Raw genomic sequence first — 57671 nt, 5'->3', positions numbered from 1 at the left:
AGCAGATCTGCAGTAACCATCTTACCTCTGAAGGGTTCATACAATACCTCCATTACTTTATGGAGCAAACTACCAAACACATTACTTTCAATAGTTTCACTCACCTCCTCCTCTTCTTCCAATCCTTCAAGGACTGTAAAATAAAATTTCAACGGACAATCCAGATAGGTATTTACTGCACTGGCGGAAATGGCTTTTCTTCCTCCCTTTTTGTATTGAGCCAACAATTCGGCCACCTTGGGGGTTTTAGGCACACAGATAGCCGGAGTTTTAGAAGATGAAACGTTGTATACCAGCAGACTTTGCTTGATGTCCATTTCGTAATGGTAACGAAGTTGATAAACAAACCGGCTCACTTCGCCGGTTTGAAGACCGTTGCTCCGCGTATCATAAAGTAAGCTGACCTGCTTTGAGCGATATATCAAACGATAGAAATGATAGGCCCAAACACTATCCTGATGTTCGTAAGTAGGCAAACCGAATCCTTTACGTAAATTATATGGAATAAATGAGTTTGCCCCTTTTCTGGTTGGATAAATGCCCTCGTTTACTGAAAGAATGATGATCCGGTCGAAATCCAATGCGCGCGTTTCCAACACCCCCATAATCTGTAAACCCGAAAGAGGTTCTCCATGAAAAGGAATCGTTATCGTATCGGTAAGCCTTCTTAACAGGCGGTAGAAAGTATTAACCGTCATTTCTATTCCGGCATCCTTCATCACCTCCTGCATTCGGTTTACGGTTGCGAAATAATGAAAGATAAATTCCTGCTCCAGATCGTGGGTCCGCTGAAATTCGCCTTCGTTTTCGTCGTCATTATCAGACGACAATACTTTATTCAGCTCTTCCAGTATATGGATAATATATTCAGAGAATGCATCGGTTCCGGTAACAGGATAAAACAGAATAGAAAGAAGGCTGTTTCGGCTAAGCTCGGCCGACTCGATATATACTTTATTATTCCCTGTAATCGTGCGGATCAATTCGCTTACGATGTCCGGCGATGACGTATTAATATACCGGTGATTCAAAATAGACAATACATCCCGGAAGTAAAACAGAGCCTTTCCATCCTGGAAACGTATGTTCTTTTGCAATGCCAGTATATAGTCCATCAAAGAGGCTACCGGAGTTCCGGCCAATGGATATCCCATGGTAACATTTATCTTCTTAATGTTTTGGGGAATTGCATTTAATACCGGAATAAGCAACGTTTCATCCGGAAGAATCACGGCCGTCTTAAATGCTTCAGGAGCCCCAAAATCTTCACTTTCACAAAGTTCGGAAAGGATGGTATGCACATGCTTTGCCTGTCCGATACCGGATGGAATACCTATCACCTCAATCCGGGGCTGATCAATTTCATCCAGAGGCAGCACATATTGAGAAGGAAAAAGCTGCTGGTTCCTTCTTACAAAGAAGGAAGCCTTATTATCTGCATCCATCACCATGGGAGAAGCATAATCCCAGTAGAAATCGGCCACCCCTTTATCTCTCAGATAACCTAAAAAAGACTCTTCGGCTTTGGTAAGGGCATTTAGCCCCACAAAAACAATCTTTTTATAAGGCAGGTTTAAGCTATCTTCTGCAGCAGATTCTGCCACATCCCTGAATATCATACCTTCGTAGCCTTTCCCCTCGTGTGCCAACTTTTCTCTGAGACTTTCATAAAGTGAAAACAAAAGTTGCCATACATGCAAGAATTCTTTCTGGTTAGGAGAATCATTCACCGGATAGAATGAGGACCAAAACGAACGAATGGCTGCTATCTGTTCGGCATCGAGAAAACTAAAATCTGACTCGATCTCACGTAAATCTGTTACATTCGAAAACAGTTTGGCTGCATTTACCATGTATTTATCAATGTCATCAAAGTCATTCAACAACATCTCTCCCCAATAAAGAAATTCGTCGAACGACTCCTGCGATCCGCTTTTTTCAATATAAATAGTGTACAATGAAAAAAGCATGCTGATTCTGTCGGCCGATTGTTTTCCGCTGAGCTGAGTAAACAAATCACTGATGGTGAGCGTAAGCGGTGAGAAAATCGGTTTTTGCGCAATTTCGGATAAATACTTTTGGAAGAAAAGTCCGGCTCTCCTATTCGGGAAAACAAAAGCCAACTCGTTTATTTCCGTACCATAAGTATCATAAAAGCACGATGCAACCTTATATAAAAATGGGGTCATATTAGTAGTATCAATTATCTGATTTAATATACAAACATACTTAAAAAAGTTGGTTAACCTTCATTGTGCAGGTTATTCATTTTGTACAGAATTAAAATCTTAATCCAGTTATAAAGTAAGTCAGCAGCTAAATTCTGTAAAAAATACCAAACCTTTTATTACTTTTGCAGGGATATCAAATTCTGAGAAATAAAAGATTTATGGAACAAATTACCAATTGGTTTAATCAAAAGTTGCTGAACTTTGGCACATCTGTAAGCGTAGCAGACTATCTCGACAATTTTGCTGTACTACTTATAATTATATTGCTTGCTTTGGCAGTAGATTATATTTGCAGGTACATCTTATTGGGAGCATTTAAAAAGTTTGCCAAGAAAACGACTAATCAGCTGGACGATTTAATCATTGAAAAGAAAATAATAAACAAAGGAATGCATATCATTCCTTCCATTCTTATTTTCACTATGCTTCCACTAGCCTATCCATCACCTGCAGATAAAGAAATACTCGTCTTGTTGCAGAAACTATGCCAGATATATATCATAACTGTTTCGCTTCTTTTTATAAACAGCCTCCTGAATCTTGGGGTGGAATTATTTCACAGAAACGACAAATTTAAAGACAAGCCACTGAAAGGTTTTGTCCAGATTGTGCAGGTTATCTTATTCTCAGTAGGAATCATACTGTTGATCAGCATACTTATAAACGAATCTCCCTCCACTATTTTTACGGGAATTGGTGCATCTGCAGCCATTCTGATGTTGGTGTTTAAGGACACAATCCTGGGATTTGTAGCGGGCATCCAGCTGTCGGCCAACGATATGTTACGGGTGGACGACTGGATTTCGATGCCCAAGTACGGAGCCGACGGAACGGTAATTGAAATTACGTTAAATACAGTCAAGGTAAAGAATTTCGACAATACCATATCCACCATCCCTCCTTACGCACTTATTAGCGAATCTTTTCAGAACTGGAGAGGAATGCGTGAATCTCCCGGAAGACGAATCAAAAGATCTATCAATCTTGACATGAACAGCGTAAAGTTCTGTACACCCGAAATGCTGGAAAAATACCGTAAGATATCTCTTCTTGCCGGGTATATAGATGACACAGAAAATAAACTTCAAACTTACAATCAGACAAATCAGATTGACAATACTATTTTAGTAAATGGCAGACGTCAGACTAACCTGGGTGTATTCCGTGCCTATCTGCAACGCTACCTCGAAAGTCTTCCGGAAGTGAACAAAGAGATGATATGTATGGTAAGGCACCTGCAACCCACGGAGAAAGGTATTCCTATGGAACTCTACTTTTTCTCATCCATCAAAGATTGGGTAATCTATGAAACCATCCAAGCCGATGTATTTGACCATGTTCTGGCGGTGATACCGGAATTCGATCTTCAGATTTTCCAGGAATTATCCGGAAGTGATGTCCGGATGTTTGTTAAAACTGAAAATAGATAAAGGGTTGAACCCCGGCACTTTTAACCTGAAAAACAATAAATACAGCTATAATTAGTATCAACGCCTGGATAACCAAAGGCGACTTAGTTACAGCCAGCTGCATTTTCATTTCTGCTTTTCTAGGCATAAAGTGCATCAGATACCCTGTAATCATCATAAATGATACCACTTTGTAACCAGATAGGAATTGAAGAAAAACTTCGGGATGGAAGTTTGTTGCAATCTGAGTAAGCATCTCTCCTACCCGTTGCATGGAATCTGCACGGAAAAAAATCCATCCGAAGCATACAACATGAAATGTTATAAGCACTCCGATTACCCTTCGAAGCGGATTCATCAATTCGCCCGATTGCTTAAAGCTGCTAAATCGGCCCATCACGAATTTGTGTACAGCCAGGGATATTCCGTGAATAGCTCCCCAGATAAGGAAACGCACAGAAGCACCGTGCCACAAACCGCCCAGAAGCATGGTTATTAACAGATTAAGATAGGTCCGAACCTTTCCTTTTCGGTTACCACCCAAGGAGATATATAGATAATCTTTTAACCAGGAAGAAAGAGAGATATGCCATCTACGCCAAAATTCGGTGATGGTGGCCGATTGATAGGGTGAATCAAAATTGATATTGAACCTGAACCCAAGCAGTAAAGCGATACCGATTGCCATATCCGAATAGCCGGAGAAGTCGCAATAAATCTGCAATGCATATCCATAGATGCCCAATAAGTTTTCTACCCCCGTGTATAGCAACGGAGCGTCGAAAATACGATCTACGAAATTCAGGCTTATATAATCGGAAATCACCGCCTTCTTAAATAATCCGCACACAATCAGGAAAAGCCCTTCTCCAAATTCGGCTTTCGATACCGAAGGTGTTTTATATATCTGTGGAATAAAATCCCGCGCACGAACAATCGGTCCGGCTACCAGCTGAGGGAAGAACGAAACATAGAACACATAGTCGATCCATCTTTTCAGCGATTGAATTCGTCCGCGATAGATATCGATAATATAACTTAACGACTGAAACGTAAAAAAAGAAATACCAACCGGCAGGAAGATATCCATCGGCTGATAGCTAAGCTTCTGCAATTGCTCGATACCGAAAATCTGTCCTATTTCAACTCCGAGACCTGTAAATGCCTGACATAAAAAGTTGGTATATTTAAAATAGCCCAACATACCCAGGTTTACACAAAGGCTTAATGCTACCAGCAATTTACGCTCCAGATTGTTGGACGACAAAGAAAGAAGTCGGCCGATACAAAAATCGGACGAAGCTGTAAACATCAATAACAGAAACCAGATTCCGCTGCTTTTATAATAAAAATAGAGAGAAAAAAGTGTTACATAGAATATCCTTGCATATGAGTATTTTCTCAACGGTATATAAATCAATACAAATAAAATAAACAGAAAGAAAAACAGACCGCTGCTAAAAATCATAGGAGCGCCAGGTTGATACCCAAGCAAACTGGGAATACGTGATAAATCCAGATTAAAGATTTCCATTCTGTTCGAGATGATTGTTATATTTTTTGATAAATGCCTTGTAGAACAACGTTCCTTGTTCCTTATATCCTTCTACAGTAAAATGAACCCGGTCTTTTCCAAACAAACCCGCCTTGTACCAACTTTTACAAGAACCATCGGCTCCGGTTGCCGAAAATAGATCCCAACAGGCAATACCCTTCTCCCTTGCATAATTTACAATTGTCTGAGCCACCTGCTCGGTGCGGGTATTTCTTACATAGACTCTTTTTTTCTTGACACGCGTCCGTTTGTAACACTCGGCCGGAGTTGTAAGCATCAATGTTGTTTCGGGCATGTAAGTTTTAAGCATCGTAACAAAACGATCTATCTGTTTCTCGAAATCTGCTTTATTGAAATTCCTGCCAAAACTTTCGTTGGTGCCCAGCGATATAATAAGCAATGTAGGTTTTAACAAAGCCAGTTGCCTTACATAGCTTTCTTTGGTATAGTTTTCGTACAAAGCACCGTTTACTCCGATGGAATGATACAAAACCCCGGGATTGCCATTGGTAAGAGATAACCCGTAGAAGGTATTCATAAACGCATCGGAACTACCTGTATTTGTAGAATCGACTTTATCCGCGACACCCTTCAGTGACAATACATCTGTAAGCTTAGGCAAACAGAAGGTATCTGCAACCAGAGCGGGGTCTGTTGTATCGGCTCCTTTTAAAGCAACAATGCGATGATCGGGATCAGATGGCTGCAGAAAGGCAGCCTGAGGGTGACGGTATAAGATGGCCTTATTGAATGAATAACCCATTCCGTTATTTGGAGCAATTGAAACATCCAGGTTTACGTTATGAAGATTAGTTTGAATTCCAATTCCCCCGGGACCGATCAGGCATTTGGGGGCCGATTGTGTAATACGTCCGGACACCCAGCTGTTATTTTCGGAACGGATGAAATAATCGTCGGGCTCGTTGGTCTTAGACAATTTTAAAGGAGAAATCCATCCCCTGCCCGCATTGCCAAAATCATGTTGCATCAACCGCATTATTTTACCCGTATTGTATCCTGCCTGCAGATGAGAATCACCCAAATGTACGATAGTAAGTACCGTATCTTTTCCCGATCGCAAAGAATCAAGCAAACGAAAGATCGGATCCAGCGCATGCTGGTTGTCCTGAATCACATTCAGCGAATCAACCTCAAAAGAAACTGATCCGGCAGAAGGAACGGGCAGTAATTCGAGAGTTGCAGTCGGCAACAAGTTCGTATCAGAGCCTTTTGTGACTCCGAATGCAAAATGAATGCTTGAAACAAGCACGAGTGATGCAATAAGACAACCCATCAAGGTCTCTTTATCGAAGTGCTTTTTCTGCTTCATCATAAAATTGTTTTTCTATTAACACTGCTTTGAATAGAGACATTCCTATCTCCTTCCCTCCTCTGAAACTGAGGTGTGTGTAGTCTTTGCTTGCCCAGTTGTTGTCTACATATCTCACCATACTGTTTTCGCCACCCATGGCACCGAACACGTTCCAGAAACAAACGCCTGCTTGTTGAGCAATCTGCCGTTGTGCATGCAAGAGGGCCAATACAGCTGGCATAGTTTTGAAGGTACCCTCTTCCTGTCGGCTGCGGTCGGATACCCCCAGCAATAGAATATCAGCATTGGGGAAACAGCGCTGCACATGTTTTATCACCTGCACCATTCGCTGGCGGTACCAGCCATAATGAAGCATCTCGTCGCTTACAACATTGAGTCCATATTGCAGTACGATTAAATCGTACCTGCGGATGGCATTCAGAGCTTCGCACCTGGAAGGATCCATCTGTTCCAGTATAAGGCCCGAGTTTCCGCGTAAGGAATAATTATCTACCACAACGCCTGTTGTATCTTCCATCGAAACGCCCAGTACACGTAATCCTTCGGTGCGGTTAAAACGGAAAGAGGCATTGGTAAAGTGACCTGTCCAGGTTCGTTGCGTAACCGTATTCGTTGCCGGAAGATCCTGGTAAGCAGTATCTGCCGAGCTGTTGCTGACAAGTTGAACCTGCGAATTGGCATTCTGTTCGTATACCAGCTTTAGGGCGGAGACTTCACGGAGAGTTGCATAACGGTTTACGGTTCGGAAATTAGCATTTGCACCCTCTTGGGCTTCAAACACCATTCCGGGCAATGTATATTTCTTACTTTTATCTGTAAGCAGCGAGAATGTATTCCATCCGCCAAAGTGATGTTCCACCGTGGGACGATATTGCGAAACAGAAGAAGCGATAGGGACAAAACCGACGCCTCGTCCGCCAAACTTTTGTTGCATGGCATTACGAAAATCGGCTACCATGATATCTCCTTCTATGAACGAATCTCCCATAAATGCGATGCGGACCTGCCCTCTTCGCTCCTGGGCATTCTTAAGTGCTGCAAAGAAGCGTTTTAAACCTACATGTCCCAGTGAAAAATCCTCCAGCCGTACCCCCTGCGAGTCGGCTGCCGACCATGACGATTGCATTGCTTTGTAAAGTGAATCCCTTAGGGCGATTGAAAACGAATCGGTTTCGGCCGATTGTGCCAACCGGGCTTTATTGATAGAGTCTGTCAGCAACGAATCGGCTATGGCAAGTTTGCGTTTCAATTGGTCGATAGACACCGAGTCATCTTTGATTCTGAGATCCGAAAGTAAGTCTACTTTCTTTATTTTGTATCCCAGGATAGTGTCGGGCAGCATATATAGAGCCAGGCAAACAAACATAGTTATGAATAGGATTCCTATCAGTCTGCCAAAAGTCGTGTCTTTATTCATTTATCGCTATCTGCTTATTTCGAAGGTGCAAATGTAGGTATTTTTTTATTTTATTAATGAAGTTAATCCGGAATGGGATAAAAGAAAAACTGAAATAAATGGGTAAAGGCTGCCCGTTTATTCCAAATTCTATTACATTTGTAATCTAAACAGTTCAATAATACATATATAATAGTAGTCTATGAACAGACGCAGATTTTTAGAAACGGCATCAGTCGCCACAGCCGTGTCGGCTACAGCGGGAGTGCTTACTTCTTGTAAAGACGACGCCGCTTGCACATTAAAACCCGGAGAAATACTTCATACAGTTGCTTTTAGCCTAAAGCATGGCAAAGAATCGGATGCTACAAACGCCTTTCTGTCCGACGGAAAGAAGATTCTAACATCTATCCCGGTTGTCAGAAATTTCCAGGTATTCCGCCAGACCAGTCCCAAGTGCACATTCGACTTCGGATTTTCGATGGTCTTTACGAACCGTACGGATTTCGAGACGTACAACAACCATCCCGATCATGTTTCATTTGTAAAAGAAAGATGGGAAACTGAAGTCAGCGGATTTCAGGAAACCGATTACGAGAGCCTATGAGTACATTAGCTACGCCCTTTGCGCGTCCGCTTTACATGATGGTGAAACCTGTGGGGTCTGTATGTAATCTGGCTTGCAAATATTGCTATTACCTTGAAAAAGGGAACTTTTATCCGGAAAAGAAAAATAGTATAATGACTGATGAGCTTCTTGAGAAATTTGTTCAAGAGTACATCAACAGTCAGACTATGAGCGAAATCTTATTTACATGGCACGGAGGTGAACCACTGATGCGTCCTATCAGCTTTTATAAAAAGGCGCTGGAGTTTCAGAAAATATACGGACGTGGCAAACAAATAGATAATTGTATCCAGACAAACGGAACGTTGCTTACAGATGAATGGTGCCAATTCTTTAAAGAGAATAACTTCCTGGTGGGGATATCAATTGACGGTCCACAGGAGTTCCACGACGAATACAGACGGAACAAGCAGGGACAACCCTCCTTTTATAAGGTAAAGAAGGGAATCGACCTGTTAAAAAAACACGGAGTCGAATATAATGCGATGGCTGTGGTTAACGACTACAATGTTGACTATCCCCTCGAGTTTTATAATTTCTTTAAGGAAATAGAATGTCATTATATTCAGTTTTCACCCATTGTGGAACGTATTCATGAACAGAACGACGGTACTAAACTTACTCATCCGCTACAACAGAATCAGGAAATAAAGCTTGCGCCTTTTACTGTTGATTCCGAAAAATGGGGCAATTTTCTCTGCGCCATATTCGACGAATGGTTAAAGGAGGACGTGGGAACCTATTTCGTTCAGCTGTTTGATGCAGCCCTGGCCAACTGGGTTGGAGAACAACCCGGTATATGTACGCTGGCAAAAACATGCGGACATGCAGGTATTATGGAATTTAACGGAGATGTTTATAGTTGCGACCATTATGTTTTTCCGGAATATAAACTCGGAAATATACGTACACACTCGTTAACGGAAATGATGTATTCGCCAAAGCAACTTAAATTTGGCGCCGATAAGGCAGATACGCTGCCCAATCAGTGTAAATCGTGCGAATACCTTTTTGCCTGCAACGGGGAATGCCCGAAAAACCGTTTTCTTACAACAGCCGACGGCGAACCGGGACTAAACTATTTGTGTAAAGGTTTAAAAAAATACTTCACACATATTGCGCCTTACATGGATTTCATGAAAAAGGAACTCATGGCTCAACGTCCGCCAGCCAATGTGATGGATTGGGCGCGTAAGCAGAAGCAATAACACAAAAAAGAAAAAGTTATGAGCTTTAACAGACGGGAATTTATTAAAACAGGAGGAATTGTTATGCTGGGATCTTTAGCTACTCCCTCAATATTAGGTGAAGTTGCAGAAAGTTATGCCGGCAAAGCCGCCGGCGTGTTATTTGCCTTGAATCACTTCGGTGTTTCGGAAGGCGATTTAAAAAAGGTTTTGGGGGTAGCTCTCGAAAAAGGGGGCGATTATGCCGATCTCTTTTTTGAACATTCGTTTAACAACTATATCGGACTACAGGACGGGGCAGTGAACCGTGCCAGTTCAAATATAGATTATGGTGTTGGTATCCGTGTTCTGTCGGGCGATCAGAGCGGTTATGCATACGTAGAAAACGTCACTTTGCAAGACATGCTTACGGCGGCCCGTACTGCGGCTCGTATTGCCAATGTAAAAGGAAACAAGGCTGCGGTGAATCTTACAGAGAAGCCCATTGTTCAGAATTATTATGCGGTGAAGACTCCCTGGAGTGAAATTGCCGTAAACGAAAAGATGCCCCATCTTCAGAAACTGAATGAAAAGGTTTTCGCTTTAGACAAAAGGGTTCACAAGGTATCGGCATCTCTTAGCGATTCTACTTCGCACATTCTTTTCTGCAATTCGGAAGGCATTATGTATTACGATTACCGCCCCATGGTTACATTAGGTGTTCAATGCATTATGGAAGCCAACGGCAAAATTGAGAATGCCTATGCATCGAGAGCTTTTCGTATGGGTACCGAATTTCTTACCGACGAATTGATTGACGAACTGGCAAACGAATCTGTAAAAAAGACATCCATCCTGTTCGAAGCTGTAAAGCCTAAAGGCGGAGAAATGCCGGTGGTTATGGGTGCCGGAGGTTCGGGTATTCTGCTACACGAGGCTATAGGACACGCTTTCGAAGCCGACTTCAACCGAAAGAACACCTCCATATTCTCGGATCAGCTCAATAAAAAGATTTGCAACGAACATATCAATGTGGTAGACGACGGTACCATTCCTTTTAACCGGGGTTCTGTAAACATAGACGACGAAGGTATAGAGGGACAAAAAACATACATCGTAAAAGACGGCGTTCTAACCAGCTACCTGCACGACCGCATCAGTGCCAAACACTACGGCATACGTTCTACGGGTAATGGCCGGCGCGAATCGTTCCGTCAGATGCCTATGCCCCGTATGCGTGCCACCTATATGGAAGATGGAAACGTAACGGAAGAAGAGATGATCGCTTCGGTAAAGAAAGGTATTTTTGCCGATGTATTTACCAACGGGCAGGTTCAGATCGGGGCCGGCGACTTCACCTTCTTCGTTAAGTCTGGTTATTTAATCGAGGATGGCAAGCTTACTCAACCTATCAAAGATATAAACATCATCGGTAACGGTCCGAAGGCTTTGGCAGACATCACCATGGTGGGTAATAATTATAAGATGGACAACGGAACCTGGACTTGCGGAAAAGACGGACAGTCCTGTCCGGTTACCTGCGGAATGCCTTCCGCATTGGTCAGCAAACTAACAGTTGGAGGAGAAAATTGATATGATATCGAACGAACATAAATTACTTGCACAATGGGCAATGGAATTTGCCCTTAGAAATGGCAGTCAGGCTTCCCGCGTTAGCTTGTACACCGGATTCAGCAGCTCGATTGAAGTGCGCGACATGAAAATTGACAAGCTGCAGCAGGCATCCGAAAACGGACTTGTCATCAATATCTTTGTTGACGGAAGATACGGTTCTTTTTCGACCAATAGATTAAACAAGGCCGAACTCGAACGATTTATTAAAGAAGGCATCAATTCTACCCGGTTTCTTGCCGAAGATAAATTCCGCACCCTACCCGATTCCTCGTTCTATTACAAAGGAGGAGGCGTGCCACTCGACTTGATAGATCCCTCGTTCGACTCCATCAATCCGGACGATAAAGTAGGACTTGCCATGAAGGTTTGCGAAGAGATTTACGGAAAAGACAAACGGATCATCTCGTCCAACGGATCATATGGAGACGAAAAAAGCTTCAAATACATGGTAGCCAGTAACGGATTCGAAGGAGAAAGTGCCAACTCGTCTTTTACGTTGGTAGGCAATGTAAGCATTAAAGGCGAAGGCGATGCCCGTCCGGAATCTTACTGGTACGATTCGTCTATCTATTACAACGAACTACAGAAAAACGGAATCGGTACAAAGTCCATCGAACGGGTGCTTCAAAAATTAGGACAACAAAAGATAGCATCCGGCAAGTATGCCATGGTGGTAGACAATATGAATTCTTCCCGCCTATTATCTCCGGTAATCGGAGCTTTGTACGGATCGGCCATTCAGCAAAAGAATTCGTTCCTGCTTGATAAACAAGACAAGCTGGTGTTGGGAAGCAACGTCACCATCAAAGACGAACCGCATCTGGTAAAGGCCGAAGGCGCCCGTTATTTTGATAACGAAGGTGTTGCCACTACCCCGCGTGCAATTTTCAATGAAGGAGTGCTGAACACCTATTTTATCGACACCTATAATGCAAATAAAATGCAGGTGAAGAGCACCATCAGTTCTCCCTCTATCTTAACCATGCAACATGGAATGAAAGACGTGAACGGTCTGGTTGCATCGCTCGAGAAAGGAATACTTGTTACCGGTTTCAACGGTGGAAACTGCAACAGCACTACCGGCGATTTTTCTTACGGTATTGAAGGTTTCCATATCGAAAACGGTAAAACCACACAACCTATCTCCGAAATGAACGTAACCGGAAACATGATTACTTTATGGAACAACTTGTCCGAGGCAGGTAATGACATCCGTAAATCGTCATCATGGCGAATCCCATCGCTATTGTTCAAGGACGTAGATTTTAGCGGATTATAAATAAAAAAACTCCCGAAGCCCGGCTTAAAGCTTCGGGAGTTTACATCTCTCCTTTTCGACAGAGCAATGAAGCCGGCACCTTACACCATCGGATGAAGGCCTATTTTACACCTTTCCTCTTCGACTAAGCATTGCAATTATCTTGAAACAAACCCAAATAATACCCTGTAATTTGTAAAAAATCATTATTTTCTGTTATTTTTTTGTAGCTTTGCAGACAAATTGACAATATCAATCGGATTGAATTGAATGGATTTTTCCAGGTAATAACAGTTAAATTTTAAACCAGATGGATTTATTTTTTAGTTTTAAAGAGGTTTTAAGTGCTTTTGTGGTACTATTTGCTGTAATTGATATATTGGGAGCTATTCCCATTATTATTAGCCTCGAGCAGAAGGACCAGACTTTCGAGGCAGGTAAAGCAGCTCTCATCTCGTTTGTTATTTTAGTGGCATTCTTATTTGTCGGTCAGGCTCTGCTCGCTTTATTCCAGGTAGATATATCATCGTTTGCGGTAGCTGGCGGACTTGTTCTCTTTGTGCTTGCCGTAGAGATGATCTTTAACATAGAAATTTTTAAGAATGATAGTCCGGGTGGTACAGCAACCATTGTACCTCTGGTATTTCCGCTTATTGCCGGTGCAGCCTCCTTTACTACATTGCTTTCGTTGCGGGCAGAATATAATATCCTGAATATTATCATTGCTGTGGCGTTAAATATGATAGTGGTTTATGTAGTACTAAAGAAGGTATACGTTGTAGAAAAGTTTTTCGGCAAAAGCGGTATCTATGTGATGCGTAAATTCTTCGGAATCATTCTGCTAGCTATCGCCGTGAGACTTATCACCGCCAATCTGACCTCACTGATCGGCAGTCTGTAAGAACCAGCTTGCAATTGAACCAAGCCTACGTTTGAACCTGCAGCAAGTCCGGTTCAGATATATCCATCGGGTGTAAACTATTTTAGGATGGATTTTGGTAAGGTGTAAAGAATCGCAGTATGACATTTGAAGAGATGTCTGGATTCTCGGTTTAATGATTTGAAAAGTGTCCAAACTTTCAGTAGAATGATTTCTGATATGTCTAGTTTCTCAGTTTAAAGAATCAAAAAACATTTACTCAAATTAAATAGTAAAACCTGATTAGGGTATCAAGCCCTAACCAGGTTTAGCCAACAGAAATCCAGCTCCCCATAACCCATTATTTGGGCAGTGTAAACCAAATTCAGTGCGAGTCACTTCGTGAATAAAGTGTTAGGACTTTTTGCGCAAAATGTTTGGACTTTTTCCTCAAAATGTTAGGACTTTTTGCTCAAAATGTATATACTTTTTGAGACGTTTCTCATTACTTTTCAAGTAAAAAATAATAGGATTTTCCCCCATTCATTGTCCTAAGAAACTTCAATACACTACAGTCTGATTATCAATCATATACACACCGTTCCTCAATCATATAGAGCTTGCTTATCATTCATATATAGCTTGTTTTCAAAACATATAAGGCTTGTTATCCATTCATATATGATTGGGAAAGGAAATATTATAAATTAGAAAGAGCTGCTTTGATATCGCTTTTTATATCTTCAATATGCTCGATACCAACCGATATTCTCAATAATCCGGGTACAGCTCCGGCAGCAATCTTATCCTCTTCCGATAGCTGCTCGTGTGTTGTAGCTGCGGGGTGGATAATAACAGATTTGGCATCTCCTACGTTTGCCAGGTGACTGATCAGCGAGAGTCCGTTTATCAGCTTGTCGGCTTTCTCTGCTCCTCCTTTTAGCTTGAAGGACAACACTCCGCCAAAACCATGTTTAAAATACTTCTTTGCCAGTTCGTGGTAAGGACTGCTTACTAATCCGGGATAGTTTACATACTCTACTTCCGGGAGGGTTTCAAGCCACTTTGCCAGTTCCAATGCATTGGAAACATGACGCTCCACTCGCAGCGACAACGTTTCTAGACCCTGAATAAGCAGGAAGGAGTTGAACGGACTGATGGCATTACCCCAGTCTCTGAGCCCTTCCACCCGTGCCCTCAAGGTAAAGGCAATGTTGCCGAACGGACCTTTGTCGCCAAATACATCCCAGAATACCAACCCATGGTAACTGTCGGACGGCTCTGTAAAGGCTCTGAATTTTCCGTTACCCCAGTTAAAACGGCCACTATCTACAATCACACCGCCCAAAGAGGTACCATGACCGCCAATCCATTTCGTAGCACTTTCAACCACCACGGATGCTCCATGGTCAAGTGGTCTGAATAAAAAACCCCCTGCCCCAAAGGTATTATCTACCACCAATGGAATCTGGTGTGCATCTGCTACTCGTGCAATCGCTTCAAAATCGGGAATATTCAAATCCGGATTACCAATCGTTTCCAGATAAAGAGCTTTGGTATGATCGTCGATAAGGGCTTCGAAAGCTTCGGGGGAATCGTTGGGTGTAAAACGAACCTCCACACCCAGACGTTTGAACTGATTCTTAAACTGGTTATATGTTCCACCGTAGAGATGGGATGTGGAAATAAAATTATCGCCAGCCTCCAGGATGTTATTCAATGCGATAAACTGAGCCGATTGCCCCGAAGAGGTCGCCAGAGCAGAAGCTCCGCCTTCGAGAGCCGCAATACGTTTTTCGAATACATCGGTAGTTGGATTCATCAGACGGGTATAGATATTTCCGAACTTTTTAAGTCCGAATAAATCGGCGCCATCCTTGGCATCCTCAAACACATAGGATGAAGTCTGATATATCGGCACTGCTCTGGAGTGAGTGGTTTGATCTACTACTTGTCCGGCATGCACTTGCAACGTTTCGAATCTAGCATTATTAAGTCCCATAATCTATCTGTTTTTTTATGAATTGTTTTCAGCAAAGATAGACCAAGCAGACTTAGCCGATATCACTCGATATAGGCATTTCGAATACCATAAACATGGTATATAAAAGCGATGAATGGCTTTAAACAACTAAAAAAGGGCATCCAAACCTGTTGGACGCCCTTTAATTCACGATAAAAGCAGAGTTCTTATTTCTTCAATTCTTTGACACGGATGTTTCTGAACTTTACAGGAGAACCATGACCAAGGAATCCGATGTGACCCTTTTCGTTGAACAAGCCCGGATGTTGTTTTCCATCAGGTGTACCATTCTTGGTAGCCTCTTTAATATCACCATCCAAAATTACAGTTCCATTCAAAGTAACCGTAATACGGTTTCCTTTGGCTACAACCTCCTGGTAGTTCCACTCGCCCATTGGTTTATGGAATCCTCTTTTTGCAGGAATAATTCCATATACAGATCCATGGTATTGATATACCTTGAGGTCTTTGTAGATAGGAGCTTCATTGTCCAGAATCTGCAATTCCATACCTACATAAGCTGCATCACCTTCCATCGGAGTACGGATACCTAATCCGTTGTTGGCTCCCGGTGTAAGCTGGAATTCGAAACGATACACAAAGTCTTTGTATTCATCTTTTGTATACAGATTGCCACCGTGCGCAGTACTTGGCTTCATCGAAATACAACCGTCTTCCAATACATAGTCTACCGTATTACCAGTCCAGTTGTGCATATTCGTTCCGTCAAACAACACCTTGAAACCTTCTTTCTTTTCTTGTTCCGAAAGTTGGAATGGTTCTGCGCGTTTTAGTTCCTTCACTAAAATATTGCGATAGCTTACTTTGCTTCCGTGTGCCTGTAATTCGATCTGCTCTATCGGGAAGATAGGTTGCGAACGATCCCAGTAATTTTCCAGAATTACATTGTTCACTACAAGCTCGCCATTCAGGTAAACCGTTACACGGTCGCCCACCATTTTAATATAAAAGCTGTTCCACTCGCCCAACTTATTGTCGGCCACCTTCAACGGTTGACTAGGATTTTTCTGGTTGTTATACAAACCACCCGATCCAACCTGGGCACCTACCTTTACACGGGCTGTATCCCAAATCTGAACCTGGGGAGTACCGCGCAGATAAACTCCGGCATCAGCCTCAGGACCTGCAGGGTCAAGCATCCAGTCAACGTACATTTCAAAATCACCATATTGCTTATCGGTGCAAAGGTTATCACCTTTACCGTTAAATACCAATACTCCATCCTGAACAGACCAGGTAGAACGAGCCTTCTCGTCGGCTTTAGCCTGTTCGGCAGCCAACTCTTCTGGTTTCATTTTAGCACGCAAGATTGGGTTTTTAACCAAGCCCTTCCATCCGCTCAGGTCTTTTCCGTTAAACAACGATACAAAACCTTTTTCGTCTGCCATTTCATCCAGATGCTTTTGGATAGCCTGTTTCTGATAACCTGCATCCGGATTGTCGAGAACCTCTTTCACTTTGTTTAAAAGCGTCTTTACATTCTCGCCGGTATAGGTTTTATTACCCAGAGCAATATTCATAACAGCGTTAGCTGCAGCTTGCTGTAACGGTTTTTCATTTAAGAATTCGCCGGCATACAACATACCCAGGTAAGTACCTGTGCGTTCAATTTGCTTTAAGATGGCAACCTTCTGAGCATCGGTCTTGGCGATCTCCATTGCTTTTCTTAAACGGATCAATCGGTTTTCGCCGGTATATTGAGCATTCGAAACCAATTTAACATATGCATTCATTGCACGGTCAAAATAGCCCGGAGCAGATGAATCTTTGCAGATAGCATAGAGTGCATCGGCAGCTTCAAGACCTTTACAGCTCATCAATGCTTCAAAAGCTGCATCTTTTGCGGCTCCCTGACCTTTAGCAAAGCCTTCCGAGATTACAGAAAGTGCTTTTGCATCGCCTGTTTGTGCCAACACGATATAATAAAGGTGTTTTTTACTTTCGCCTGCCTGCAACATCCGGTTGCTGATTGTAGAAACCTGGGCTTCTTTACTCATTCCGCTAACAGCTGTAATTACAGCCTGTTGCAATGGAACAATAGTAGAAGCGTCTGCCGTTTCAAGCATTCCGCACATGTTTACAAGATCTCTTTCCTCCACCACATCTTTCAATGCAGCATAAGCCGCTTTCTTTACAGACTCATTGTCTGATTTAGTCTGCGCCAGAACAGTGTTAAGATTGGCAGAAGACTTACGCTGAGCCAACAGTTCTATTCCAGCTATTTTGCCGGCTTCCTTAGATTTATCAATTGCCTTTACCACAGGTGTTGATATATCACCCTTGAAAGAGGCCAGGGCACGTTGAGCTAATTTCACAACCTGCTCGTCTGATGAAGTAAGTAGTGCCGAAATATCACCGATTGTATTGGGATCTCCCAACTTAACCAATGCCCATACGGCAGCTTCTTTCACTCCAAAATCGTTATTCTTTACCTGTTTGCGTATCAGTTCGGTGGCTGGCTGATCAAATTTGATCATCACTTTGCGGATAGCTTCACGCTGAACCGGACATTCACTCTGACTGGCAATCCAGTTAAGGATGTCTGTTTTTGGTTCGGGTTTGGCTTTATCCATTGTTTTGAACAGGGTAACGTATACTTCGTCGTTAACAATTGAAGAGGTATAATCTAATGCCGCATTGCGGTATTCCTTAGAAGCATCCTTCAATGCTGCAAGAACCAGCTTCAAACCTTTCTCTTTTTGAATAGAGAGCAGTATTTCGAGGGCAGAATTACGTGTCTGTGTTTTACCAAGTTTAGTTGCTTTGCTAAGCAGGTCGTTTGCAGCAGCTTCGGCAGCCTGCGTATTTCCATCGGCAGCCAACTTTTTAATCAGAGCGATGTAGGCTTCGTTTGCTCCGGTATTTTCCATTGTGAAAGCTGACTTTTCTGCCAATGCTCCCAGGGCGTTTAACGAAGTGGCTGATCCGATCTGACTCAGTGCATACAGCGTTACTTTCTGCAAATTCTGATCCTGAGTAGCCAACAGATCCAACAAGGCCTGCTCCACTCCCGTTGCATCAGCTTCGGCAATTGCCTGAATGATGTCTTTCTGGATGGATACATTGTTTTTGGCCGACTGCAATGCTGCTGTTAGCGCGTTATCAGCTTTTGCTGAATTAAAGGATACCAAAGCACGGGCAGCTGGTCCGGCCAGATTCTCCTGAGTCAGGTATTTGGCAAGTACAGATACGCTTTCATCCTTTCCAACCAACTGAAGCTGGCGAATGATAAAGGCTTTGATTTCGCGGTTTGAAACCTGTTCGAGCACCTTGCCGTAAGCAGTAGCAGTAGTTAAACGTGCGCTTTCGTTACCCGTTGCCATCACATAATGGGTAAGTCCGCTCAGTGCGTATTCCACCTGAGAGTTGCTTCCTTTACCCGGTTCGTTAATCATTTTAACCAACATGGCTACACCATCTTCTCCTGTAGTAGAAAGAGACTGAAGTAACTTATTGTATTCTGCCTGTTTTTGTGCCGGCATTTGCGCCAAAACATCGGCAACAATGGTACTGGCTGTTCTGCCCTGTGGCTCTTGCGCCCAAAGAGATGCCGATAATAATAATGCGCCTATTGGCAAATATATTTTTTTCATCTATATTTCAATTTATAAGATTAGATATTCCAAGGTGCACGCGCCGGCTGATCCAACAGACGGTTTGCTGCTTCGTCATTGACAAATTCAAGTTTAACAGGATCAAAATGCAAGGTACGGTTCAAACGCAACGCTACCGCTCCCATATTAACAATGGTAGCAGAACGGAATCCGTTTTCTTCGTTCAATGCAAATTTCTGACGGGTCTTAACACTGGTAAGGAACTCAGAGATTTGAGGTTCGGGTTCCGGATAATCTGCTAATTTCTTTTCCCAGTTTGGAATATCACAAACAAAATTCTTATAAACATTACCATTCGGACCTGCAATGTAAGGTGTATCCGGATTACCATAATCGCCACCCCAAAGAACAATCTGGCAACCGTCTTCGTAAGTGTAGGTAATGGAACGCCAGGTTCCTACTGCATCCGGATGCTGTTGTGGAGCATCCACCTCAACTTTAACAGGGCTTGTATGATCTTTTCCTAATATATACTGTACGGGGTCGATATAATGCTGTCCCATATCACCTAAACCACCACCATCATAATCCCAGTATCCACGGAATGTCTGGTGTACCCTGTGGGCATTGTAAGGTTTATAAGGAGCCGGGCCTAACCACATGTCATAATCCAGTTCGGCAGGAACAGGTTGCGGTTCAAGATATTCTTTCCCTACCCAGTAGAACTTCCAGTCAAATCCGGTATGTTTGCTGATTGTAACCTTTAACGGCCATCCCAGCATACCGCTCTGAACCAGTTTCTTCAAGGGTTTAACGGGCGTACCCAATCCGTAGAAAGGATCTTTAAAACGGAACCAGGTATTAAGACGGAACATGCTTCCATATTGTTTTACAGCTTCCATCACACGTTTACCTTCGCCGATTGTACGGGTCATCGGTTTTTCACACCAGATATCCTTACCTGCTTTGGCAGCTTCGACCGACATAATTCCGTGCCAGTGAGGAGGAGTTGCAATGTGCACGATGTCTACATTCTTATCCAAAATTAAATCGCGGAAATCTGTATAGGCTGCAATTTTGTCTTTAACCAGGTTTTTGCCCAGTTCAAGGTGTTTCTTATCAACGTCGCAGACTGCAACTAAACGGGTACCTTCGTAGTTGAGGTGGCCGCGCCCCATTCCTCCGGTACCTATAATACCTTTGGTAAGTTGATCACTTGGGGCAATAAACCCATTTCCCAGCACATGCCGCGGGACTACTGTAAATGCCGCAACACCGCCGAGAGTCTTTAAGAAATCTCTTCTGTTTGTTTTCATAGTATGAAATATGTTAAACTTATAGTTTTAAGAATCGCAAAAATAATTATTATATTGAACATATCAACTCTAATTAGCTGTCAAATTATCTTCAATTTCCGTTTAAATGTCTGCAATATTCGCCATTCTTTTATAATTGTTATCTTTAGAATGGTTTCTTCATAATTACATCACATAAAGTAAAACGAAAACTCAAAAATAAGACATATTATTAATAATACCAATAAATTAAATTCAGTTTTAATAAAAAAACAGAAGCTGCCCTTCGTAAGACAGCTTCTGATTTTATTAAATCTAAATACGCATTACTCTAAAGTTGGATTAAACGTACCGCCCCAGTTACTATTCTGCTCAATGTTACTGTTCAAATCAATGACTGATTGTTTGATTGGGAAGAAATAATATTTTTCGGGTACCGAAGAGATCTTCACTCCGGTAAAAGGAATCTGATGAACGGTGTATTTAAAATCGGCCTCCTTGAGTTCATTTTTGGCTGCTTTCGCTTTTGCTTCGGCGATAGACATTTCTGATCCATCCGGATTTATGGCAATGGCTTCTACTCCAAATTTGGTTTTACCATCCAGACGGTCCAGCATCCTCAGTCTTCTCAAATCCCAAAAATACTTACCTTCAAAGCAGAATTCAATGTTTCTTTCGGCAAGGATAGCCTCTCTGATACCTTCGCGGGTGGTGGTAGTAATACCATAATTACCATCAGCCCCGGCTTCAATACCTGCACGATTTCTTATTTCCTTCAGGATAGTTAACGCTACATCCGATTTTCCGGTTTCGTTGGCTGTTTCGGCATAATTAAGCATCACCTCGGCAAAGCGCATTACAATATAGTCGATGTCGTATTGCTGCACTTCCGACTGTAACAAAGACAAATCACTCGCCTTACGAATAAAGAAACCACTATATGAGTCCAGGTTAGTTGAATTGGTTCCTGCCTTCGGGTTTACACCAAAATCGTCCAGTACATCCGCAACACCCAATGCTGTATACTGTCTGTTTCCCTTTTTATTTGAAACTTCGTATACCGAGCCATTCCAAACCACCGATTTATCAAAGCGGGGATCTCTGTTCAACCAGTATGATTGAAGGAAGTTAGCATCTGTCTTATAATACTTGCTTGTTGGGTCATTGTAAAGCTTACCATCCTTCATAGGAAACTCTTTAACGAAATCCCATGTTGGCGAAGCCCACGCATTACCACGGCTTTCGGATCCGGGACGTACACCGTAATCCCAGTTGGCTGTTTTATTCGGATAGGTATTAATAACAGAGAAAACAACCTCCGGACCACGTTCATTCAAAAATATATTGGCATAATCGGGTGTTAGTGCATAACCCAACCCTTTTAGTTTATTGTAGGCAGCTTCATTGGCGGCATAAGCCTCTTTCCAATAAGCATTATCCCACTTGTTGGATGGATTAAACTGAGGAGATGCTTTATAAAGCAATACTTTTGCTTTAAAGGCTGTGGCAAAACAACCGTCAATCTTTCCGAAGTTGGCAGACGAAGTGGAGATTCTTTCAGGTAAATCACCGATAGCATCATCCAGGTCCTTTATGATCAGGTCGAAACACTCTTTCGTGGAGTTTCTTTTCACATACAGGTCGTCTTTATCTTTGTCCTGCGGAACGGTAATATAAGGAACGCCTCCGTGATACACAACCATATCGAAGTAGACGTATGCCCTTAAGAACTTAGATTGGGCAATTATCTCATTTTTGAAGTTATCCGGCAAATTACCTGCACTTACATTTTGAATAGCCTCGTTAATCAAGCGGATATTCGTGTAGTTCCACAATTTATACTCGCCGTTGGTCATGTTAATACGGTCCGGATAAAAGACTATACCCGATAATTGTTGTGTTGACTGATCAAGCGAAGGAGACCAGTTACTAAACACGTTCGCATACAGATTGGCCATATAGGCATTTACCAGCGATTGGTCATTCCATACTAATTCTGCATTGTAGTCATAGATATCCTCAATATCCAATGTATTACAGCTTGTTGTTGCAAACATAGCCAATACAGAAACGATTATATATTTTATAGTTTTCATCATACCATCAATTATTAGAATTTAATATCTACGCCAAAAGTAAATGATTTCATTAACGGATAAGAATCGTAGCAATCCTGCTCGGGATCATGGAACTCTGTCATTGCAGAAAGCACAAACAGGTTGGTACCGTTTACGAAAAGCTGAGCAGATTCAAGGTTAAGGAACGAAATCCAGCTCTTAGGCAAATTATAACCAACATTCAGGTTTTTCAATCGCAGGTAAGCACCGTTTCTGATCCAGAAAGACTGAGCACCTGTTCCGGATTCGTACCAGCTTTTACCAATTACCCTCGGATATTTGGCATTTGGATTTTCGGGAGTCCATACATCATCTGTCCAGATAGGATAATAAGGTCTTACCGTACCACCATACTGACGGATTCCGCCCATCCCTTCTCCCAGGTTGCTTATCATACGGTCGTACAATCCCACTCCCTGGAAATGGATGTCCATTGTAAATCCTTTCCATGACAGGTTTGTACCAAAACCATAGTTGATGCGGGGAGCCGCATTATCTGAAAGCAGCTGAACGTCGTTACCGTCAATCTTTCCGTCGGGACCGAGTGAATAACCATCTCCACGTACATCTTCAAAATAAAGTCCGCCAAGATACGGATTTCTACCATATTGTTTAAATCCTTTGGCAAGCAACTCGTCCAATTGTTCCTGCGTACGAATAATACCCAACGTTTTAAGTCCGCTTAAGCGGTTAAGAGGTTTTCCGATGGCCGAAAACTCTTCCAGATTTCCGCCGGGAGAATAAAGAGCCGTCTGATCCAATACATCCCATTGGTCTTTTGAAAAACCAACATTACCATAGATAGAATAATCAAGCTGACCGCCAAAGGCTTTATCTCTCCACATCGCGTTAAACTCAACCCCTCTCCAGGATCTTTCGGCGTAGTTTTCGGGAGCAAGTGATTGTCCGTAAGTATCGGGAATCGTAACAATTCTGGATCCAAGAATATCTTTTTCTGTTTTATAGAAAGCATCAAACGATCCGCTTAAGCGATTGTTAAGTACTCCAAAATCAAATCCAACGTTGTAGGTAGCCGATGTAGCCCAGGTAAGGTACGGGTTTGGAGTTGCGCCAGGTTCAATACCCAAGTTCAGGTTATCACCCCAAATGTACGAATAACCCGACTGATATACATTCATATAAGAAAATGGCTCGATTTCCTTGTTGTTCACATTCAAATCGTTACCGGTTGTACCATAAGATGCTCTGATCTTGAGGTTATCCAACCAATTGGAAGTATTTTCCATAAACGATTCGTTGCTTATACGCCAGGCACCGGAGAAAGATGGGAAGAATCCCCAGCGTTTCTCTTTCGGGAACAAGGTATTTCCGTCATAGCGGAACGAAAACTCGGCGATATACTTCTGATCGTAGGTATAGTTAAAGCGACCGATCCACGACAAACGTCCGTTGGTTACTTCCCAGGCATCTCCCCATCTACGTTCGGCATCTGTAGAGTAAACGAACATCTGGTCGTAGTTTGTAAGCGGACTTTCGCCCTTGGCAAAAACCTTTTCGCCGCCGTTAGCCTGTTGTTCCCACACCAATGTACCGGAAACATCGTGCTTTCCGAAGCTGTGGTTATAGTTAAGGAACCAGTTTAATTGTTCGCTCCACAATGAATGAACATTATAACTCAAAAACTCCTGATTCTGAGAGAATGTAAACGTATTCATCTTATTGGGGTCTGGTGCAGCCGGGATGAAACGGTTCTGGTCCGAGTTGGCAGCAGCCCATACATAGTTGTGCTGGTAAGTAAGGTATTTTTTACGCATATAATCGTTACCGATATAATTACCAACAAGCTTGGTTGTTAGTCCGGGGATGAACTTACCCAAATCTATGTCGAACGACAAGATTGCATTCACCTCTCTTTTTCTGGTTTTGATATAGCGATCGCCCACCACCTGGTCAACCACATTCCATGCCTGCCAGCTACCCATAGGTGTCTGAACCGGATAATCCGTAACGTTGTTAGCCGGCGATCCGTCTGCATTCAGATAAAACGGATAGGTTTTCGGCCAGTTGAAGGTACAACGATAAAGGTCGCCGATGGTCTGCTCGTCGTCGTCAGAAAACGGCCAATAGAACCGCTGCTGGTTCTGCTGATTTGCAGCCAGGTTAAAGTTCATCTTTATCTGATCTGTAATTTTGGCTGTTACATTCGAACGAAGGTTGAACTTGTCGTTCTCCAGATTTTTATATGACCCCTCTTCACCTATATAACTACCCAGAGCATAATAGGTAACCTTATCGTTTCCGCCGGATACACTTACAGAATGCTTCTGATTCCAGGGAGTTTGCCAGATATAATCGTTTACATTGTAATTTTTATCTTTGAAGTATTCAAACTCTTTCTCGCCATTGGGCGTAGCCAGACCCTGATACTGAGCCACACGATTCTGGTAAATCAATTCGTCTGTAGCGGTGAACATATCCGAAAACAACTCCTGCGTTGGAGTCATAAACGTATACGAACCCTGGTAATTGAACATCGGCTTCTGCTGTGTTCCCCCCTTTGTGGTTACAAGCACAACGCCGTTACCTGCCTGCGAACCATAAATAGATGCAGTGGCTGCATCCTTAAGGAAGCTCAGCTGGTCAATTTCATTCACCTCCAATGCATCAAATGCTTCCTTATCACGTACGATACCGTCAATTACAAACAACGGTTCACCAAATCCACCACGGATGCGGATATTTGATGAAGATCCCATCAATCCCGAGTTTCCTGTAATATTAACACCCGGAGCGCGCCCGGCCAGGGTATTGGACAGGTTGGAGGTAGATATACCACTCAATTCCGAAGCATTTACAGCCGTGATGGATCCGGTTAAATTCACCTTCTTTTGTGTACCGTAGCCTACAATCACAACCTCTTCCAACTTCTTGGAATCTTCCAGCAGCACAATATCGAAAGAAGTCTTATTTCCCACCTCTACATTCTTTTCAAGAAATCCGATATAGGATATAACCAATGTAGAGTTTTCAGCCACATTCGTAAGCGTGAAATTACCATCCATATCCGTAATCGTACCATGAGTGGTACCCTTTACAAATACGTTGGCACCGATAACCGGGATATTCGCAGCATCAACCACCGTACCTTTTACGGTTTTCTGACTCTGTTGCTGGTTTACAACCGACAGATTCTTCAGCTTTCCGGGTTCCTCTTTTAAAAATATACGGTTGTTCAACACACGGAAATTGATATCCGTTCCACCAAATATTTTATTTAATATTGTTTCTATCTGTTCATTTTTCATGTCGACAGAAACCGTACCGATCACCTTGTCCAATAAGTCGGCATCGTAAGAGAATTCGTAACCGGTCTGCGATTTGATGCTGTTTATCACTGCACCTACAGTAGTGTTTTTCATTGACAAGTTAAGACTCACATACTGAGAATATACACTCGCAGCAGACAGCTGAATGGCTAAGAAGCATAAAATTAAAGTAACCTTCATAATCCGCATAGATCTTTTACCCCAAGAAAACGACCTTTTCTCTTGGAGGGTTATTAGTTTATTCATAAATTTGAATGATTTTTAGTTGATAGTAAAACCTTATTAATTAATTTTCAGGCCGGGTTAAATGTTGCAGCATTTTCCCGGCTTTTGTTTTCTCTCTTATTTTATATCATAGGCATAGAATTTACATATTATTTACTAATAAAGACTTCGTTTCCTTCTATCCGATACGTGATTGGAGCCAGATATTTTAATATATCCAACACCTCAATCAGAGTCTCGTCTCTGTTTATTACACACCGGTACCTTCTGTCGGCCAACTCCTTTGATTCGATGTTGATATTTACATCGTATAGCATGGACAGCTTGTTTACAATCTCACGCAAAGTGGAATTTTCGAAGGTCATCTGGTTTAAATGCCATGCGGTGCTGACATTAGTATCAACCGTTTCGATGGAATATTCGTTTCTGGAAGGACTATAGATAACCTTTTCGGAAGGAGACATCCGTAAGATATCTTTTTCATGCTTGTCCTGTAAAACAATTTTACCGGAAACAAGCACTGCTTCGAATGCGTTATCTGCTGCTTCAGTATTTAAGTTAAAAGAGGTTCCCAATACTTTTACATCCACATGTTCCGTTTCAACACGAAACGGGATACCTTTTTGTTTAGTTATATCAAAAAATGCCTCCCCCTCCAGCTTCACCACTCTTTTTTTAGGTGAAAACGAAGTGGGAATACGGAGCACCGACTCGCTGTTGAGCCATACCACCGAACTATCTTCCAGCACTATTTTCTTTATTTTCTCTCCTGGTTTCACAACAATACTGATGTATTCGTGCGAAGCAGAATAGTAGATACTTCCCAGTACAGACGAAAAGATAAGCAGAAAAAAGAGAGCCACATAGCCAAGGTACGGACGCAGAATAGACCAGATCGATTTACGTTCAATCTTATTATGTAGCGTAAGCAATGCCTGTTCCGTTTTTTCTTTGCTGTTATGTAAGACAAATTTTTTCAGAATACGTGCTTCTACGATCTTTTTGAGCAGCAAATTATTCTCTTCAGACATTTGACTCCACTCAACCAGACTCGTTTGTTCTTCGAAGGTGATCTCTCCGATAATATATTTAGCTAATATTTTGTAGTCGAACTCCATTTTTTCAATCTATACAAGCATAACGGCTGTAAGCGAAAAACTACGGAGCAAAATGCGGATTATTTTAGATAGAAAACTGAATTAACAGCAAAAGCAGGAAGAAATCTTTTTTCTCGAAGTGTTCTTTCAGAAATTTAAGGGTAAGGTAAATGTGACTTTCAACCGTGCGTTGCGGGATATCCAGGTTGGCGGCAATCTCCTTCGTCTTTAATCCGTCCATATAGGCCATCAGAAAAACATTGCGTCGCTGTTCTGGAATCAGCTCCAACAAGGTATATAGTTTCTCATAGAAGTCCTCCGAATACAGATTTTCAAGTATATCACCCTCATTAACAGCCAGCGTTTCGTAAATCTGCGTAATTTCATTCTGGATAAGCGATGAGAATCCGGTAACGGATTTTTGTCTCTTAAGGTAGTCGATCGATCTTGTATAACCCGCTTGAAACAGATAGGAATGGAAAGCCGGACCAACATGGATTTTTTTTCTGTTTTCCCAAACATATAGAAATACGTCCTGTGTAATGTCTTCCGCTACCGAATCTTCTACAAACGACGAAACGTACGATTTCAAGCGAGGATAATAGTGTCGGAACAGGTTGTCAAACCCCTCCCTGTCCTCTATGCCCATTTTTATCATAGTATGATCAAACAAAGCACTCATATATTTACCTTTTCATATAAATAAAGTTTAATTCTGGCTGGGATGGAACTTGTAGCGAGTTATATTCATCTCCAGAGTTCAGATACAGAAACGTGCTCGTTTCAATAAATCGAATCCTATCCAACGGATAGCATGCAAATATAAGTAAAAAAATGTTATCAGAACTTTTTTAATAAAAATGTTGGATTTATTCTCAGGTATACTCCGGCTCCAAAACTTACAGCCGCTTTTTCGTTCAGTAACCCCTTTTCCGGATCTAAAGAGGTTACTGCATTATGCCTGTAAACATCCAGGTCAACACCTAATGAAAATCCTTTGGCAAAAGTCTTGGAGTACTCAAATCCGGCATATATGAATCCGGGATTCTGGTATTGTCTGCCCGGATAAGCAGTAGAAAGGGAACCAAAAAACGGACTTCCAAGCAAAGACACAAAATTATGACAGGTCCAGTAAGCTGCCTTCAGACGAACATATTTAAAAGAGGCAGTTAGTTTGGGATAAATTCCATAGCCCGATGTGTAGGGAAGCCATTTACCCGACTGCTGATACAATCCCACTCCGGTAAGCTCAAAATTAAGCTGACGCAACGAATGGTCGCCCACCGAAACGGTAATACCGGCCCCAACAGCCGCATTGATATTGGTTTGAATGGAATTGGTAAAAATAGTATCGATCTCGCCCCCCCTGTGTTGTGCAAGCACCTGTACAGGCAGATAGAAATGTACCTTTTTAGAAGTTTCGTTTAGTCGTAGTTGCGACGAAAGCCCCACAGTGAAAGCCTCCTGGTGGGTATCACCTTCAAAGATAAAGCTTTCCCAGTTGATCCAGGCATCTACATCCACCGTCTTCGATTTGTATAGCAATTGCATACCTGCCTCAGGGTCGGCAGACAGATTCAGCTCGCTGTTGTATAAAGGATCTGCCAGACGGTGATTGGCTGCACCGTAGATATTACCCAGAATGATGTCCAGTTTAGGGGATAATGAAAAATGCGCTCTAAAATAGGGCAGCCAATGCACGCCACTCTGATACTGACTTCCTTTCCATTTGGCGATATCCGTATAGGCAAAATTTGGATATTTATTGGCACCCCAGTAGCGAAGCATATGCAGACCGGCTTCCAGTTTGATATTCCCGAGGGGATAAAATACAGCTTTGGGCTGTACCCACATACCAGGCAAGGTATATCCCTTTACCAGGTCCGAACTGAATTCGTTGTTCTGAAAGAAACTTATATTGTCTATTTCGATGGAAAGTTCGCCTTTCTTTGTGGAGTCAAGCCTGCTGTCGGTCATATACACCCTCTCATCAATCTGGGCAATTCCCATGAAAGGAACAAAACATAGTATCAATAGCCACAGCTTAACAGAAAGAGACGTTTTCAATCCACAAATCAATGTCTTCATACACTCCATAAATTTAGTGCAAACGTAACCAATTTACGGCAATAAAAAATCCGGACAACAAGTTATGTTGTCCGGAATCCTAAAAAAAATGTAATTTTCTTATTTAAGCGTACCCTGTTGAGCTTCCTGGATCATTTTCTGATTAGCCAGAATCAGGATTTCAACACGACGATTCTGTTGTCTGCCAGCAGCAGTAGAGTTGTCGGCAACAGGTTCAGTGATACCTTTACCTTCAAACTGCATACGGTTGCTTGATACAGATTGGTTCAATAAATAATCGTACACGCTTTTAGCACGTTTCTCAGAAAGAGTCTGGTTGTATTCCACTCTACCTGTATTATCTGTATGACCGATAATTTTGATATTGGTATCCGGATTTGAGTTCAGGCTGGATGCGAAGTTGCGTAAAGCCGATTTAGAAGCATCGCTTACTGTACTTGAATTTGTAGCAAACAAAATACCTGAATCGAAAGTAACCTTGATTGCTTCGCCATTGTTTACAGTCTCAACTGTAGCATCTGGAATAGAAGCTTCCAACTCTTTCTTCTGCTTGTCCATTTTCTTTCCGATCAAAGCTCCGGCAGTACCACCTACAGCTGCACCGATAATGGCTCCCAAAGCTGTGTTACCTGCAATTTTGCCTACACCTGCACCAACTGCAGCACCTCCACCAACACCAATAGCGGTTCCTTTCACTGTATTGCTTGCTCCACAACCCGACAGAAGTACAGCTGCACACAGCATCAGGACCGAAATCATCTTAAAATTTTTCATAAATCAAAATTATTAGTTATTAATAAAATGTCAATAAATCTTGTTACAAAGGAATAACAGTTTATCACTCAAACATGTTGATTGAATCGCAATATTCAAGCTCCCCTTGTACGATAAAGCTAATTTCTTCGGCTTCAAACTTGCCTACTCCGTCTTTCTTGGCGTTCTTAATTACGTAAGCGATCAGCTCTTCTTCATCAATTTCCACATCCGCATCCTTTTCAGGATCTTCGTTCATAAAACCTTTGGATTCATAGAAATCGTAAACTAGATCTACGATATAATTTATATCGTCGTTGCTGAATTTGCCCTTCATTTCCTGAGGAAGATAATTCTGAATAAACTTCACAGAATCGTCTTCATCATAAATTAACATATCATCCTTCTCACTCATAATTTAGTTCGATTAATTGTTTTTGTTCATGCAAAGGTAAAACTTAGTGCGACAGAAACAATAAGGGAAGCGTAAATTTTTACACCTCCCCTATCACTTTGTCAATTATTTATTTACAAACTCCAATCCCTGTCCTTTTTTTGCAATCGTAATGACTTGATTACGGTCGATCTTCTGACTAAGGATCTCTTTTGAGAGTTCGTTCAGCACGTACTTCTGAATAACCCTTTTAACCGGACGGGCACCAAACTGAGGATCGTATCCCTCTTGGGCGATGAACGACAAAGCCTCATCCGTAAATTCGAGCACGATGCCATTGGCAGCCAACATCGCAGCCACACCCTTCAACTGCAGATTCACGATCTGTCTTATCTCCTCTTCGTTAAGCGGCGTAAACATAATCGTTTCGTCGATACGGTTCAGGAACTCCGGACGGATTGTCTTCTTCAATAATTCCAACACCTGATTGCGAGTATGTTCTATCACCTGGTCGTGGTTTTCCGGCGTTATCTTTTCAAAGTTCTCACGAATCAGTGACGATCCAAGATTGGATGTCATAATAATGATCGTGTTCTTGAAATTTACCACCCTACCTTTATTATCGGTAAGTCGGCCGTCGTCCAGCACCTGCAATAAAACATTGAACACATCAGGGTGTGCTTTCTCAATCTCGTCGAACAAAACCACCGAGTACGGCTTACGCCTGATTGCCTCGGTAAGCTGTCCACCTTCATCGTAACCCACATATCCCGGAGGAGCACCAATCAACCTTGTGGCACTGAATTTCTCCTGATACTCACTCATATCGATACGGGTCATCAGGTTCTCGTCGTCAAACAGATACTCGGCCAACGCTTTGGCAAGCTCCGTTTTACCCACACCGGTAGTTCCGAGGAAAATAAACGAACCTATAGGACGCTTCGGGTCCTGCAAACCGGCACGGCTGCGCCTTACGGCATCGGCAATGGCTGTGATGGCCTCCTGCTGACCAACCACCCGTTTGTGAAGTTCGTCTTCCAGATTAAGCAGCTTCTCCTTTTCGCTTTGCAACATCTTGTTTACCGGAATACCCGTCCATCTCGAAACCACGTCGGCTATATCCTCGCTGTCAACCTCCTCTTTAATCATGGCCGATCCGCCCTGAAGACTATGCAACTGCGCCTGCACCGCTTTGATCTCCTCCTCTTTCGCCTTTATCAGTCCGTAGCGTATTTCGGCAACCCTACCGTAATTGCCTTCGCGCTCGGCCTTATCTGCCTCAAACTTCAGGTTTTCGATATCGATCTTGTTCTGTTGAATCTTGTTGATCTGATCCTTCTCGCTCTGCCACTTGGCCATCTGCGTCTTCTCGTCTTCCTTCAGATCGGCAATCTCTTTGTTAAGCTGCTCCAGCTTTTGCACATCGTTCTCGCGTTTGATAGCTTCGCGCTCGATCTCAAGCTGTTTGATACGTCTGCTCACCTCGTCCAGCGACTCCGGAACAGAATCTACCTGCAAACGCAGACGTGCAGCAGCTTCATCCATCAGGTCGATAGCCTTATCGGGCAGAAACCGATCGGTGATATAGCGATGCGACAAGTGCACAGCCGAAATAATTGCATCATCTTTGATACGCACCTTGTGGTGATTTTCGTACTTCTCCTTCAAGCCACGTAAAATAGAAATGGTACTTAGCTCGTCGGGTTCGTCCACCGTAACAATCTGGAAACGACGTTCAAGAGCCTTATCCTTTTCAAAATACTTCTGATACTCATCCAATGTAGTGGCACCTATCGCCCTTAGTTCGCCTCGTGCCAGAGCAGGTTTCAATATATTAGCCGCATCCATGGCTCCATCGCTTTTACCGGCGCCCACCAGGGTGTGAATCTCGTCGATAAAGAGGATGATCTCGCCTTCAGCCTTTATCACCTCATTTACAACCGATTTAAGACGTTCTTCAAACTCGCCTTTGTATTTGGCTCCGGCAATCAGTGCACCCATGTCCAGCGAGAAAAGCTGTTTACTTTTCAGGTTTTCGGGCACGTCGCCCCGTACGATACGATGGGCCAATCCTTCGGCTATGGCTGTTTTACCAACCCCAGGCTCACCAATCAGGATCGGGTTGTTTTTGGTACGTCTGCTTAGTATCTGCAATACCCGTCGTATCTCGTCGTCCCGACCGATAACCGGATCCAGCTTACCCGACCGGGCACGCTCATTCAGGTTGATTGCGTACTTATTAAGAGAATTGTAGGTATCTTCGGCCGACTGACTCGTAACATTGTTTCCCTTTCTCAGCTCTGCGATGGCAAGGCGAAGCTCCTTCTCGGTAACACCCGCGTCTTTCAGCATACTCGAAGCCACACTCTTCTCCGTGAGCAGGGCCAGCAAGATATGTTCAAGCGACACATACTGGTCGCCCATCTTGCCCGAATATTCGATTGCCTTCTGCAATACAGCATTGGCCTCGCTACTCAGGTAAGGCTCGCCACCCGATACCTTGGGATAAGAATCCAGCTGACGGTCCAGCACCATCTGCAGGTTCTGTACATTTACACCCAGCTTCTGGAATAAAAAATTCACAACACTCTCGCCTGTCATGATGACAGCCTTAAGTATGTGGGCTGCTTCTATCACCTGCTGTCCACGTTGTGAAACCAGCTGAACAGACTGCTGAACAGCCTCTTGCGATTTAATTGTAAAATTGTTTAAATTCATATCTTTATTTCTCCTTTCATTCTAACTATACTAATATAACTTTATCTGCAACCGAATGTTCTAATCCCTTAAATCCAACAAAATAGCAATTCAATCAATAAAGCACTAAACTTACATTCTTTGCGGTTGTAAGCCGTGTTGTACGGTTGCCATCGCGGATGTATGCTTCTTCCTGTAAACATTCAATCTGTATAGGATAAGGCAAAATAAGTGCCAGAACAAAAGTGCGCCAAATTGACAGTCATATTCTAAAAACAAAAGCCACCAGTACTTTCAATGGGCACATCGCCAACTGAATGATATACCAATAGATCCTGTCTATTTTATCATCATTTTGTTTGAAAGTGTACATAAAATACTATTAACGTAGATCAATACCACATATGTGCTTCATAATTAGCTCTTTTATTGTTACACTTACAAAGACACTATATTTTAGGGAATACTCAATATATGAACGACATAGTGGCCTTTATTTTTATTCAACACGCTTATAAATTGTCATTTTTATGTAAGTTTGCGATACAATAAAGAAACAGCCTTAAATTATATGAAATCAGGATTTAAATTTTTAATATTTCTGTTTGTGTTGATAGCCGGCTACCTCTACATCCCCCGTTACATTGCCGAAGATGCACTCCGTTGCGTGGATGGCAAACTGTCCGATATCGCGGAGGAGGTAAGCTCCATCCCCCTGGCCTTTCCGGAAGGATATAATCCCGGCAGCATCCATTCGGTACAGAAAGATGGCGACCACCTGTTTGTGCTGTGCGACCATGTGCTGTTTCATTTCAATAAAAGCGGTGACTTTCTTGGCAAGATATCCATCCATAAAGCAGGAACGGAAACCATTTCGGTTACCCACTTTACCTTAAATCCCGGCAATAAAGAGCTTGTTGCCGTCGGAAACAACCAAATAGCTTACATATACGATTATAACGGGGTGCTGATACAGGCCAAAGACCTCAAACAAAACGGTTCTCAAACCAAACTGCTCAGCCTCGCATATTATAACAATCAATACTGGGCAACAACCGAGCAGGTTATACCCGGCAAAACGGAGACTAAAATAGAGAAGAAACTTTGCGGTTTCACGCAGCAACTACAGCCGTTGACCGAGAAAAAACTTTGTCAGGCAGACCTTGGTCGCTTTTATATGGAGGGCTACTTTGATCCTCAGGTGGCTGTTTCGGAAGGATGCATGTACGTGCACTCTCCCTCCCTGTGTACAGATAGCCTTATTCAGGACACCCTCTACCTGATAGGAACCAACCAACTGGAGGCAGAAAGGTTTCAGACCGAACAAACAGCCACGGTATTGCCCTTACTGCTTAGCGACCGGTTCCTGATCTCCAGCTACAGCAACACCTTAGATGCGGATACCTGTTATACCTATTGTTTTGATCGCAGAAACAACATTGCCTACTTTGCTAAAGGCGGACTGGTGGACGACTACTATCAAACGGGCCGCATTGCCGAATTCCACCCACTCGACATCCAATGCAGGAATTACTACTTCTGCCGGAAGCAGGCCGCCCCTAGCGGAACGGCCGCCGGCAGTAATTCAACCGTAACCCTATACCTGGTAAAACTTGAAGCCTAGTCGTTAGCGCGGAGCCGGAACCACCATGCTCCTCTCTGCCCAGGCTTCGTATTCCTTAACCATGGCAGCTACCCTATCGGGATATGTATCGGCCAGGTTATGTTGCTCAGACCGGTCGGTATTTAAATTGTACAACTCCCACCTGGCTTTATTGCCGGGTTGAATAATCTTCCAGCCATCATTACTCATCAGCGCCTTCTCATTAAAATGTTCGAACCCGATATAGGTATGCCCTTTACGTTTACCATTCTTAAAAACCGGCACCATGCTCTCGCCCTGCATCGGAAGAATTTTATTTCCCTTATAGGTGGCAGGATAGTTTGACTTAGCCAATTCCAAACTGGTAGCCATCACATCCACAATGTGACAAGGCTCGTCGGTAACCGATCCTCTGACAGCTTTAATACCGGCAGGCCAATGGGCAATCATAGGAGAACAAATCCCCCCTTCATACATTTTAGCCTTCCAGAACCGAAACGGTGTATTGGCTACGTTGGCCCATTCCGGTCCTAATGAAGCAAAGGTAGTCTCCGGTCCCGGCATTGCCTCTTTCTTTCTCGGATACACGATGGGCGTTCCGTCGCGCATCATATCCGGACGGTCGTTCTCTCCCGGTGAATAATCCTGACATACTTCCGGACTACATCCATTGTCGGACATAAACAAAATGAGGGTATTATCCAGCTCACCGGTTCTTTCCAGCTCCTGCAGCACCTTTCCGATACCCTGATCCATCCGGTCTATCATAGCCGCATGAACCGCCATGGCATGCGCATCCCACTCCCTGTCCGGGTTAGACTCCCACTCCTTGGCCGACTGACGGTTAGAAAGAAAATCGGTCTGATTACCAAAGATTCCCAACTTTTTCATTCTTTCGAAGCGAGCCTCACGAATCGTTTTCCAGCCCACCTTATACACATCCTCATACTTCTTTATATCCTCCTCCAGGGCATGCAAAGGCCAGTGGGGAGAGTGATAGGCCAGATACATAAAGAATGGTTTTTCTGACTTTGCATACCTACCGATATACGAAACCGCACTGTCAGACAATGCAATCGTACTATAGTAACCCGTAGGCACATCCTTAACCGGCTCTTCACCGTTAACCAGACTGAAGGGATCGAAATAATCCACCACCCCATAGATGGTTCCATAAAAGTTATCAAACCCGCGGTGTATAGGATAATTCTCCTTCGGAGCAAACTCTTCGTGCTGCACCTGATGCGCCAGCCACTCCCTCTGATCGGTACGTAAAGGCGTTTCAGCCACATGCCACTTCCCGATCATTCCTGTTTGATAGCCATTCTGCTTCAGTGCTTCGGCAATGGTAACCCCATTGTGCGTCATGGTACCCCTGTAACCCGGCAGATGATCGTCGAAAGTCATCCGCCCTATCCCCGCCTGGTGCGGATAGAGGCCCGTCAACAACGAGGCCCTGGTCGGACAGCTCCGTCCGGCATTATAAAACCGGCTGAAGCGCAACCCGTTCTGCGCCAACCTATCCAGATTAGGTGTATGAACCTCGCCGCCGTAGCAACCCAGATCCGAATATCCCAAATCGTCTGCCAGAATAAGAAGAATGTTCGGTCTGCCTTTAACACCCTCTTCCGCATTTTTTCCCGTTCCGCAACTCACACCCGCCGTTAAGGCAAGCGCAGCAAGCGGCATTGATCTAAACATTTTTGTCATAATTAACACAACTCTTCTTTTGAGTTAAATCTGTATTTAACTTCGTTTATTAATAACCTCTGCTAACACATGTGGTTTTCCGATCCATTCAGAAATGAATGCGAAGTAGCGACAAAATTATTAATAATCAAAATAAAACTGATCGATATGCTCTTCATTATTCAAAATTAAAAACTAAAATACATTTCGGTAAAATATAGAGGCAAAGCAGTAGCATATAATAAGATAATCCATTATATTCACAGCATAATCCATTTATAAGTGAGAACAATCACCGTAACTTTGTTTCACTTACTATGCTTTATTAAATAATATAAACATGAAAACACAAAAACTATTTTCTATCTTATTATTCCTGCTATTTATTTCTGTTCATACCTATGCTCAACCGCAACTAACTGAACCTATCCCTTCCCAGAAGCCCGGTAAATATCAGAAGAATCAGATCAAACGTAAATACGGTATGTTTATCCACTTTGGAATCAACACTTTTCATAATGAAGAATGGACCGATGGATCCAAACCGGCCGCATCTTACATGCCATCCCGCATTGATGCACGACAATGGGTGGAAACCGCCAAAAAAGCAGGAATGAAGTACATCATCCTTGTTACCAAGCATCATGAAGGATTTTGCCTGTGGGACAGCAAATATACCGAATATGATGTGGCTAATTCAGGAAATCATACCAACGTTGTAGAAGAGGTAGCCAAAGAATGCAAACGCCAGGGAATAGAGCTGGGGCTTTATTATTCGCTGTGGGACAGAACACAAAATGCCGATGTAAAAGACCTTTCGAAAGACGAAGCCTATAACAAATACATGTTAGGCCAGATAAACGAACTGATAGACATGGTACAAAAGCATACTAAAATTGTTGAATTCTGGTTCGATGGCGGATGGGAAAAGAGTAACCAACGCTGGCCGGTCCAACAACTCTACAGTACAATCAAAGCCAAAGCGCCTCAATGCCAAGTTGGAATAAACTGGAGTATCGGATTGCCCGATAATCCTGACTATCACCCTGTTCTTCCCGAAAATCAGAAAGAAGGTTTTCCAATCCGGTATTTCCCCAGCGACTTCCGGTTAGGCGATCCATACCTGCCTGCATCACCCGATCCCAAGCTGTTTACACACAATGGTAAAACCTATTACATGCCGTGGGAGTCTACTGTTTGCATCAGTGGCAAATGGTTTTACCACACCGAAGACACTACCTACAAAACGGTTGACGAACTTGCCGGTCTGTACGTGAAGGCAACCGCTCAGGATAATATATTAATATTAAATACTCCTCTAAACAGAGACGGGCAACTAAGAGAAAGGGATGTTAAACTGTTGACCGACTTAGCTAAAAAACTAAATTTAAAATGAATATGAAATTCCATTTGTTTTTATTTACCTGTATCCTGATTTGCGGCTATGCATCTGCGCAAAACATCCGACAAGTTGCCGGGATGGATCTTTCGGTTGCTTACCAGGAATACGGAGGTATAATGGCTGGAAAATCGGTTACCGGCGAAGCTGCCAGGGTAGCCGGTGTACCCTATACCAATGTGATAGGAACCCATGCCAAAAGTATTATCAAAATTGACACCCGCGGCAACGCAAGCCTGTTTACAGCTCAAATAGCCATAGCCGACAATAAAATAAACTATCAGGATACAAAATTGATCTCGTATCCATTGGTAGACGGCAAAAAGTTGTGGTATAACACAGATAAGAACAGCAAGATATTTGCCGGGCTCGAAGGACTGAACGGAAACGTAGAAAAGGGTTCCGTAGTATTTTCAATTACAGGTGATAGCAGGCAATTATACAAAAGTCCGCTTATCCGCCAAGGCGACACCCCCATTAAGGTACAGGTCAATCTTGCCGGAGTAAGGATTCTTGAGATGGTTGTTGAAGATGGTGGTGATGGGGCCAGCGGCGACCATGCACTTTGGATTGATCCGCAGATAACCTACAGTGAGATTGTACCGGTAACGGTATCAAGTAATTTTGCCGGCGAACTACCCGTTATGGATCCGCAGGTAAAGAGAAAGCTGGAACAGAAAATAGCACAGCTGCCTGTGGTGGAGCTACCCATGGAAAAGCCCGGGTTCGACTGGTTGATCAACGCAGATAAATCGGAGACTAACATATACCGTACAGCCGACAATAAAAATATCATTATAGCCAACAGCATGGTTTCGAGGGTATTCAGAATCATGCCCAATCTGGCAACCATCGATATAATAAATAAAATGACCGGAGAGAATATGCTGAGGGCCGTAGGAACCGAAGGTTCTATTCGTATTGATGGCAAAACATGGAACATCGGTGGATTGGCGGGGCAGCCCGAAAGAGGTTTTCTTAAACCCGAATGGCTGGATAAGCTAAGCACCATGCCCAACTCCTTTATGGTGGAAGATTTTGAGATCTCACCGCTGCAAGAATCCATCCCATGGGCAAGAAACAGGTGGGCTCTCAATAAACAGGCTCCATCGGGAAAGATGCTTACCTTTACCCTGCGGGGCACCAACGAACACAAAGATCTTATCATCAAATTAAACATTGTCGTGTATGATAAGATTCCGGTTATAAGGAAAGACTTTGAAATCGTAAACCAGTCTTCCCGCCCTATCAATATAGATCATTTTTGTCTGGAACAACTCGCCTTTGCCGAACCCGAATCACCCGGAGGCGGTAATCCCGATAAATTCAGATTACCAAATATCCATGTGGAAAGCGATTACGCCTGTGGCGGCGAATTCATGGAAAGAGAAACAGATATTACAGAAAAATGGGTGTCCGATCCGCTGTACACCTCGCAGCGCAATTACCCTATGGCAACACCTTGCATCCTGGAGGTGTCCCCTCCCCTTGGTCCGGATTATACCGTACAGCCCAACAAATCATTCGGTTCCTTTAAAACCTACCTGATGCCTTTCGATAGCGACGACAGGGAGCGAAAAGGATTATTTAAACGTCGTTTTCATTATTCGGTAGCTCCGTGGGCAACCGAAAATCCCATATTCATGCATCTTACCTCGTCCGATCCCTCCGTTATCCGTACCGCCATCGATCAGTGTGCCGAGACAGGATACGAGATGGTGATTATAAGCTTCGGATCCGGACTCAATGCAGAAGACGTTTCAGAAGCCAATCTGGCCAAATACAAGGCGCTGGTAGATTATGGACGAAGCAAAAATATCGAACTGGGGTGCTACTCCTTATTGTCGAGCCGATGGATAAGCGACGAGGTGGATGTGATAAATCCTAAAACGGGCAAACGTGGAGGCATGCGCTTTGGCAGTGCTCCCTGTTTGTGCAGTGATTGGGGTTACGAATACTTCGATAAGATTAAAACATTCTTTCAAAAAACCGGAATGCGCTGTTTTGAGCACGACGGCTCGTACCCGGGCGATGTATGTGCCTCTACCACTCACACCCATCATAAGGGGCTGGAAGATTCGCAATGGAACCAGTTCCATAAAATTACTGACCTCTACAAATGGATGCGTGCAGAGGGTATCTACATGAATGTACCCGACTTCTACTTCCTGAACGGAACAAACAAAACAGGTATCGGATACCGCGAAGCCAACTGGTCGCTTCCGCGCGACAGACAGATTATCCACGCCCGCCAGCTTAATTACGACGGCACATGGGACCGTATGGCATCGGCATGTTGGAGCTTTGTTCCTTTGGTAGAATACAGGGCGGCGGTGCCGAAGCCACGCTCGAACCCCTCAGTGAGCATCTGTATGAGTACAAGACACACATGATACAAAACTACGGCGCCGGGGTACAGGCCTGTTATCGCGGTCCACGGTTATACGACACACCTCAAACCAAAGAAATGGTAACAGAGGTGATACAATGGTATAAAAAATACCGGAATATCCTAAACAGCGATATCATACATTTACGGCGTCCCGATGCTCGCGACTGGGACGGACTAATGCATGTAAATCCCAACTTAAAAGAGAAGGGCTTTGCCATGTTTTACAATCCAACCGACACCGTAATGGTACGAACCATACAGCTGCCCTTGTATTACAGCGGACTTACCCAAACAGCCCGTGTACGCGAGCAAGAGGGCAAACCGGTTACTTACAGGCTGGACAGAAACTATACCATCGAGCTTAAAGTAACCATTCCAGCCAACGGATACACCTGGTATGTAATTGAACAGTAACAAATAAATTATACAGTATAACACCCTAAAGAATCATAGAATGAAGAAAAGAACAACGATGTTGCTTCTGGCAACCGCCGCTTTAACCCATGGCATATCGTGCTATGGATCAACGGCCGACTCGTCCGGTATTACCATGCCTGTACGAAACACAATAAAAATAGAAGCCTCAGACAGCAAAGAAACCATCATCGAAAAGGCATCCCATGTAGTTCCAACAGCCAATCAGCTAAGTGCCCTGCACAACGAATTTATTGCCTTTATTCATTTTGGGCCCAATACCTTTACACGTATGGAATGGGGAAACGGGATGGAAGATCCAAAGGTATTTGATCTCAAAGAGCTGGATACCGACCAATGGTGCGAAGCCATTAAAGCAGCCGGCATGAAGATGGTGATACTTACCGTTAAGCACCACGACGGATTTGTGTTGTGGCAAAGCCGCTATACAACCCACGGCATAATGAGTTCCAACTTCCGTAACGGCAAAGGCGATGTACTGAAAGACCTATCGGAATCGTGCCGTAAGTACGGACTGAAGCTGGGAGTTTACCTCTCGCCGGCCGATCTGTTTCAGATCGAGCATCCCCGGGGACTGTACGGCAACCTGAGTAAATATACCAAACGCACCATACCCCGGCAGGTAGAAGGCAGACCGTTCAGTAATAAAACAACGTTTCAGTTTGAGGTGGACGACTATAACGAATACTTCCTGAATCAGTTGTTCGAGATTCTGACCGAATACGGTCCCATACATGAAGTATGGTTCGACGGAGCCCACCCCAAAACCAAAGGCGGACAAACCTATAACTATCCGGCATGGAAAGAGCTGATTCATAAACTGGCACCCCAGGCCGTAATTTTTGGCCGCGAAGATGTACGCTGGTGCGGCAACGAATCCGGCAACACACGCAAAACCGAGTGGAACGTTATACCGTATCAGGATAACCCCAATACGATGACTCAGTTCTCCGACCTTACCGACCGCGACCTTGGTAGCCGCGAACAACTGTACAAAGGTAAGTACCTGCACTACCAACAGGCAGAAACAAACACGTCCATTCGCGAAGGCTGGTTTTACCGCGACGATACCCATCAAAGGGTGCGCAGTACAGACGATGTATTCGACATCTACGAACGGGCTGTAGGCGGAAATTCGACCTTCCTGCTTAACATTCCGCCCAACCGCGAAGGCAAATTCTCGCCAGCCGATACTAAAGTGCTCAACGAAACCGGTCAGCGTATCCGCGATACCTACAACCTCAATTTACTGGCCAATGCGGGCGGTCCGCAACAGGTGCTTGACAACAATCCCAACACCTACCTGTTCCTGGATAAGGACCCTAGGGAAATCGTACTAACCACCCCCACCCCTATAACCATCAACCGGTTCCTTATTCAGGAAGCCGTTGCCACCCATGGCGAGCGTGTAGAGCAACATACCCTGGAAGCATACATTGACGGTGGCTGGAAAGAAATTGCCCACGGAACCAACATCGGATACAAACGTATTTTACGCTTTCCACAGGTTACGACCAATAAACTACGGGTACGCTTCCCTCAGGTTCGCTTTACGCCGGCCATCAGTAATATATCCGCACACTATTACGATACCCGTCCGCCTCAGGTAACATCTCACAGAGACTATCAGGGCATGGTAACCATCCAACCTGTACAACACGAATTTAACTGGAATGCCCATGGCGAAAACATTGCTTCGAACCTGAATGCAGGCTACAAGATTTATTACACAACAGACGGGACAGAACCAACGGATAAGTCGGAACAATATAAGGAACCTTTTAGAATGGACGCAGGTCAGCTTAAAGCCGTTGCCATACTAAACAACCTTACCGGCACGGTACACACAGAACGCTATGGCTTTATAAAAAAGGAATGGAAGCTATTGCAGGCAAGCAGCGAAAGCGAAAAACATGCTGCAGTTTTGGCCTTCGACGAAAAGCCGGAAACCTATTGGTCTGCCAAAGCCTCAGGCAAACACTATCTTGCAGTAGATTTAAGCCGTACCCAAACCATTACCGGCATTGCCTATACACCCCAGAAAGAAAATGCGGAAGGCATGATTTCCAAAGGAGTCGTTCAGGTAAGCAACGATGGGAAAACATGGAAAGAGGCCGGTCGTTTTGCATTTGGCAACCTCATTAACGACCCCACCAAACGCTATTACTACCTGCCAGCATCCGTAAAAGCCCGCTACCTACGCATAGATGTATCCGAAATTGCAGCAGGAAAGAACGAGGCAAGCATCGCAGAGCTGGATATTTTTTAAAATTTCAAAGCTTAATTTGCAAGAGGGTGAATCAATAAAAGATGATTCATCCTCTTTTTATGTTATTAAAATCAATTGCTTTTAATCAGAAGTAATCAACTTTAAATTATTACATTTACGAAAGTATTCAATACTCAAACTTTATAGATTATGACTACAAAAAAGTATTATAACGGTGAAATTACTGTTGTATGGAAACCGGAAAAATGTATTCATTCCGGTATTTGTGTACGTATGTTGCCAAAGGTATATAATCCGCAGGAACGACCGTGGATAAAGCCAGAAAACGCTACAACCGCAGAGTTGATAGATCAGATTAACAATTGTCCGTCCGGCGCCCTCTCCTTCATAAGGAACGAAACGCAGAATGAGTAATAATCACATATTTATCAAAACAACTTTTTAGGTTAGAGAGGCTCACTAATAACCAATATAAAATATCCAGGTATTGTTAGTGCCCCCAAAAAAATCATAAAGTTTAGCAGAAGTACAGATTATAAAATGAAAGGAGATAAAAGATGAACTATAAGAAAATTGCATTTGTAACGCATCCGCAAGAGACCCATTGGGTAGGTGATGGATTTAAGGTACATAACTTTATCCCCGGCATACCGGGATTGGAGATGAAAGATATGGATCCGTTCATATTGCTCGACTATAATGCAAAGATGGAGGTTACACCCTCAGACACACCCCGAGGCGTGGGTGTACATCCACACCGTGGCTTCGAAACGGTAACCATAGCCTACAACGGCAAAGTGCAACACCACGATAGTGCCGGCAACGGAGGCATTATAGGCACAGGCGATGTACAGTGGATGACGGCTGCATCGGGCGTGCTTCATAAGGAGTATTACGAAAAAGAATGGTCACGACAAGGGGGTACATTCCAGATGGTACAGCTGTGGACCAACCTTCCGAAGGCTGATAAGATGTCGGCTCCGGGCTATCAGGCCATTCCAAACGAAACGATGGGCAGGTACATACTACCCGGAAACAGCGGATTTGTGGAGGTAATTGCCGGAAAATACAACGATGTTGAGGGTCCGGCCCATACCCATTCGCCCATCAGCTTGATGAACGCGCGCCTTAATCTTGGAGGCAAGGCTACGTTTTCTTTCCCCGAAAACTACAATACAGCCTTACTTGTAGTACAGGGAAGTATATTAGCTAACGAAATAGATGTGCCGGAAAACAACTTCGTAAAATTTGAGAATAAAGGAGAAGTATTTACGGTTGAAGCCACAGAACCAGACACGGTTGTGCTAATAATGAGCGGGAAACCACTCCATGAGCCCATTGTAGCCTACGGGCCATTCGTTATGAATACCAAACAGGAGATTATGCAGGCATTCGACGATCTGAATCACGGAAAGTTTGGATATCTGGAAGATTAATCGGATTAATCTTCTGCTCTCATCCTTCGTACGGCCGTATTTACTAAGGTTTGAATTTACGGGAAACAAAAAGTCCGACACTCACGGGCCGGACTTTCTTATAATAAAAAAATGAAAAATTAAATTTAAACATATTTTGTTTGTCTAGATGCAAAGGTAGAACTTGAATCTCTCTTTTGCAACCTATTACACAATGTTGTAAAACACATAATTAAAAAGTCCGACTCTCCCGAACCAGACCTTATTTCTTCATCTAAATAGCGTTCTCTAACTTATGTTCGTATAAAATAAAAACAAGATTTGGATTTCATACTTGCTGCTCAAAAAAAGCTGAATAGCAAGTGTTTATTTACAAATCTAAGTATTAAACATATTGATTACAAAAAAGGTTCATCTTTATTATAAATAACAACACTTTACAGTTGTCATTATACATCTTCAATAGTGATTTACATAAAATATTATTCAAATAACAATTAATATTTATTGTTTATCAATAAACATTTACTATGTTTGCATCAAAATATAAATCGTGGAATCATTATGAAAACAATTTCAACCGTATTTCTTCAGGCTGTAGTCGTGCTGATCGGCATACTGGCACTTGTTATTTTGATTCGGGTTCCGTTAACTGAGGGAAGAGCTACAAACTTAGACTTGCTCAGTATTTACACTGACCCATTTATCTTGTATGGATATGCCGCATCCATCGCTTTCTTTGTTGCGCTGTATAAGGCGTTCCGGTTACTTGGATATATCGGACAGAATAAAATCTTCTCGCCGGAATCCGTAAAGGCTTTAAAGGGCATAAAGTTTTGTGCTATCATACTCGGTACTTTAATTGTGGCTGCCGGAGTTTATATAAAGATATTTCACAGCAAAGAAGACGATCCTGCAGGCTTTCTTGCCATTTGTATTGTGACGACCTTTGTTTCGATCGTTGTTGCAACTGCTACGGCAATATTTGAAAAACTCTTGCAAAATGCCATTGATATGAAATCCGAAAATGACTTAACCATATAAGTCATATCAATTATAGCGAATCTTTACATGAACGACGTTAAAAAAGAATATAACTTTAAACAACATGTCAAAAACAAATAACTTCGTATTTTGGGGCTTATATATTGTGGCCTGGCTCATATTTGTGGGCTTAAGCATTGAAGCTGGAGGCTTGATAGTAAATTTCTTTTTCAGTCTGTATAAGCCTGAATTTGTCCAGAATCTTTATGAAAAGCTGGACTTATCTGAAATATATAACAGCAGTAGATCGGCTTTTTTCGGCATCTACAGTTTTATTCTAACCATTTCGATTTTAAAAGCTTTCCTATTCTACATAGTAATCAGACTAATGCAGAAAATGGATTTATCAAAACCGTTCAGCACTTTTGTTGCGACACAAATTAAACTAATTAGCTATTACACTCTTTCAATTGGGCTGCTAAGTTCCATTGCCAGTCAGTTTGCCAGATATTTAATGCATCATGGTTTTGTAACCGACAATATAAACCGATTCTGGACTGACGGTCAGGCATTTATTTTAATGGGAGCTGTAATCTATATTATTGCGACTATTTTTAAAAAAGGAGTAGATATTCAAGACGAAAACGATTTAACAGTATAAGCCATGCCAATTATAGTAAACTTAGATGTGATAATGGCAAAGCGTAAAATTTCGCTGAATGAACTTTCAGAAAGAGTCGATCTTACATTATCAAACCTCTCTATCCTAAAGACAGGAAAGGCAAAAGCAATTCGTTTCAGCACCTTAGAAGCAATTTGCAAAGCACTGGACTGCCAACCGGGAGATATTCTGGAGTACGTAAACGACGAAAAATAATATATGATTCGTTTAGACCTGTAGTTCGTCATACGTGCCACCTGGACAGGCATATTATGACACTCCAGGTCTTTCGTTTTGCTACGATGCATCATTGTGGCAGGGGTGCTTTGACTTATATTCATCCGGTGCTCAAGTGATAATTTTAGTGACATACGCATCTATTTTTTATGTGTTAATTAAATCTTTTCGTTACGTAACAATGCAAAGATAGCCTTTAACACTGACTGCCTGTGCGAAACAGACGCTTATGTCCGGATAGTGCAGTTTATGGGAGAATATGTCCGAAATCAGCAAAAAAGATACTTTTATTTCCGAAATATCTCCTCAATAATTTGCCAATATAAATAATTATACGTATATTTGATTATGATAATCGCAATCAAAATACGGATGAAAAACACAGAAGAAATTCCTGTCAAGAGTTACTCGTTGTCTGAACTCAGCCAATTGTACTCACCCACTCTTTCGCTTTCGGCTGCCACCAAACAGCTGCTTCGCTGGATGCTAAGGCATCCTAACCTTATTCCCCGTCTGCATGAGACAGGATGGCAAAAAGGGCAACGACGGTTCAGTTCCAAACAAATCTCTCTGCTGTTCGACTGCATCGGGCCACCTTAAGCACCCTAAAAGAGCGTACAGAAATACAGATATCCATCCGTTTTCAATCCTATATCTTTGGCTTTCCAATCATATATCTTTGAAGTTTCATTCCTATATCTTTGAAAGTTCATTCCTATATCTTTGATTTGTCAAACATATATCTTTGAAAACAGGATCAGGTATCATTCAAAAACGCTCTTTTATCTCTGGGAAACATTCCTTTTACAAAACTAAAACACAGGCATGTGCTAATGCAGAATAAATTTCAATATGACAATAATACTTAAAATACACCTTTAATCTCTGGCTATGTGTGAATTTATATTAAATAAAGACGATTACGGCTTCGTTTTGATCTACAAAATATGTAATCAGAATCAGCCTACTTTGAAGCACCTCAAAGAGCGTATAAATGACCTTACTGACATACGTTTAAAAAAGACAATCATCCTGCGGATTATCTCCTGGGCATTCGAAAACACTGAGCACACCTCCAGGCACTGGAAGCAGCTTTCTACCGGCTTTTTGGCTGAGTTCGGTAAAGAGATAAGCAGCTATGTTTGCACGGAAGCAGACAATAAGCCGATCCATATTCAACGTAACAAGAGGATGTTACTCTACTATTGCGTATCTCAGCTGCTGGGCGACGGAGTGTTTGGAGACTGCTCCATAAACAGGATGGTAAGCTTCTTGCAAACCAATTTTGTTCTCAACGCAAAAGATGCTCACATCTACAACTGCCTACATAAATTCAAGAAAAACAAAGAGATAAACCTGATTCGAAATATCGAAATTATGATTAGTATAGCATACAAAGAAACTGGCTGAAAAGAGCTGAGAATGGAAAAAGCAATCTTATATCGTTTTTCTCCAAAAGCCGCATCAGTAAAGGGATTTAACTTTTAAAAATATGAGAATCTTCCATTTTTTATTATCCAATCTTTTAACTGTTCTTTGTCGGTGGTTCCTGAGTTGCAGCGGCAACGGATTTAGGGTTTTAAAGCGTAGCCTTTTACAGAAATATTCTTTATATATTAATATAGGGCTTGTGATTCGGCTTGTGAGTGACCCCCTCAAAACCCGCATCAATCCAGAGAAAAGGTATGTGAATCGGCTTGTGGCAATTCAGGGACTAAAAGAGTGAAATTTGTTAAACACTTAAATATCAACGTTATGAGTAATTTTAAACTAAAATATTTAGACAGTCTGCTGGAGTCGGACTACATCCTATCGCCACAAAAAGTGGTGAACGACCTTTGGGGGTCCAATGCCCAAGAGAAAATGGAGTTTTCATACGATGCACAAGAAGAGAAACGACGAAAGTCTATGTCCAATGCCCAAGAGAGGATGGAGTTTTCTTTGTCAGAAAAATTTCTTCAAATTAAAAAAAGTTGCTGACATACTGTTGTCATTCATACCATGTATTTTTGCCAATGAATTAATAAATATCAAACATTATGAAACTAACGTCTTACCTCGTTTTCAATGGTCAGGCCGAAGAGGCTGCCAACTTCTATGCCGATGTGCTGGGAGGAAAAATCGATAACCTTTACCGCTACGAGTCTATGCCTCCCACACCTGAAATGCCGGTGCCTGAAGAGTGCAAACAAATGATTCTGCATTGTTGCATCGCTTTCCCCGGAGGATCGATGGCCATGGCCGACTCGTTGCCGCACGATAAGCGCAACTTCGGTAACCGGGGACATATGCTTACGCTGGCATGCGACTCCACCGCCCAGACCGAAGAGGTGTATGCCAAACTCACACAGGGTGCACAGAAGATAGAATGTCCTCTTACAGAAACCTTTTTTGCCAAACAATATGCCGAGGTAATCGACCGCTACGGCGTGCTTTGGGCAATAATGTATTCCGAAGAATAATTCGCAGCCATGAACCGACTCGACCGCATATCGGCATTACTCGTACAGTTACAGTCGCGCCCCGTTGTAAGGGCGTCCGAAATGGCCCAACGTTTCGAGGTAAGCTTACGCACCATTTACCGTGATATGCATACCCTCACTGAAGCTGGAGTGCCAATATGCGGCGATTCGGGTATCGGTTACTCTTTGGTTGATGGCTATAAATTACCCTCGCTTATGTTCACGAAGGAAGAGGCGATGGCTTTTCTAACTGCCGAGAAAATTATCGAGCAAATCACCGATACCCAGAACAGCATATATTTCCGTCAGGGAATGGATAAAATCAGAGCGGCATTGCGGACAGTCGACAAAAATTATATTCACGAAATGGGTGATGCCATCACAGTATATAAAAGTCGCAATGCACGGGAAAGTCTACCCAATCTCTTGCAGATAATTTTGAGCAGCATTAACGATAAACTGATCATTGAGATTGATTACACCAATGCCGACGAGAATAAGAGCAGGAGATTGCTGGAAGCAGTTGGCGTCACGTATTCCTATCCCAACTGGTATCTATCAGCCTGGTGCCATTTAAGAGAAGAATACCGGATGTTCAGGATCGACCGCATTGAAAATATCGAGACGAAAGCGGATAAGCATACCAAGATTCATCCGCCATTGGAGTCGCTGCTTGGGGCAGATGATGCCCAGTGCCTTACAGAGGTTGTATTGCATACAAGCAAAGAGGTATCCAGATATAATGCCGACAGATGTTATTTTATGGGGCTGACCGGCGAGAAGGAACTTGCCGACGGACAAATAGAGCAAACCTATATGGCGTATTCGCTCGCCCCCCTGGCAAGATGGGTATTGGCGAATACGGATACAACAACCGTGATCAGTCCGATTGAAGTAAAAAATATTATCAGACAAATCATTAAAAAATTAGACTTATGAAGATAAATAGTTCAGAGATTAAAAATCTAAATCCCATCAACACCATAGCAATTTCACACATCGGAACTTATGCTGGTATTGCAGGCGCATTTGAGAAACTTGCCGCATGGGCGGGTGCAAACAACCTTTGGGCTGCCTCCCCCAGAATGGCAGGCGTATATCATGACGATCCGATGCAAACTCCGGCTGAAAAATTACGTTCGGACGCATGTCTGGAAAATATCTCCGGAATTGAACCCGGCGAAGGAATGAAGCACTATACGATAAGCGGAGGCAAGTATTTTGTGATGCAGGTAGAAGTAACCATGTCCGAATACGGAGAAGCGTGGAAAAAAGCAGATGAGGCTTTTCTTGAAAAGGGATATGAAAATGACATGCGCGATCATTATGAACTATACCTGGGCTGCGCCGGAGATACTCAAGATGCCGATGCACCTTGGATAGTAGAGATATGCATCCCGGTGAAATAACCGGCGAAATACAAGTAACTGAAGTAAATACAATGAGTATATTTACTTCAGTTATTGAGTAAATTATAATATATATCTGAAAAACCCTATTTTAAGAAAGTTGCAAGTAGATTTAAAGTAACCGAAAGTTTATTTCAAACCTTGTTTAGGTATATACGGCAGTTTGAGCCGGCAACTATTCATTTTCTTGTATTTTAACTCAGAATGTTTTATTAATCCATGATGGCTCAAAAACTAACTACCCAAAACACTGACAATCAGAGTAAAATAAGTCAATCTGTGGGAGCAAAAACGGCTTTCAAGAAGCTCCACGAATAAGCCACGTGAAGACTGCTCTAAACTGCTATTTTTTGCCTAAGTGAGGAAAAAGAAAAAGCCCTGTAATCATTGAATTACAGAGCTTTACTTTATTTTGCTTCTTTCGAAAGCGGTCCGGACGGATTATGAACTTAATACATCAGACCGTTAATATTCAGTGAATTATCTTCTCAAAGATCTCTATGGGGTACAAATTAGGTTAGTTCCCATTTCTGCTCTTTATTTTGGCAGTTCTGGCTACTATTGTCCGCAATTTGTCTGCATAAAACTCAGGTTCAAAGTTACAACTTATTTTTGAATCAACAACTATTCTGAATCACAATATCTTAATATTGGTGCAAGGTGCAAGTTTATCTATATATAGATACTTGCACCTTGCACTAATGCAGCCTTGTCCTATGATTGTATGATAAATTGAATGTTATACGATTTAGTTTAAATAAAAACGCTATATTTGCATCTAATAACATCAAATGTTTGACTAAATAAGACAAGTATGTCAGAGAGAAAAGTCACAAATAGAATTAAGGTCGTTTTAGCTGAAAAAGGCAAAACCAATCGCTGGCTTGCGGAGAGAATAGCTAAAAATGAAACAACCATATCCCGATGGTGTTCTAACAAAGCGCAGCCCTCGGTAGAGGTGTTCGGGCTTATAGCGGAAGCATTGGATGTGGATGTGAGAGTGTTATTTAATACGACTAAAGAGTAATACCTGCCGAAGCATGAAGATATTAGATAACAAGCAAGGCCGGACGGTCGAGAATGAATTATCACAGAGAATAGACAATAGCACGATTGTCTCTATTAGTACCGGGATGTTCAGCATCTATGCTTTTTATCTTTTGCGTGAAAAGATGAAACATGTCAAGGGGCTAAACATTTTACTTTTGACCAATCCGCAAACAAATAAAGCAAATGGAGTCTCCATTGCGATGGATAATTCATTTTGGGGTGCGACTGAGGAGGGAGAGCTTAAAAGACAACTGCTGTTGAGAACGGCAGCCGAAGAGTGCAGCCGTATCCTTGAAAGAAGCCGCATCCGTGCGCTTAAAGTTCCCAATGCTTTTGGATTTAAGTTGATTTTTGTTGAAAAAGAGAATGAAGGTTGTGTGATTCATTCAGGGATGGCAGATTTCAGTGCAGACACCTTAGGTTTTATCGGCGCTAAAAATCCGCAGCAACATATTTTACAAGACGGGAATAATGAAGTTGTCCAACTCAAACAGATATATGATCAGACTTGGACGGACTCAACCCTGACTAAGGAGATCACAAAATTGGCTATTGAAGAACTGAAAAAGGGATATAGGGATTATTCTCCCGATTCAGTCTATTACATGATATTGCACCATCTGTTCCACTACTCTATCGTTGACTTTGCCGACGATAAGATCTTTAAATCCAAGACCGGCTTTAAGGAAAAGGAGATTTGGAAAAAGCTCTACAAATTTCAGCAAGATGGAGTAATGGGAGCCATTGAGAAGATAGAGAAGTATGGCGGTTGTATCATAGCTGATAGTGTGGGGCTGGGTAAAACCTTTGAGGCACTTGCCGTTATCAAATATTATGAATTGCGAAACGACCGGGTGCTTGTTCTTTGTCCCAAAAAATTGCGCGACAACTGGACGGTTTATACACAGAATGACAAACGCAACATTCTTATCAACGACCGTTTCAACTACGATGTATTATGTCACACCGACTTAACCCGTCTTCGTGGAAAGTCGGGCGATATAGACCTTGCCGCTATCAATTGGGCAAACTACGACTTGGTGGTCATTGACGAATCACACAATTTCCGGAATAATTATCCCTCTAAAGGCGAAATGACCCGTTATGCCCGAATGATGAATGAAGTCATCAAAAAGGGTGTAAAAACAAAACTGTTGATGCTTTCGGCGACACCGGTGAACAACCGGATGAATGATCTCAAAAACCAAATATCGTTTATCACGGAAGGCGACGACAGCGTATTCGAAGAAGAGGGCATAGATAATATATCCAACGTAATGAAGCTGGCGCAGCGGCAGTTTTCCGATTGGGCAAAATATTCGGATCGGAATATAAACGAGTTGTTCGACCGGTTGGATAATCGTTATTTCAAACTATTGGACATGCTTACTATCGCCCGTTCACGCAAGCATATCGTGAAATATTACGATTCGGCGGATGTGGGAAGGTTTCCGACCCGTCTGAGACCGATAAACGAAAAAACCGATATCGACAGTGAACAACTGTTTCCTTCGTTACGTAACATCAACAATGCTATTCGGAAGCTGAATCTGGCAAATTACTCGCCCGTATCTTCACTGAAAGAGGAGAAAAAAGCGGAATATGCGGCAAAATATGACTATCAGTTGAGTACGGGAAGTGTTTTTACGCAGTCCGACCGGGAAAAGAACTTAGTTGACCTTATGCGGGTGAATTACCTGAAACGGATGGAGAGTTCCATTTATTCTTTTTATCTGAGTGTAAAAGCGCTATTAGAGCAAGTCAATCAAAATTTATACAAGATAGAACATATATCCGAATTGTCGGATAAATCCATTACCATAGATAATGTTGATATAGAAGAGGATGAAAGTGATTATTTGATTGGCAACAAGGTAAAAGTATTACTTCAAGATATTGATTTGGTAAAATGGCGACAAGAGTTAGAATACGACCGCGATACACTTACAAAGCTAATGGAGAGTGCCGCCACCATATCGGCTGCTCGTGATGAAAAACTGACACGACTGAAAGAGGTCATCGCCCGCAAAATAGAAAACCCGATCAACGAAGACAATAAAAAAGTCATTGTTTTTACCGCTTTTGCGGATACGGCTACCTATCTTTATCAAGAATTGTCAGAATGGATATTGGATGAATATGGCTTATTTACCGCTTTGATAAAAGGAAGCGGGACAAATAAAACAAACTTCCCTGATATAGAAAGGAAAGAGATGAACGAACTGCTTACTCATTTCTCGCCTTATTCAAAAGAGCGTGATAAAACCTATCCGAATGTCAAAAGAGAGATAGACCTGCTCATTGCCACCGATTGTATTTCGGAAGGACAAAACCTGCAAGATTGTGACTATTTGGTAAACTATGATATTCATTGGAATCCGGTGCGTATCATTCAACGTTTCGGTCGTATCGACCGCTTAGGCTCCAAGAATGAACAAATCCAGTTGGTCAATTTCTGGCCGAATATGGAGCTGAATGAATATATCAACTTAGAGAGCCGGGTGAAAGGGAAGATGGTCTTACTCGATATTTCCGCTACCGGAGAGGAGAATCTCATAGAGATGAACGAAAACGACGAAATGACCGATTTGGAATATCGTCGTAAACAGTTGGAGCAACTCCAAAGTACAGTACTCGATTTGGAAGACATTCAAGGAGGAATAACCATTACAGACACCAACATGAACGATTTCCGAATGGATATTATGGAATACGAGAAAAACCACCTTGCCGATTTGCAGGATATTCCGTTGGGCGTCCATACCGTGGTCGAAATAGACGATGAAGATATACCGCCCGGCACTATTTTCTGTATGCGTAGCTCTGTACAACAAAAAGGCCAAAGTCTGTTGGCTCCCTATTATTTGGTGTATATGGGCGAAGATGGAGAAACGGTTTTAGGCTATATGCAGGGAAAACGTTGTCTGGATTACCTGAAAAAACTGTGTCAGGGCAAAACGGAAGTGCTGGCAGAGTTAGCGCAACAACTGAAAAGAGAGACAAAGAACTATGCCAATATGAAAGCCTATTCGTCCGCTTTTCAGTTAGCCATTGAGAGCGTTATCGGTAAATCGCAAGAGGTAGGTGCTGCTTCGTTTTTCTCTACAGAATTAGTTTCGCTCAATGCCGAAGGGGTTACCTCACAAAGCGATTTTGATATTGTGGCATTTGTTGTTGTCAAGCGGAAATAATTCTTTATCTTTGTCCGAAATCTACCGAATATTTCGGACAATATTATTGGGGTTTAATAATGGAAGAGAATATTTCACAAAAAGTTAGAGATCGAGTAACTCGCTTTAAGAAAGGCGACTTGTTCACTGTGCGTGATTTTGAAGATTTAAATAATGATAGCCTTGTTACCCGAACGTTATCCCGTCTGCAAAATGAAGGCATCATTGTTCGTGTGGCAACCGGCATCTATATGAATCCCATAAAAACGCAATTTGGTGTTCTGCACCCTACGATTGACCAAATTGCCCACAAAATAGCCGAACGAGACAGGGCTCAGATTATGCCAACCGGTGATACTGCCTTAAATATTTTGGGCTTTTCTACTCAAGTACCGATGAACGCCGTATATATTACCAACGGAGCTAAGCGAAAAGTGCAAGTTGGCGAAAGAAATATTATTTTCAAAAATGTTGTTCAGAAAAACTTTCAATTCAAGGGTAAGCTTCTGCCATTGATAATTATTGCACTAAAAGAACTTGGAGAAAATCAGGTAACGGACGAAATAAAGGACAAAATAAGTAAGCTTCTTTCGGAGAGTGATGCCGAAGAGCGAGCAACAATGATGCACGATTTATACCTGTCGCCGGTATGGATGAAAGAATTGCTATTACCAATCATAAAAACAGTAACAGAATGAGTATTTGGCTGAATTATAGCGAAGATGAAAAAATGGTTTTGCTACAACAAACAGCAGTGGCCAGAAAAATTTCAGCAGAACAGGCAATTGAAAAGGATTGGTGGGTAACGGCCATTTTGGCAGCATTGTCAAAATCTTCGTGGGCGGATTTTCTGCAATTCAAGGGCGGAACTTCCCTCAGTAAAGCGTGGGGATTGATTAGTCGCTTCAGTGAAGATATAGATTTGACTATAAGTCGTTCGTTTTTCGATCTACCTGAAGAAACCAATCAGCAACGAACAAAAATTCGCCGAGAAGCTTTCCATTACATAGAAGAGAAGTTGCTCCCCGAGTTAGATGGTATACTTTCTTCAGAAGGAATAACAGGTTATAAAATTGAGCTTGTTACAAAAAACAGTAGCGATATGGTAACTTTAGTAGAAGTAAAATACAAAAGTATTCTTCCGACTAAAATAGATTACCTCCTTCCGGTTGTCAAGATTGAGTTCAGTGCCATGTCTCTTGACGAGCCGTTTGAAAATCGAGAAATTGCAACGCTTATCCATTCCCGGTTTCCTGAAATTGATAGCGAAATAAAGTCACTTTTTAAGTCCGTATTACCGGAACGTACCTTTTTGGAAAAAATATTCTTGTTGCACGAGGAGTATCAAAAGGAAAATCCACGCACGGATAGGATGTCAAGACATTTATACGATTTGGAAAAGATGATGGATAGCTCTTTCGCTCAATCAGCGTTGCAAGATACGGACTTATACAAAGCCGTTGTCAGTCATCGTCAAAAGTTCAACAGCATAAAGGATGTTGACTATACAACACACGAACCTGTTCAGATCCGGATTTGTCCTCCCGACCACTTGATGGGGAGTTGGAGAAAAGATTACGAAAACATGAAAGAGAGTTTCATTTATGATAAAGAGAAAAAAACATTCGATAAAATTATCGAGAGGATGGAAGAGCTTACCGGCAGGATAAGAAAAATCAACCTATAATGATAGAGTACTTCAACATACCGTCCGGGGCATTAATCAATACGCCTATCAGCAAAAAACTTTTTGCCGAGAAAGCGCCTTTGTCTTCCGGGGAAAAACGATTGTTGCGTGAAGAGATAGAAAAGCTCACGATGAAAGGTTTATTGCAGACCCGCACCATTGGATTGGCTGCATACATGGATGATGAACAGGCTTACGACCAAATCACCATTGCCGAAGCAAGTATCAAGAATCCGGCTAAAGCGATGCCGGTAGCTACCATGGTACAGAAAGCCTTTCCTGCTCCGATGTTTTTAGTGATTCATTGTGGCGAAAGTTTTTGTGTGAATTGGTGCGTAAAACGAATCAATCAGGCGGATAAAACAAGGCGGGTGATGGAAGAACATCAAATAACCCGTTTCTTTGTACCTGAAGGCGACGATAGCATTATCCGTGCTTGGTTGCCTTCGTTAGATATAACACGCATCCGCTGTAATTCACTGAAAGAACTATTCGAAGCCTTGGCAAACCGCCTGTTGATGCTGGCAGTTTCCGACGAGGCAGGTATCTATCTCGAAAGCGACAGGCAGAAAACAGAGCAATACCGTGTCTTGCTGGAACAGTTAAATACCAACCGCATGGAACAAAAACGAATAACCGCTGAAGTAAAAGCGGAAACGCAATTCAACCTCCGTTTAAAGCTGACAACAAAACTGAAAGAGTTACAACAACAAGAAAAAATATTGAAAAATCAATTGATATAGCTATGCAAAAGACAAACATACCGCAAGCCGAGAGCAAAAGTGCCGACTTGGTTGCACAAAATCTGGAACAACTCAAACAGATTTTCCCCGAAGTTATCAAAGAGGGAAAGGTCGATTTTGAAGCCCTCAACGACTTGTTGGGTAATTATGCTGATACAGCCGAAGAGCGTTTTGCACTCAATTGGGCCGGCAAAGCCAACGCACGCCGTGAAGCACAAAAGCGAAGCACCGGCACACTGCGCCCTTGCCCCGAAGAGAGCGTGGATTGGGATACGACCGACAATCTCTACATTGAAGGCGACAACCTGGAGGTGTTAAAGCTGCTGCAAAAGAGCTACCACAGCCGTGTAAAGATGATTTACATCGATCCGCCCTACAATACAGGAAAAGACTTTGTATATAAAGACAACTACAAGGATAATATGAAAAACTACCTCGAGCTAACGGGGCAGGACAAGAAACTATCTACCAATACCGAAAGCGACGGACGCTACCACTCCAACTGGCTCAATATGATGTATCCACGGTTGAAATTGGCACGCAACCTGCTGACAGAGGATGGGGTGATATTTATCTCCATTGATGATAATGAAGTAGCGAATTTGAGGAAGGTTTGTGATGAGATTATGGGGGAGGAGAATTTTGTATTTCAGATCGCTTGGAGAAGGACAGACAATCAATCTAATATTGGAAACATAGCAAAAGTAAAAGAATATATTGCTTGTTATGCTAAATCAGGTAGTAATGTATCTGTTGGAAAGTTACCATTATCTGAAAAGGCAAAGAATGAATATCGTTATGAAGACAAAAAAGGCTTGTTCCGTAGAGATATTTTATTTCACAAAACTCGAGGTCGTCATTATTTTGAAGTAAAAACAAAAAGTGGTAATATTCTTAATGGACCTTGGATGATTAAAAAAGAAGATTTTCAAAAACTTGATGCCGAAGATGGAATCTACTGGACAAGCGGAGGAGACGAACAGCCTTATGGGAAAATTTATCTTTCCGAAAGTCAAGGACAAATACCCAATGATTTTTGGGGAATCGAATATGGAACAAATCAACGAGCGAGTTTAGAAGTTGA

42 protein-coding genes and 1 pseudogene (1 of these 43 running past the window's edge) are annotated in these 57671 nt (G+C 42.6%); 27 read left to right on the top strand and 16 right to left on the bottom strand.

The window, feature by feature from the left end; genetic code table 11:
* Window positions 1-2189, bottom strand: the 5' portion of a protein-coding gene (locus F5613_RS00215; protein ID WP_179398230.1) for a PD-(D/E)XK nuclease family protein. 679 nt of this gene lie to the left of the window's left edge; the window shows 2189 of its 2868 coding nt (coding positions 1-2189); its start codon is at window positions 2187-2189; its stop codon lies beyond the left edge, outside the window.
* A 200-nt stretch (window positions 2190-2389) separates the two neighbouring features.
* Between F5613_RS00215 and F5613_RS00210 the strand changes: the two genes are divergently transcribed.
* Window positions 2390-3661, top strand: coding sequence for a mechanosensitive ion channel family protein (locus F5613_RS00210; RefSeq protein ID WP_179398229.1), 1272 nt, complete (start codon window positions 2390-2392; stop codon window positions 3659-3661).
* On the opposite strand, the gene F5613_RS00205 is transcribed toward F5613_RS00210, so the two are convergent.
* Genes F5613_RS00205 through F5613_RS00195 form a run of 3 tightly spaced genes read right to left on the bottom strand, consistent with a single transcriptional unit; the run spans window position 3642 to window position 7945 of the window.
* A complete protein-coding gene (locus tag F5613_RS00205; RefSeq protein WP_179398228.1) occupies window positions 3642-5174 on the bottom strand; it encodes an MBOAT family O-acyltransferase in 1533 nt (510 codons plus the stop codon). The two genes, F5613_RS00210 and F5613_RS00205, sit on opposite strands and share 20 nt — an antisense overlap.
* A complete protein-coding gene (locus F5613_RS00200; protein ID WP_179398227.1) occupies window positions 5161-6528 on the bottom strand; it encodes a GDSL-type esterase/lipase family protein in 1368 nt (455 codons plus the stop codon). Before F5613_RS00200 ends, F5613_RS00205 begins: the two co-directional genes overlap by 14 nt.
* Window positions 6500-7945, bottom strand: a complete 1446-nt coding sequence (locus tag F5613_RS00195) for an SGNH/GDSL hydrolase family protein (RefSeq protein ID WP_179398226.1) — start codon at window positions 7943-7945, stop codon at window positions 6500-6502. Before F5613_RS00195 ends, F5613_RS00200 begins: the two co-directional genes overlap by 29 nt.
* Window positions 7946-8126: 181 nt before the next feature.
* Here F5613_RS00195 and F5613_RS00190 point away from each other — a divergent pair, with 181 nt between their 5' ends.
* The 5 genes from F5613_RS00190 to F5613_RS00170 all read left to right on the top strand — a co-directional run bounded on the left by F5613_RS00190 (window position 8127) and on the right by F5613_RS00170 (window position 13512).
* Entirely contained in the window at window positions 8127-8531 is a 405-nt protein-coding gene (locus F5613_RS00190; protein ID WP_079683031.1) for a Dabb family protein, read from the top strand.
* Window positions 8528-9760, top strand: coding sequence for an anaerobic sulfatase-maturation protein (locus F5613_RS00185; RefSeq protein WP_179398225.1), 1233 nt, complete (start codon window positions 8528-8530; stop codon window positions 9758-9760). The genes F5613_RS00190 and F5613_RS00185 overlap by 4 nt, the downstream gene beginning before the upstream one ends.
* An 18-nt stretch (window positions 9761-9778) precedes the next feature.
* Complete coding sequence (locus F5613_RS00180; RefSeq protein ID WP_179398224.1) at window positions 9779-11311, top strand: TldD/PmbA family protein; 1533 nt, start codon at window positions 9779-9781, stop codon at window positions 11309-11311.
* A 1-nt stretch (window position 11312) separates the two neighbouring features.
* Entirely contained in the window at window positions 11313-12632 is a 1320-nt protein-coding gene (locus F5613_RS00175) for a TldD/PmbA family protein (protein WP_179398223.1), read from the top strand.
* Window positions 12633-12921: 289 nt separating this feature from the next.
* Complete coding sequence (locus F5613_RS00170; protein ID WP_068184007.1) at window positions 12922-13512, top strand: MarC family protein; 591 nt, start codon at window positions 12922-12924, stop codon at window positions 13510-13512.
* Between the two features lie 658 nt (window positions 13513-14170).
* Here F5613_RS00170 and F5613_RS00165 read toward each other — a convergent pair.
* The 11 genes from F5613_RS00165 to clpB form a co-directional block, all read right to left on the bottom strand.
* Window positions 14171-15472, bottom strand: coding sequence for an O-acetylhomoserine aminocarboxypropyltransferase/cysteine synthase family protein (locus tag F5613_RS00165; RefSeq protein WP_179398222.1), 1302 nt, complete (start codon window positions 15470-15472; stop codon window positions 14171-14173).
* A 188-nt stretch (window positions 15473-15660) separates the two neighbouring features.
* Window positions 15661-19107, bottom strand: a complete 3447-nt coding sequence (locus tag F5613_RS00160; RefSeq protein ID WP_179398221.1) for a DUF1080 domain-containing protein — start codon at window positions 19105-19107, stop codon at window positions 15661-15663.
* Window positions 19108-19127: 20 nt separating this feature from the next.
* Window positions 19128-20384, bottom strand: a complete 1257-nt coding sequence (locus F5613_RS00155) for a Gfo/Idh/MocA family oxidoreductase (protein ID WP_079683036.1) — start codon at window positions 20382-20384, stop codon at window positions 19128-19130.
* Window positions 20385-20689: 305 nt separating this feature from the next.
* Window positions 20690-22462: a RagB/SusD family nutrient uptake outer membrane protein gene (locus F5613_RS00150; RefSeq protein WP_246303304.1), complete on the bottom strand. Its 1773-nt coding sequence runs from the start codon at window positions 22460-22462 to the stop codon at window positions 20690-20692.
* An 11-nt stretch (window positions 22463-22473) separates the two neighbouring features.
* The gene (locus tag F5613_RS00145) at window positions 22474-25947 is read right to left on the bottom strand and encodes a TonB-dependent receptor (protein WP_394353435.1); all 3474 of its coding nucleotides are present in this window, start codon (window positions 25945-25947) and stop codon (window positions 22474-22476) included.
* A 194-nt stretch (window positions 25948-26141) separates the two neighbouring features.
* Window positions 26142-27110 carry a FecR family protein gene (locus F5613_RS00140; RefSeq protein WP_246303302.1) on the bottom strand — a complete coding sequence of 323 codons (969 nt, stop codon included), beginning with the start codon at window positions 27108-27110 and terminating at the stop codon, window positions 26142-26144.
* Between the two features lie 64 nt (window positions 27111-27174).
* The gene (locus F5613_RS00135; protein ID WP_246303301.1) at window positions 27175-27771 is read right to left on the bottom strand and encodes an RNA polymerase sigma-70 factor; all 597 of its coding nucleotides are present in this window, start codon (window positions 27769-27771) and stop codon (window positions 27175-27177) included.
* A gap of 158 nt (window positions 27772-27929) precedes the next feature.
* Window positions 27930-29177 carry a hypothetical protein gene (locus F5613_RS00130; RefSeq protein ID WP_079683037.1) on the bottom strand — a complete coding sequence of 416 codons (1248 nt, stop codon included), beginning with the start codon at window positions 29175-29177 and terminating at the stop codon, window positions 27930-27932.
* 99 nt (window positions 29178-29276) lie between these two features.
* Complete coding sequence (locus F5613_RS00125; RefSeq protein ID WP_068179801.1) at window positions 29277-29951, bottom strand: OmpA family protein; 675 nt, start codon at window positions 29949-29951, stop codon at window positions 29277-29279.
* Window positions 29952-30015: 64 nt separating this feature from the next.
* Window positions 30016-30345, bottom strand: coding sequence for a hypothetical protein (locus F5613_RS00120; RefSeq protein ID WP_068179803.1), 330 nt, complete (start codon window positions 30343-30345; stop codon window positions 30016-30018).
* Between the two features lie 105 nt (window positions 30346-30450).
* Window positions 30451-33042: an ATP-dependent chaperone ClpB gene (gene clpB, locus F5613_RS00115; protein ID WP_179398220.1), complete on the bottom strand. Its 2592-nt coding sequence runs from the start codon at window positions 33040-33042 to the stop codon at window positions 30451-30453.
* 550 nt (window positions 33043-33592) lie between these two features.
* Between clpB and F5613_RS00110 the strand changes: the two genes are divergently transcribed.
* Complete coding sequence (locus F5613_RS00110; RefSeq protein WP_179398219.1) at window positions 33593-34645, top strand: hypothetical protein; 1053 nt, start codon at window positions 33593-33595, stop codon at window positions 34643-34645.
* Between the two features lie 3 nt (window positions 34646-34648).
* Here the strand turns inward: F5613_RS00110 and F5613_RS00105 are convergent, their stop codons facing one another.
* A complete protein-coding gene (locus F5613_RS00105) occupies window positions 34649-36334 on the bottom strand; it encodes an arylsulfatase (protein WP_394353423.1) in 1686 nt (561 codons plus the stop codon).
* Between the two features lie 319 nt (window positions 36335-36653).
* Here F5613_RS00105 and F5613_RS00100 point away from each other — a divergent pair, with 319 nt between their 5' ends.
* The 20 genes and pseudogenes from F5613_RS00100 to F5613_RS00005 form a co-directional block, all read left to right on the top strand.
* On the top strand, window positions 36654-37709 hold the full coding sequence (locus F5613_RS00100) for an alpha-L-fucosidase (protein ID WP_179398218.1): 1056 nt from the start codon (window positions 36654-36656) through the stop codon (window positions 37707-37709).
* Window positions 37706-40518, top strand: a pseudogene (locus F5613_RS00095) (NPCBM/NEW2 domain-containing protein). The gene F5613_RS00100 and the pseudogene F5613_RS00095 overlap by 4 nt, the downstream one beginning before the upstream one ends.
* Window positions 40519-40558: 40 nt before the next feature.
* Window positions 40559-42808 carry an alpha-L-fucosidase gene (locus tag F5613_RS00090; protein ID WP_179398217.1) on the top strand — a complete coding sequence of 750 codons (2250 nt, stop codon included), beginning with the start codon at window positions 40559-40561 and terminating at the stop codon, window positions 42806-42808.
* A gap of 150 nt (window positions 42809-42958) precedes the next feature.
* Complete coding sequence (locus tag F5613_RS00085) at window positions 42959-43183, top strand: (4Fe-4S)-binding protein (RefSeq protein WP_179398216.1); 225 nt, start codon at window positions 42959-42961, stop codon at window positions 43181-43183.
* A gap of 143 nt (window positions 43184-43326) precedes the next feature.
* Complete coding sequence (locus tag F5613_RS00080; protein ID WP_179398215.1) at window positions 43327-44205, top strand: pirin family protein; 879 nt, start codon at window positions 43327-43329, stop codon at window positions 44203-44205.
* A 543-nt stretch (window positions 44206-44748) separates the two neighbouring features.
* Entirely contained in the window at window positions 44749-45228 is a 480-nt protein-coding gene (locus F5613_RS00075; protein ID WP_179398214.1) for a DUF2975 domain-containing protein, read from the top strand.
* A gap of 64 nt (window positions 45229-45292) precedes the next feature.
* Complete coding sequence (locus tag F5613_RS00070; protein ID WP_179398213.1) at window positions 45293-45829, top strand: DUF2975 domain-containing protein; 537 nt, start codon at window positions 45293-45295, stop codon at window positions 45827-45829.
* A gap of 3 nt (window positions 45830-45832) precedes the next feature.
* Window positions 45833-46045, top strand: coding sequence for a helix-turn-helix domain-containing protein (locus tag F5613_RS00065; protein WP_079683051.1), 213 nt, complete (start codon window positions 45833-45835; stop codon window positions 46043-46045).
* 393 nt (window positions 46046-46438) lie between these two features.
* The gene (locus tag F5613_RS00060; RefSeq protein WP_179398212.1) at window positions 46439-46666 is read left to right on the top strand and encodes a DUF4248 domain-containing protein; all 228 of its coding nucleotides are present in this window, start codon (window positions 46439-46441) and stop codon (window positions 46664-46666) included.
* Between the two features lie 291 nt (window positions 46667-46957).
* Window positions 46958-47476: a hypothetical protein gene (locus F5613_RS00055; RefSeq protein WP_179398211.1), complete on the top strand. Its 519-nt coding sequence runs from the start codon at window positions 46958-46960 to the stop codon at window positions 47474-47476.
* A gap of 345 nt (window positions 47477-47821) precedes the next feature.
* A complete protein-coding gene (locus F5613_RS00050) occupies window positions 47822-48046 on the top strand; it encodes a hypothetical protein (RefSeq protein WP_179398210.1) in 225 nt (74 codons plus the stop codon).
* 59 nt (window positions 48047-48105) lie between these two features.
* On the top strand, window positions 48106-48528 hold the full coding sequence (locus F5613_RS00045; RefSeq protein ID WP_068180083.1) for a VOC family protein: 423 nt from the start codon (window positions 48106-48108) through the stop codon (window positions 48526-48528).
* A 9-nt stretch (window positions 48529-48537) separates the two neighbouring features.
* Window positions 48538-49467 (top strand): helix-turn-helix transcriptional regulator, encoded by a 930-nt coding sequence (locus F5613_RS00040; protein WP_179398209.1) that lies wholly within the window; start codon window positions 48538-48540, stop codon window positions 49465-49467.
* Window positions 49464-49937, top strand: coding sequence for an AraC family transcriptional regulator (locus F5613_RS00035; protein ID WP_179398208.1), 474 nt, complete (start codon window positions 49464-49466; stop codon window positions 49935-49937). Before F5613_RS00040 ends, F5613_RS00035 begins: the two co-directional genes overlap by 4 nt.
* Before the next feature lie 814 nt (window positions 49938-50751).
* Window positions 50752-50964: a helix-turn-helix transcriptional regulator gene (locus tag F5613_RS00030; protein WP_179398207.1), complete on the top strand. Its 213-nt coding sequence runs from the start codon at window positions 50752-50754 to the stop codon at window positions 50962-50964.
* Window positions 50965-50977: 13 nt separating this feature from the next.
* Entirely contained in the window at window positions 50978-54178 is a 3201-nt protein-coding gene (locus F5613_RS00025; RefSeq protein ID WP_179398206.1) for a helicase-related protein, read from the top strand.
* Between the two features lie 59 nt (window positions 54179-54237).
* Window positions 54238-54855: a DUF6088 family protein gene (locus tag F5613_RS00020; RefSeq protein ID WP_179398205.1), complete on the top strand. Its 618-nt coding sequence runs from the start codon at window positions 54238-54240 to the stop codon at window positions 54853-54855.
* Window positions 54807-55844 (top strand): nucleotidyl transferase AbiEii/AbiGii toxin family protein, encoded by a 1038-nt coding sequence (locus F5613_RS00015; protein WP_246303299.1) that lies wholly within the window; start codon window positions 54807-54809, stop codon window positions 55842-55844. Before F5613_RS00020 ends, F5613_RS00015 begins: the two co-directional genes overlap by 49 nt.
* Entirely contained in the window at window positions 55844-56587 is a 744-nt protein-coding gene (locus tag F5613_RS00010) for a DUF4391 domain-containing protein (RefSeq protein ID WP_179398204.1), read from the top strand. The genes F5613_RS00015 and F5613_RS00010 overlap by 1 nt, the downstream gene beginning before the upstream one ends.
* A 2-nt stretch (window positions 56588-56589) precedes the next feature.
* Window positions 56590-57671: site-specific DNA-methyltransferase (locus tag F5613_RS00005; RefSeq protein ID WP_179398203.1), on the top strand; the 1082-nt coding region annotated here is incomplete at its 3' end.

The organism is Macellibacteroides fermentans, from assembly GCF_013409575.1.
GTDB lineage: Bacteria > Bacteroidota > Bacteroidia > Bacteroidales > Tannerellaceae > Macellibacteroides > Macellibacteroides fermentans.
Note: the sequence above shows the minus strand (reverse complement) of the source record. Positions and strands in the feature narration are given on the sequence as shown.

What these genes read in the sequence shown, in the direction of transcription:
- F5613_RS00070 (WP_179398213.1), top strand. Translation starts at nt 45,293, where the DNA reads ATGTCAAAAACAAATAACTTCGTATTTTGGGGCTTATATATTGTGGCC.
- F5613_RS00130 (WP_079683037.1), bottom strand. Translation starts at nt 29,177, where the DNA reads ATGAAGACATTGATTTGTGGATTGAAAACGTCTCTTTCTGTTAAGCTG.
- F5613_RS00010 (WP_179398204.1), top strand. Translation starts at nt 55,844, where the DNA reads ATGATAGAGTACTTCAACATACCGTCCGGGGCATTAATCAATACGCCT.
- F5613_RS00075 (WP_179398214.1), top strand. Translation starts at nt 44,749, where the DNA reads ATGAAAACAATTTCAACCGTATTTCTTCAGGCTGTAGTCGTGCTGATC.
- F5613_RS00145 (WP_394353435.1), bottom strand. Translation starts at nt 25,947, where the DNA reads ATGAAGGTTACTTTAATTTTATGCTTCTTAGCCATTCAGCTGTCTGCT.
- F5613_RS00040 (WP_179398209.1), top strand. Translation starts at nt 48,538, where the DNA reads ATGAACCGACTCGACCGCATATCGGCATTACTCGTACAGTTACAGTCG.
- clpB (WP_179398220.1), bottom strand. Translation starts at nt 33,042, where the DNA reads ATGAATTTAAACAATTTTACAATTAAATCGCAAGAGGCTGTTCAGCAG.
- F5613_RS00170 (WP_068184007.1), top strand. Translation starts at nt 12,922, where the DNA reads ATGGATTTATTTTTTAGTTTTAAAGAGGTTTTAAGTGCTTTTGTGGTA.
- F5613_RS00020 (WP_179398205.1), top strand. Translation starts at nt 54,238, where the DNA reads ATGGAAGAGAATATTTCACAAAAAGTTAGAGATCGAGTAACTCGCTTT.
- F5613_RS00195 (WP_179398226.1), bottom strand. Translation starts at nt 7,945, where the DNA reads ATGAATAAAGACACGACTTTTGGCAGACTGATAGGAATCCTATTCATA.
- F5613_RS00090 (WP_179398217.1), top strand. Translation starts at nt 40,559, where the DNA reads ATGAAGAAAAGAACAACGATGTTGCTTCTGGCAACCGCCGCTTTAACC.
- F5613_RS00035 (WP_179398208.1), top strand. Translation starts at nt 49,464, where the DNA reads ATGAAGATAAATAGTTCAGAGATTAAAAATCTAAATCCCATCAACACC.
- F5613_RS00045 (WP_068180083.1), top strand. Translation starts at nt 48,106, where the DNA reads ATGAAACTAACGTCTTACCTCGTTTTCAATGGTCAGGCCGAAGAGGCT.
- F5613_RS00110 (WP_179398219.1), top strand. Translation starts at nt 33,593, where the DNA reads ATGAAATCAGGATTTAAATTTTTAATATTTCTGTTTGTGTTGATAGCC.
- F5613_RS00125 (WP_068179801.1), bottom strand. Translation starts at nt 29,951, where the DNA reads ATGAAAAATTTTAAGATGATTTCGGTCCTGATGCTGTGTGCAGCTGTA.
- F5613_RS00150 (WP_246303304.1), bottom strand. Translation starts at nt 22,462, where the DNA reads ATGATGAAAACTATAAAATATATAATCGTTTCTGTATTGGCTATGTTT.
- F5613_RS00055 (WP_179398211.1), top strand. Translation starts at nt 46,958, where the DNA reads ATGTGTGAATTTATATTAAATAAAGACGATTACGGCTTCGTTTTGATC.
- F5613_RS00015 (WP_246303299.1), top strand. Translation starts at nt 54,807, where the DNA reads ATGGATGAAAGAATTGCTATTACCAATCATAAAAACAGTAACAGAATG.
- F5613_RS00160 (WP_179398221.1), bottom strand. Translation starts at nt 19,107, where the DNA reads ATGAAAAAAATATATTTGCCAATAGGCGCATTATTATTATCGGCATCT.
- F5613_RS00200 (WP_179398227.1), bottom strand. Translation starts at nt 6,528, where the DNA reads ATGATGAAGCAGAAAAAGCACTTCGATAAAGAGACCTTGATGGGTTGT.
- F5613_RS00100 (WP_179398218.1), top strand. Translation starts at nt 36,654, where the DNA reads ATGAAAACACAAAAACTATTTTCTATCTTATTATTCCTGCTATTTATT.
- F5613_RS00050 (WP_179398210.1), top strand. Translation starts at nt 47,822, where the DNA reads ATGAGTAATTTTAAACTAAAATATTTAGACAGTCTGCTGGAGTCGGAC.
- F5613_RS00210 (WP_179398229.1), top strand. Translation starts at nt 2,390, where the DNA reads ATGGAACAAATTACCAATTGGTTTAATCAAAAGTTGCTGAACTTTGGC.
- F5613_RS00175 (WP_179398223.1), top strand. Translation starts at nt 11,313, where the DNA reads ATGATATCGAACGAACATAAATTACTTGCACAATGGGCAATGGAATTT.
- F5613_RS00060 (WP_179398212.1), top strand. Translation starts at nt 46,439, where the DNA reads ATGAAAAACACAGAAGAAATTCCTGTCAAGAGTTACTCGTTGTCTGAA.
- F5613_RS00135 (WP_246303301.1), bottom strand. Translation starts at nt 27,771, where the DNA reads ATGAGTGCTTTGTTTGATCATACTATGATAAAAATGGGCATAGAGGAC.
- F5613_RS00030 (WP_179398207.1), top strand. Translation starts at nt 50,752, where the DNA reads ATGTCAGAGAGAAAAGTCACAAATAGAATTAAGGTCGTTTTAGCTGAA.
- F5613_RS00205 (WP_179398228.1), bottom strand. Translation starts at nt 5,174, where the DNA reads ATGGAAATCTTTAATCTGGATTTATCACGTATTCCCAGTTTGCTTGGG.
- F5613_RS00180 (WP_179398224.1), top strand. Translation starts at nt 9,779, where the DNA reads ATGAGCTTTAACAGACGGGAATTTATTAAAACAGGAGGAATTGTTATG.
- F5613_RS00025 (WP_179398206.1), top strand. Translation starts at nt 50,978, where the DNA reads ATGAAGATATTAGATAACAAGCAAGGCCGGACGGTCGAGAATGAATTA.
- F5613_RS00080 (WP_179398215.1), top strand. Translation starts at nt 43,327, where the DNA reads ATGAACTATAAGAAAATTGCATTTGTAACGCATCCGCAAGAGACCCAT.
- F5613_RS00140 (WP_246303302.1), bottom strand. Translation starts at nt 27,110, where the DNA reads ATGGAGTTCGACTACAAAATATTAGCTAAATATATTATCGGAGAGATC.
- F5613_RS00105 (WP_394353423.1), bottom strand. Translation starts at nt 36,334, where the DNA reads ATGACAAAAATGTTTAGATCAATGCCGCTTGCTGCGCTTGCCTTAACG.
- F5613_RS00120 (WP_068179803.1), bottom strand. Translation starts at nt 30,345, where the DNA reads ATGAGTGAGAAGGATGATATGTTAATTTATGATGAAGACGATTCTGTG.
- F5613_RS00085 (WP_179398216.1), top strand. Translation starts at nt 42,959, where the DNA reads ATGACTACAAAAAAGTATTATAACGGTGAAATTACTGTTGTATGGAAA.
- F5613_RS00185 (WP_179398225.1), top strand. Translation starts at nt 8,528, where the DNA reads ATGAGTACATTAGCTACGCCCTTTGCGCGTCCGCTTTACATGATGGTG.
- F5613_RS00065 (WP_079683051.1), top strand. Translation starts at nt 45,833, where the DNA reads ATGCCAATTATAGTAAACTTAGATGTGATAATGGCAAAGCGTAAAATT.
- F5613_RS00155 (WP_079683036.1), bottom strand. Translation starts at nt 20,384, where the DNA reads ATGAAAACAAACAGAAGAGATTTCTTAAAGACTCTCGGCGGTGTTGCG.
- F5613_RS00165 (WP_179398222.1), bottom strand. Translation starts at nt 15,472, where the DNA reads ATGGGACTTAATAATGCTAGATTCGAAACGTTGCAAGTGCATGCCGGA.
- F5613_RS00190 (WP_079683031.1), top strand. Translation starts at nt 8,127, where the DNA reads ATGAACAGACGCAGATTTTTAGAAACGGCATCAGTCGCCACAGCCGTG.